The organism is Homoserinimonas sp. A447 (genome assembly GCF_054489325.1).
Genome location: NZ_JBTMWW010000001.1, coordinates 2,822,221 through 2,877,878 on the forward strand (window position 1 = coordinate 2,822,221; position 55,658 = coordinate 2,877,878).

The 55,658-nt window shown below is 66.1% G+C and carries 55 protein-coding genes (2 of these 55 only partly in view); 32 read left to right on the plus strand and 23 right to left on the minus strand.

Going from position 1 to position 55,658, the window contains the following annotated elements; translation table 11 throughout:
• Positions 1 to 829, minus strand: the 5' portion of a protein-coding gene (locus ACX3O0_RS13975; RefSeq protein ID WP_459108111.1) for a ketopantoate reductase family protein. The gene continues 197 nt to the left of window position 1, outside the view; only the first 829 of its 1,026 coding nucleotides appear in the window; it begins with the start codon at positions 827 to 829; its stop codon lies beyond the left edge, outside the window.
• Between the two features lie 133 nt (positions 830 to 962).
• Between ACX3O0_RS13975 and ACX3O0_RS13980 the strand changes: the two genes are divergently transcribed.
• Both ACX3O0_RS13980 and ACX3O0_RS13985 read left to right on the plus strand, forming a co-directional pair.
• Positions 963 to 1,271 carry a Dabb family protein gene (locus tag ACX3O0_RS13980; protein ID WP_459108112.1) on the plus strand — a complete coding sequence of 103 codons (309 nt, stop codon included), beginning with the start codon at positions 963 to 965 and terminating at the stop codon, positions 1,269 to 1,271.
• Complete coding sequence (locus ACX3O0_RS13985) at positions 1,268 to 2,329, plus strand: zinc-dependent alcohol dehydrogenase (protein ID WP_459108113.1); 1,062 nt, start codon at positions 1,268 to 1,270, stop codon at positions 2,327 to 2,329. The genes ACX3O0_RS13980 and ACX3O0_RS13985 overlap by 4 nt, the downstream gene beginning before the upstream one ends.
• A gap of 42 nt (positions 2,330 to 2,371) precedes the next feature.
• Here the strand turns inward: ACX3O0_RS13985 and ACX3O0_RS13990 are convergent, their stop codons facing one another.
• Complete coding sequence (locus tag ACX3O0_RS13990; RefSeq protein ID WP_459108114.1) at positions 2,372 to 3,064, minus strand: helix-turn-helix domain-containing protein; 693 nt, start codon at positions 3,062 to 3,064, stop codon at positions 2,372 to 2,374.
• Between the two features lie 166 nt (positions 3,065 to 3,230).
• Here ACX3O0_RS13990 and ACX3O0_RS13995 point away from each other — a divergent pair, with 166 nt between their 5' ends.
• Both ACX3O0_RS13995 and ACX3O0_RS14000 read left to right on the plus strand, forming a co-directional pair.
• A complete protein-coding gene (locus ACX3O0_RS13995) occupies positions 3,231 to 4,613 on the plus strand; it encodes a M24 family metallopeptidase (RefSeq protein WP_459108115.1) in 1,383 nt (460 codons plus the stop codon).
• Entirely contained in the window at positions 4,610 to 5,476 is an 867-nt protein-coding gene (locus tag ACX3O0_RS14000) for an NAD(P)-dependent oxidoreductase (RefSeq protein ID WP_459108116.1), read from the plus strand. Before ACX3O0_RS13995 ends, ACX3O0_RS14000 begins: the two co-directional genes overlap by 4 nt.
• Before the next feature lie 13 nt (positions 5,477 to 5,489).
• Here the strand turns inward: ACX3O0_RS14000 and ACX3O0_RS14005 are convergent, their stop codons facing one another.
• A complete protein-coding gene (locus tag ACX3O0_RS14005) occupies positions 5,490 to 6,635 on the minus strand; it encodes a MalY/PatB family protein (RefSeq protein ID WP_459108117.1) in 1,146 nt (381 codons plus the stop codon).
• A gap of 230 nt (positions 6,636 to 6,865) precedes the next feature.
• Here ACX3O0_RS14005 and ACX3O0_RS14010 point away from each other — a divergent pair, with 230 nt between their 5' ends.
• The 5 genes from ACX3O0_RS14010 to guaA are packed head-to-tail and all read left to right on the plus strand — an operon-like array spanning position 6,866 to position 12,540.
• A complete protein-coding gene (locus tag ACX3O0_RS14010) occupies positions 6,866 to 7,987 on the plus strand; it encodes a GuaB3 family IMP dehydrogenase-related protein (RefSeq protein ID WP_459092961.1) in 1,122 nt (373 codons plus the stop codon).
• Between the two features lie 13 nt (positions 7,988 to 8,000).
• Positions 8,001 to 9,737: a glycerol-3-phosphate dehydrogenase/oxidase gene (locus ACX3O0_RS14015; RefSeq protein ID WP_459108118.1), complete on the plus strand. Its 1,737-nt coding sequence runs from the start codon at positions 8,001 to 8,003 to the stop codon at positions 9,735 to 9,737.
• Between the two features lie 43 nt (positions 9,738 to 9,780).
• Positions 9,781 to 10,536, plus strand: a complete 756-nt coding sequence (locus tag ACX3O0_RS14020) for an SURF1 family cytochrome oxidase biogenesis protein (protein WP_459108119.1) — start codon at positions 9,781 to 9,783, stop codon at positions 10,534 to 10,536.
• 4 nt (positions 10,537 to 10,540) lie between these two features.
• A complete protein-coding gene (locus ACX3O0_RS14025) occupies positions 10,541 to 10,969 on the plus strand; it encodes a DUF3817 domain-containing protein (protein ID WP_459092967.1) in 429 nt (142 codons plus the stop codon).
• Positions 10,966 to 12,540, plus strand: coding sequence for a glutamine-hydrolyzing GMP synthase (guaA, locus tag ACX3O0_RS14030; RefSeq protein WP_459108120.1), 1,575 nt, complete (start codon positions 10,966 to 10,968; stop codon positions 12,538 to 12,540). Before ACX3O0_RS14025 ends, guaA begins: the two co-directional genes overlap by 4 nt.
• A 377-nt stretch (positions 12,541 to 12,917) precedes the next feature.
• Here the strand turns inward: guaA and ACX3O0_RS14035 are convergent, their stop codons facing one another.
• From ACX3O0_RS14035 to ACX3O0_RS14045, 3 genes are all read right to left on the minus strand, one after another.
• Positions 12,918 to 13,166 (minus strand): SCO4226 family nickel-binding protein, encoded by a 249-nt coding sequence (locus ACX3O0_RS14035; protein WP_459092971.1) that lies wholly within the window; start codon positions 13,164 to 13,166, stop codon positions 12,918 to 12,920.
• Between the two features lie 58 nt (positions 13,167 to 13,224).
• A complete protein-coding gene (locus ACX3O0_RS14040; RefSeq protein ID WP_459108121.1) occupies positions 13,225 to 13,659 on the minus strand; it encodes an arsenate reductase ArsC in 435 nt (144 codons plus the stop codon).
• A gap of 109 nt (positions 13,660 to 13,768) precedes the next feature.
• Positions 13,769 to 15,076 (minus strand): NAD(P)-binding domain-containing protein, encoded by a 1,308-nt coding sequence (locus ACX3O0_RS14045; protein WP_459108122.1) that lies wholly within the window; start codon positions 15,074 to 15,076, stop codon positions 13,769 to 13,771.
• Positions 15,077 to 15,176: 100 nt separating this feature from the next.
• Here ACX3O0_RS14045 and ACX3O0_RS14050 point away from each other — a divergent pair, with 100 nt between their 5' ends.
• Both ACX3O0_RS14050 and ACX3O0_RS14055 read left to right on the plus strand, forming a co-directional pair.
• Positions 15,177 to 15,527: a metalloregulator ArsR/SmtB family transcription factor gene (locus ACX3O0_RS14050; RefSeq protein ID WP_459092977.1), complete on the plus strand. Its 351-nt coding sequence runs from the start codon at positions 15,177 to 15,179 to the stop codon at positions 15,525 to 15,527.
• Complete coding sequence (locus ACX3O0_RS14055; RefSeq protein WP_459108123.1) at positions 15,524 to 16,243, plus strand: aquaporin; 720 nt, start codon at positions 15,524 to 15,526, stop codon at positions 16,241 to 16,243. The genes ACX3O0_RS14050 and ACX3O0_RS14055 overlap by 4 nt, the downstream gene beginning before the upstream one ends.
• A gap of 190 nt (positions 16,244 to 16,433) precedes the next feature.
• Here the strand turns inward: ACX3O0_RS14055 and ACX3O0_RS14060 are convergent, their stop codons facing one another.
• The 5 genes from ACX3O0_RS14060 to ACX3O0_RS14080 all read right to left on the minus strand — a co-directional run bounded on the left by ACX3O0_RS14060 (position 16,434) and on the right by ACX3O0_RS14080 (position 19,245).
• The gene (locus ACX3O0_RS14060) at positions 16,434 to 16,730 is read right to left on the minus strand and encodes a hypothetical protein (protein ID WP_459108124.1); all 297 of its coding nucleotides are present in this window, start codon (positions 16,728 to 16,730) and stop codon (positions 16,434 to 16,436) included.
• A 185-nt stretch (positions 16,731 to 16,915) separates the two neighbouring features.
• Positions 16,916 to 17,593, minus strand: coding sequence for a cation transporter (locus tag ACX3O0_RS14065; protein ID WP_459108125.1), 678 nt, complete (start codon positions 17,591 to 17,593; stop codon positions 16,916 to 16,918).
• A complete protein-coding gene (cmtR, locus tag ACX3O0_RS14070) occupies positions 17,581 to 17,925 on the minus strand; it encodes a Cd(II)/Pb(II)-sensing metalloregulatory transcriptional regulator CmtR (protein WP_459108126.1) in 345 nt (114 codons plus the stop codon). Before cmtR ends, ACX3O0_RS14065 begins: the two co-directional genes overlap by 13 nt.
• Before the next feature lie 128 nt (positions 17,926 to 18,053).
• Positions 18,054 to 18,887, minus strand: coding sequence for a Bax inhibitor-1/YccA family protein (locus ACX3O0_RS14075; protein WP_459092987.1), 834 nt, complete (start codon positions 18,885 to 18,887; stop codon positions 18,054 to 18,056).
• 88 nt (positions 18,888 to 18,975) lie between these two features.
• Positions 18,976 to 19,245, minus strand: a complete 270-nt coding sequence (locus ACX3O0_RS14080; RefSeq protein WP_459092989.1) for a hypothetical protein — start codon at positions 19,243 to 19,245, stop codon at positions 18,976 to 18,978.
• 45 nt (positions 19,246 to 19,290) lie between these two features.
• Here ACX3O0_RS14080 and ACX3O0_RS14085 point away from each other — a divergent pair, with 45 nt between their 5' ends.
• Entirely contained in the window at positions 19,291 to 20,280 is a 990-nt protein-coding gene (locus tag ACX3O0_RS14085) for a glycerophosphodiester phosphodiesterase family protein (protein ID WP_459108127.1), read from the plus strand.
• Here the strand turns inward: ACX3O0_RS14085 and ACX3O0_RS14090 are convergent.
• From ACX3O0_RS14090 to ACX3O0_RS14110, 5 genes are read right to left on the minus strand one after another with little or no spacing between them, the layout of a single operon-like run.
• Entirely contained in the window at positions 20,251 to 20,892 is a 642-nt protein-coding gene (locus ACX3O0_RS14090) for a hypothetical protein (RefSeq protein ID WP_459108128.1), read from the minus strand. The two genes, ACX3O0_RS14085 and ACX3O0_RS14090, sit on opposite strands and share 30 nt — an antisense overlap.
• Complete coding sequence (locus ACX3O0_RS14095; RefSeq protein WP_459092995.1) at positions 20,889 to 21,308, minus strand: hypothetical protein; 420 nt, start codon at positions 21,306 to 21,308, stop codon at positions 20,889 to 20,891. Before ACX3O0_RS14095 ends, ACX3O0_RS14090 begins: the two co-directional genes overlap by 4 nt.
• Positions 21,305 to 22,579: a hypothetical protein gene (locus ACX3O0_RS14100; protein ID WP_459108129.1), complete on the minus strand. Its 1,275-nt coding sequence runs from the start codon at positions 22,577 to 22,579 to the stop codon at positions 21,305 to 21,307. Before ACX3O0_RS14100 ends, ACX3O0_RS14095 begins: the two co-directional genes overlap by 4 nt.
• A 46-nt stretch (positions 22,580 to 22,625) precedes the next feature.
• On the minus strand, positions 22,626 to 22,925 hold the full coding sequence (locus ACX3O0_RS14105; RefSeq protein ID WP_459092999.1) for a hypothetical protein: 300 nt from the start codon (positions 22,923 to 22,925) through the stop codon (positions 22,626 to 22,628).
• Between the two features lie 42 nt (positions 22,926 to 22,967).
• Positions 22,968 to 23,567: a hypothetical protein gene (locus tag ACX3O0_RS14110; RefSeq protein ID WP_459093001.1), complete on the minus strand. Its 600-nt coding sequence runs from the start codon at positions 23,565 to 23,567 to the stop codon at positions 22,968 to 22,970.
• Between the two features lie 204 nt (positions 23,568 to 23,771).
• On the opposite strand from ACX3O0_RS14110, the gene ACX3O0_RS14115 reads away from it, so the two are divergent.
• From ACX3O0_RS14115 to ACX3O0_RS14125, 3 genes are read left to right on the plus strand one after another with little or no spacing between them, the layout of a single operon-like run.
• Positions 23,772 to 26,207: an ATP-dependent helicase gene (locus ACX3O0_RS14115; protein ID WP_459108130.1), complete on the plus strand. Its 2,436-nt coding sequence runs from the start codon at positions 23,772 to 23,774 to the stop codon at positions 26,205 to 26,207.
• Positions 26,204 to 27,643, plus strand: coding sequence for an RNB domain-containing ribonuclease (locus ACX3O0_RS14120; RefSeq protein WP_459093005.1), 1,440 nt, complete (start codon positions 26,204 to 26,206; stop codon positions 27,641 to 27,643). The genes ACX3O0_RS14115 and ACX3O0_RS14120 overlap by 4 nt, the downstream gene beginning before the upstream one ends.
• Positions 27,640 to 28,494 (plus strand): PaaX family transcriptional regulator, encoded by an 855-nt coding sequence (locus tag ACX3O0_RS14125; RefSeq protein ID WP_459108131.1) that lies wholly within the window; start codon positions 27,640 to 27,642, stop codon positions 28,492 to 28,494. Before ACX3O0_RS14120 ends, ACX3O0_RS14125 begins: the two co-directional genes overlap by 4 nt.
• Here the strand turns inward: ACX3O0_RS14125 and ACX3O0_RS14130 are convergent.
• Together ACX3O0_RS14130 and ACX3O0_RS14135 are read right to left on the minus strand one after the other, a co-directional pair.
• A complete protein-coding gene (locus tag ACX3O0_RS14130) occupies positions 28,484 to 28,879 on the minus strand; it encodes a RidA family protein (protein WP_459093007.1) in 396 nt (131 codons plus the stop codon). The genes ACX3O0_RS14125 and ACX3O0_RS14130 overlap by 11 nt on opposite strands.
• Positions 28,876 to 29,664, minus strand: coding sequence for an IclR family transcriptional regulator (locus tag ACX3O0_RS14135; RefSeq protein ID WP_459108132.1), 789 nt, complete (start codon positions 29,662 to 29,664; stop codon positions 28,876 to 28,878). The genes ACX3O0_RS14130 and ACX3O0_RS14135 overlap by 4 nt, the downstream gene beginning before the upstream one ends.
• Positions 29,665 to 29,772: 108 nt before the next feature.
• Here ACX3O0_RS14135 and ACX3O0_RS14140 point away from each other — a divergent pair, with 108 nt between their 5' ends.
• The 3 genes from ACX3O0_RS14140 to ACX3O0_RS14150 all read left to right on the plus strand — a co-directional run bounded on the left by ACX3O0_RS14140 (position 29,773) and on the right by ACX3O0_RS14150 (position 32,071).
• Entirely contained in the window at positions 29,773 to 30,210 is a 438-nt protein-coding gene (locus tag ACX3O0_RS14140) for a cupin domain-containing protein (protein WP_459093009.1), read from the plus strand.
• Positions 30,207 to 31,073, plus strand: coding sequence for an acyl-CoA thioesterase (locus ACX3O0_RS14145; RefSeq protein WP_459108133.1), 867 nt, complete (start codon positions 30,207 to 30,209; stop codon positions 31,071 to 31,073). Before ACX3O0_RS14140 ends, ACX3O0_RS14145 begins: the two co-directional genes overlap by 4 nt.
• 224 nt (positions 31,074 to 31,297) lie before the next feature.
• Positions 31,298 to 32,071 (plus strand): DUF4386 family protein, encoded by a 774-nt coding sequence (locus ACX3O0_RS14150; RefSeq protein WP_459108134.1) that lies wholly within the window; start codon positions 31,298 to 31,300, stop codon positions 32,069 to 32,071.
• Positions 32,072 to 32,736: 665 nt separating this feature from the next.
• Here ACX3O0_RS14150 and ACX3O0_RS14155 read toward each other — a convergent pair.
• Positions 32,737 to 33,117, minus strand: a complete 381-nt coding sequence (locus ACX3O0_RS14155; RefSeq protein WP_459108135.1) for a PIN domain-containing protein — start codon at positions 33,115 to 33,117, stop codon at positions 32,737 to 32,739.
• Positions 33,118 to 33,279: 162 nt separating this feature from the next.
• On the opposite strand from ACX3O0_RS14155, the gene ACX3O0_RS14160 reads away from it, so the two are divergent.
• From ACX3O0_RS14160 to ddaH, 8 genes are all read left to right on the plus strand, one after another.
• On the plus strand, positions 33,280 to 34,923 hold the full coding sequence (locus ACX3O0_RS14160; protein ID WP_459108136.1) for an AMP-binding protein: 1,644 nt from the start codon (positions 33,280 to 33,282) through the stop codon (positions 34,921 to 34,923).
• Positions 34,923 to 37,313: a bifunctional salicylyl-CoA 5-hydroxylase/oxidoreductase gene (locus ACX3O0_RS14165; protein ID WP_459108137.1), complete on the plus strand. Its 2,391-nt coding sequence runs from the start codon at positions 34,923 to 34,925 to the stop codon at positions 37,311 to 37,313. The genes ACX3O0_RS14160 and ACX3O0_RS14165 overlap by 1 nt, the downstream gene beginning before the upstream one ends.
• Before the next feature lie 267 nt (positions 37,314 to 37,580).
• Complete coding sequence (gene sucC / locus ACX3O0_RS14170) at positions 37,581 to 38,750, plus strand: ADP-forming succinate--CoA ligase subunit beta (RefSeq protein ID WP_459093013.1); 1,170 nt, start codon at positions 37,581 to 37,583, stop codon at positions 38,748 to 38,750.
• Between the two features lie 19 nt (positions 38,751 to 38,769).
• Complete coding sequence (sucD, locus tag ACX3O0_RS14175; protein ID WP_459108138.1) at positions 38,770 to 39,672, plus strand: succinate--CoA ligase subunit alpha; 903 nt, start codon at positions 38,770 to 38,772, stop codon at positions 39,670 to 39,672.
• 195 nt (positions 39,673 to 39,867) lie between these two features.
• On the plus strand, positions 39,868 to 41,103 hold the full coding sequence (locus ACX3O0_RS14180; protein ID WP_459108139.1) for a cell division protein PerM: 1,236 nt from the start codon (positions 39,868 to 39,870) through the stop codon (positions 41,101 to 41,103).
• 31 nt (positions 41,104 to 41,134) lie between these two features.
• Positions 41,135 to 41,725 carry a phosphoribosylglycinamide formyltransferase gene (gene purN / locus ACX3O0_RS14185; protein WP_459093016.1) on the plus strand — a complete coding sequence of 197 codons (591 nt, stop codon included), beginning with the start codon at positions 41,135 to 41,137 and terminating at the stop codon, positions 41,723 to 41,725.
• Positions 41,722 to 43,374, plus strand: a complete 1,653-nt coding sequence (purH, locus tag ACX3O0_RS14190; RefSeq protein WP_459108140.1) for a bifunctional phosphoribosylaminoimidazolecarboxamide formyltransferase/IMP cyclohydrolase — start codon at positions 41,722 to 41,724, stop codon at positions 43,372 to 43,374. The genes purN and purH overlap by 4 nt, the downstream gene beginning before the upstream one ends.
• A 51-nt stretch (positions 43,375 to 43,425) precedes the next feature.
• Entirely contained in the window at positions 43,426 to 44,652 is a 1,227-nt protein-coding gene (ddaH, locus tag ACX3O0_RS14195; protein ID WP_459108141.1) for a dimethylargininase, read from the plus strand.
• A 1-nt stretch (position 44,653) separates the two neighbouring features.
• Here ddaH and ACX3O0_RS14200 read toward each other — a convergent pair whose 3' ends face one another.
• A complete protein-coding gene (locus tag ACX3O0_RS14200) occupies positions 44,654 to 45,616 on the minus strand; it encodes an ABC transporter substrate-binding protein (protein WP_459093019.1) in 963 nt (320 codons plus the stop codon).
• Positions 45,617 to 45,874: 258 nt separating this feature from the next.
• Between ACX3O0_RS14200 and ACX3O0_RS14205 the strand changes: the two genes are divergently transcribed.
• Together ACX3O0_RS14205 and ACX3O0_RS14210 are read left to right on the plus strand one after the other, a co-directional pair.
• Positions 45,875 to 47,590, plus strand: coding sequence for an ABC transporter ATP-binding protein (locus tag ACX3O0_RS14205; RefSeq protein ID WP_459093020.1), 1,716 nt, complete (start codon positions 45,875 to 45,877; stop codon positions 47,588 to 47,590).
• Positions 47,587 to 49,392 carry an ABC transporter ATP-binding protein gene (locus ACX3O0_RS14210; RefSeq protein ID WP_459108142.1) on the plus strand — a complete coding sequence of 602 codons (1,806 nt, stop codon included), beginning with the start codon at positions 47,587 to 47,589 and terminating at the stop codon, positions 49,390 to 49,392. Before ACX3O0_RS14205 ends, ACX3O0_RS14210 begins: the two co-directional genes overlap by 4 nt.
• Positions 49,393 to 49,431: 39 nt before the next feature.
• Here the strand turns inward: ACX3O0_RS14210 and ACX3O0_RS14215 are convergent, their stop codons facing one another.
• Complete coding sequence (locus tag ACX3O0_RS14215) at positions 49,432 to 49,761, minus strand: MGMT family protein (RefSeq protein ID WP_459108143.1); 330 nt, start codon at positions 49,759 to 49,761, stop codon at positions 49,432 to 49,434.
• Complete coding sequence (locus ACX3O0_RS14220) at positions 49,758 to 50,213, minus strand: GNAT family N-acetyltransferase (protein ID WP_459093023.1); 456 nt, start codon at positions 50,211 to 50,213, stop codon at positions 49,758 to 49,760. Before ACX3O0_RS14220 ends, ACX3O0_RS14215 begins: the two co-directional genes overlap by 4 nt.
• A 186-nt stretch (positions 50,214 to 50,399) precedes the next feature.
• On the opposite strand from ACX3O0_RS14220, the gene ACX3O0_RS14225 reads away from it, so the two are divergent.
• A complete protein-coding gene (locus tag ACX3O0_RS14225; RefSeq protein ID WP_459093024.1) occupies positions 50,400 to 51,614 on the plus strand; it encodes an NADP-dependent isocitrate dehydrogenase in 1,215 nt (404 codons plus the stop codon).
• A gap of 73 nt (positions 51,615 to 51,687) precedes the next feature.
• Here ACX3O0_RS14225 and ACX3O0_RS14230 read toward each other — a convergent pair whose 3' ends face one another.
• On the minus strand, positions 51,688 to 52,116 hold the full coding sequence (locus ACX3O0_RS14230; RefSeq protein WP_459093025.1) for an Hsp20/alpha crystallin family protein: 429 nt from the start codon (positions 52,114 to 52,116) through the stop codon (positions 51,688 to 51,690).
• Between the two features lie 177 nt (positions 52,117 to 52,293).
• Between ACX3O0_RS14230 and ACX3O0_RS14235 the strand changes: the two genes are divergently transcribed.
• The 3 genes from ACX3O0_RS14235 to ACX3O0_RS14245 all read left to right on the plus strand — a co-directional run.
• Positions 52,294 to 53,469 (plus strand): ROK family protein, encoded by a 1,176-nt coding sequence (locus ACX3O0_RS14235; protein WP_459093026.1) that lies wholly within the window; start codon positions 52,294 to 52,296, stop codon positions 53,467 to 53,469.
• Between the two features lie 57 nt (positions 53,470 to 53,526).
• Positions 53,527 to 54,810 carry an extracellular solute-binding protein gene (locus ACX3O0_RS14240; protein WP_459093027.1) on the plus strand — a complete coding sequence of 428 codons (1,284 nt, stop codon included), beginning with the start codon at positions 53,527 to 53,529 and terminating at the stop codon, positions 54,808 to 54,810.
• A 101-nt stretch (positions 54,811 to 54,911) separates the two neighbouring features.
• Positions 54,912 to 55,658, plus strand: the 5' portion of a protein-coding gene (locus tag ACX3O0_RS14245; RefSeq protein ID WP_459108144.1) for a carbohydrate ABC transporter permease. 147 nt of this gene lie beyond the right edge of the window; 747 of the gene's 894 nt are visible here — the first part of the coding sequence; it begins with the start codon at positions 54,912 to 54,914; its stop codon lies off the right edge, out of view.

The following is a 55,658-nucleotide window of genomic DNA, read 5'->3' on the forward strand; positions in this document are numbered from 1 at the left end:
TGGTGGCACCCGGAACCACGAACCCGGCAAACAGCTTGTCGAGCATGATCTCAACGACCCGGTCGGTGTCGATGACCTCCTCTGGCGTGAGGCCGAAGATCGGCAGCACCGGATGCCCGCTGGCCAGGCCGACCGCGAGAGCCTCCTGCCCGGCCTGCAGCATGACCTCGCGCATACCGGGCGTGTGAAGCGCATCCAGCATGGGAAGGCCGAGGACGGCCGAGGGCACGAGCAGGGTGCAATTGCTCACCAGCTTCATCCACTTGGTCGCCTCGATGGTGTCGACCACTTCCACCGTGCCGGAATGGCGCAGCAAGGATGCGACCTCGTTCTCGCGTCCGCGGGGGCCGTTCTCCAGGGCGCCGACGGCGAACCACGACTTGGCGACCCCGGTGTGCCGGTGCACGAGTGCCGGCTCGCTCATGGTGGACGACACCTCGATGACGGTCCCCATGGTCCGATGGGCACCGACCACTTCGGCGATGATGCCGGTGGTCATTCCGTTCTGCACGCCCGCGATCAGACCGTCCTCAGCCAGGTGCGGCGCGATGAGCTGGGCCGCCCACCGCGAGTCGTAGGCCTTCATCAGCATGAGCACCACGTCGAACCGCTCGCGCAGGGTGGCCACCTCACAGAGGTGCATCGTGCGTGGGTTCACGGTCAGCGTTCCCTCGGGTGAGATGATGTGCAGGCCGTCTGCGCGCATCCGCTCGACGTGGGCGGGCCATTGCTCGATCAGCACGACATCGGCGCCCGCCGCGGTGAGGTCTGCGCCGATGGACGCGCCGTTGGCGCCGGCGCCGAGCACTGCGATCCGTGGGTCCACCATGGCGACTCCTTTGTGCGAGGCGAAGAGATTACAGCAGAGATGTACAAAAGCGGATGCTGTTCTGCTAATTTAGGCCATGGCGCCGATGTTTGTAAACCGACACTGAACGTCGTCGATTGGGAAGAAGACACTCATGATCCTCCACATCGCATCCTTCACCTGGAAGGACGACGTCACGGCCGACGACGTGACCGCCCTCACCGCAGCGCTGGTCGACATGGCCGCGAAGATCCCGGAGCTTCGCTCCTACGTGTGCGGTGAGAACCTCCGCCTGCGCCCGGGGGCCGACTACGCGGTCGCCGCGATCGTCGACGACGCCGACGCGCTCGCCGCCTATCTCGACTCTCCCGTCCACCGCGCGGTCTACGAGAGCCACCTCGGACGCATGATCGACGGACGCTCTGCCGCACAACTCCCACTCACGGGCGGCGTGCTCACATGACCTCCATGCAAGCAGCAGTGCTGCACGCGGTGAACGACCTGCGGGTGGAGGACAAGAACATTCCGGAACCCGGCCCTGGCGAGGTGCTGGTGCGCGTCGCCGTCTGCGGTGTCTGCGGGAGCGACGCAACCGAATACAGCCGGGGACCGGTGCTGAGCGTGATGCCGGTCACCCTCGGACATGAGTTCGCCGGCACCGTGGAAGCGGTCGGCCCAGGAGTCACCACCCCACCGGTCGGGGCGACCGTCGTCTGTGGAGCGGGGGTGTCGTGCGGCCAGTGCAAGCCGTGCCGGCAAGGACGAACGAACCTCTGCCGCAACTACACGACCCTGGGCCTCCAGCACGACGGCGGGTTGGCCGGCTTCGTGACGGCTCCTGTCGGCACCCTGCTCGACGTCAGCGACACCGGACTCTCGCTGGACACCCTCGGACTCAGCCAGCCGATGTCGATCGCCGTGCACGCCGTGCGGAGAAGCGGGCTGCAGCCGGATCAGGATGCCGTCATCGTCGGTGTCGGGGGTATCGGTGCCTTCATCACGTTCGCGGCGGCATCCGTTGGCGCTCGTCTGCTGGTGGTCGACCTGAATGATGAGCGACTGGAGCTGGCGTCGGCACTGGGCGCGTTCGCCACGCTGAAAGCGGGCACGGGCTCGCTCGTCGACCGGCTGGAAGAACTCGGCATGGAACCGGACGTGCTGTTCGAGGTGAGCGGGTCAGCTGCCGGCCTGGCATCGATCCTCGAGGCGGCGAAGCCAGGGGCAACGCTGGTGCCGGTGGGCATCCAGCGCGGTGAACCAGCGCTGCCGCTCGGCTCATGGACGCTGCGGGAATACACGATCATCGGAACGGTTGCCCACGTCATCAAGGACGACCTCCCTGAAGCCGTGCGGCTTCTCGGCACCCGCCCGGACTGGACGGACATCGCCTCCGAGGTGCTGCCGCTCGACCTCGTGCTCACCGAAGGCCTGCAACCGCTGATCGACGGAACGGCCAAGCAGATCAAGACCCTGATCGACCCCTGGATCGATCAGCCGCGACCCGCGTCGCACGCAGGCTGACGTTCAGCGGCGTGACGTTCAGCAGCGGGGGTCGCCTCAGCTCTACAGGCCTTCCATGGCACGCAGCACGTCGACAGCCGACGACAGCGGCGACCCGAGGGGGCGCGACGGGGCTCCAGGCGCCGAAGGCATGGTCTGGTTCTGCTGATGACGACCGACCACGAACCAGATGCCCCTGGCAGGAGTCTTGCCCTGGTTCGAGTAGAGGTGGGGCCGGACGGAGTCGAATTGCAGCGAGTCGCCTGGACCCAGTTCGTGCAGGTCGAACTCAAGCTGCAGCGTCAGGTGCCCCTCGAGGATGTAGGCGTACTCGATGCCGGAGTGGCGCATCAGCTTGCCCTCGATAGAGCTGCTCGCCCCCGGGTCGTATGTCACCAGCAGCGCTTCGGCCGGGCTGCCGAGCGGTGCGGCCAGGCGCTCCCAGCGAACCCCGTTCTCCATCTCGAGCACCGGGTTGTCGGACCCGCGCTGAACCGTCGGCAGGTTCGGCTCGGCCTGGCCGGTCGCCTGGCCGGAGCGATTGGCGGATGGCGTGACGTCGAGAAGCTCATCGAGGGAGAGGCCGAGATGGTTGGCCATCGCGAACAGGGTCGAGACCGATGGCTGGGTCTTGCCGGTCTCGACCTGGGAGATGAGACTCGCAGAAACGCCGAGGGCCTGGGCGACGCTGCGCAGGCTCAGCTTGTGGTTCGTCCTGGCTTCACGCAGACGGGCGCCGACACTGTCTGCGGGCATGTTCACTCCTGACGAACTGTGACCGCGCCTGAATTTCTGGGTTCAGGTGCGCGGAATCAACAAACGGCACGTTACTAAAGGTGAGAATACACTGTTTGAGCGTTAAGCTGGACTGTACGACATGCGCCGACACGTAACTCACGGCGGCCAGATGCAGGAGGACTCGATGAAGAGCACAGGGACGACAGGCACCAACGCCGTCGACTGGGAAGAACGCGTAGATTTCGAACGCTTGCGTAACGAGCGACTCGCCCGATTGAAGGCGGAACTCGACCGATCGGAACTGGGAGCCGTCCTCGCGTTCGACTTCAGCAACATCCGCTACATGACAGCGACGCACATCGGGACCTGGGCGATAGACAAGCTCATCAGGTTCAGCCTGCTCACCCGAAGCTCCGACCCGATCTCCTGGGACTTCGGTTCGGCGGCCAAACACCACAAGCTCTACAACCCCTGGCTGGACACGACGACGGCAGAGATGGATGCCGACCCGAATGCGCCGCACGAGGGGGCCAAGCGGCCGCGCCTGGAGAGCGGTGCCCGGGCCGGAATCTCAACGCTTCGCGGAGCATTCCCACCGGACGCCGGAATCGCGGAAGGCCTGGCCAGGAAGATCAAGCGCGAACTCGAGAAGTTCGGGGTTGCCGACCAGCCGCTCGGCGTCGACGTCATCGAACTGCCGGTCCTCTTCGCGCTGCAGCAGGAGGACATCACGGTGGTCGACGGCCAGCAGCTCTTCATGGAGGCCCGCCGGATCAAGACCGGCGACGAGATCCGCCTGCTCACCCAGGCCGCGTCGATGGTCGATGCCGCCTATGAGGAGCTGTACCGCTTCCTGCGCCCGGGCGTCCGCGAGAACGAGGCAGTCGGGCTGGTGGCCAAGACGCTCTACGACCTCGGCTCGGAGTACGTCGAAGGGGTCAACGCGATCTCGGGCGAGCGCTGCTCCCCGCACCCGCACGTCTTCTCCGACCGGCTCATCCGCCCCGGTGACCCGGCGTTCTTCGACATCCTGCACAGCTTCAACGGCTACCGCACCTGCTACTACCGCACCTTCGCGGTTGGGTCGGCGAGCTCCGCCCAGCGGGACGCCTACACGCGCGCCAGGGAGTACATGGACCGCGCGATCGCCCTGGTGAAGCCCGGTGCGACGACGGCCGACATCGTCGCGGTGTGGCCGAAGGCCGAGGAGTTCGGCTTCCCGGACGAGGAGGCCGCCTTCGCGCTCCAATACGGCCACGGCGTCGGGCTCTCCATCTGGGAGAAGCCGATCTTCTCCCGCCTGACCTCGTTCGACCATCCGGAAGAACTGCAGGAGGGTATGGTGTTCGCCCTCGAGACGTACTGGCCGTCGTCCGACGGCTGGGGCGCCGCGCGCATCGAGGAGGAAGTCGTCGTCACGGCCGACGGATGCGAAGTCATCACCAAGTTCCCCGCCGAGGAACTCATCGTGGCCGGGCGCCGCTACTACACGATCGACGGCCCCCTGAACCTCGAGCGCGACTCCCAGTCCCACAAGAACACGACGTGGGGTCGAGGCGAGGCATGACCGTCGGCTTCCTGGGGCTCGGCTCCATGGGGTCGGGGATGGCCCGCCGGCTCATCGACTCAGGCCACACCGTCGTGGTGTGGAACCGTTCGCCGGAGCCGGTTGCCGCCCTGGTGGAGGCCGGGGCCATCGCAGCCGCGACCCCGGAGGAGGCGCTCAGGGCCGAGGTGTCGTTCAGCATGCTGGCCAACGACGAGGCGGCGGAGGCGGTGCTGGGCGGCGACGCGGTCAGCGCGGCTGCCGGGAACATCCACGTCAACATGGCCTCGATCAGCCAGGCGGCCGCCGACCGCCTGGAGGCGCACTTCACCTCGGCCGGGGCGCGCTATGTTGCGGCCCCGGTTCTGGGTCGACCCACCGTCGCGGCCGAGGGCAAGCTGAACATCCTCGCCGCCGGTGACCCCGCCACCGTTGACGCGGCCCTGCCGTACCTGTCGGTGCTCGGCTCCAGGGTTTGGAACCTCGGCACCCGGCCCAGCATGGCGAACGGCGTGAAGATCGCGGTCAACTACAACATCATCCACGCGCTGCAGGCGATCGGCGAGACGGTGGCCATGGTCGAGCGGCAGGGGGTCGAACCCGAGCTGTTCATCGACCTGTTGACCAGCACCCTCTTCGGCGGAGTCGTCTACACCGGCTACGGCAACCAGATTGTGCGCCGTGACTACACACCGCCGGGCTTCCGGATGGCGCTGGGGCACAAGGACCTGAAGCTGGCCGAGGAAGTGGCGGATGCCGGTGGAGTCAGGTTGGCGAGCATGCCGGCGCTCACCGCGGTCTTCGAGCGAGCACTCGCGGACACCGAGCTGGCCGGTTACGACTGGGCGGCCATCGCGGAAGTCAGCCGGCGCGACCTGCTGTAGCTCAGCCTGCAGCTCAGCGGGCTGCGGCCAGCCTGGTGACCGCCTCGGTCAGCACCTCCGGCGAGCAGGCCAGGTTGAGGCGGGCGAAGCCGCGGCCGGCCGGCCCGAACGGCGGTCCGTTGCTGAGCGCCACCTTCGCGAGCTCCAGCGCGCGCACCGCCGGATCGTCGCCCCACCCGAGCCGGCTGAAGTCCAGCCAGGCGAGGAACGTCGCGTCGGGCATCCGGTAGCCGACCTCGGGGAGGTGTTCGGCCAGGAGTTCACCGAGCAGGCGTCGGTTCGAGTCGAGGGAGGCGATCACGCCGTCAAGCCACTCGACGCTGTCGCGGTAGGCGGCAATGCCGGCATGAATGCCGAGGATGCTCGTTCGCCAGTAGACCTCATCGGGCATGCCGGCAACGATCGGGGCCGCCCGCCCACCGGCCGTCACCATGAGCGCGCACTTGAGCCCGGCCAGGTTCCAGCCCTTGCTGGCCGCGGTGACGCATACGCCAACCTCGCGGGCATCATCCGACACCTTCAGGAACGGGGTGTAGTCGACGCCCGGGTAAACCAGCGGACCGTGAATCTCGTCGCTGACCACCGTCGCGCCGTACTTGCGGGCCAGCTCGGCAACAGACCGCAGCTGCTCGGCGGAGTGCACCAGGCCGACCGGGTTGTGCGGGTTGCAGAGCAGGTAGGCGGTGGCGCCTGACTGGAAGGCCCGCTCGATGCCGTCCAGGTCGAGGGACCAGCCATCCGCGAGGCCACCGGCCAGTGGGACGTCCACGACCTGTGTCCCCGCCTCGGAGAGCAGGTCGAAGAACGGGAAGTAGACGGGAGAGTTGACGATGACGCCATCACCCGGTTGTGTGACGCGGCGGAGGGTCTCGACGATGGCGACCCCGACATCCGTCGTGGTGAACACCTGGGCGGGGTCGACAGCCCAGCCCCAGCGCGACTCGGCGAACCCGGCGAACGCGGTCGGCAGGTCTGAGGTGGGCGGCGCGTACCCGGTGTCGGAGCGGCGGATGGCATCCACCAGCACGGATGCGATCGGCTCGGCGAGCGGGAAGTCCATCTCGGCGACCGGGAGGGGGAGTACATCCGTCGGGAACCCGGCCCACTTCATGCTGGTTCGGGTGCGGAGAGTCTCGAGGGAATCGGCGTTGACGATCATGCCGCCAGTCTGGCATCGCGGTGCGGCTGGCACTCCTACCACCGCGCCGTCAACAGGATGAATTCGGCGACACGCGGTTGGATGCGCGGACTCACGGGCGCGCCGCCGAATTGGACCTGCTGACGGATCGGATACACGGATGGGATAGACGGTCGCTGCCGTAACGGAGATGAGCAGCCAGCGGGCGGTGCTCGGGGCGAAGCCGGAGGGGCGAAGGTAGGCTTGTCTCCGTGAATGAAGAAGAGATCGGTCGCGCCAAGCGGGGTCGTCGCGTCTACGCGTTCGACGACATCGCCATCGTCCCGAACCGTCGCACCCGCGACCCGGAGGACGTGTCCGTCGCCTGGTCGATCGACGCCTTCCAATTCGAAACGCCGATCATCGCGGCGCCCATGGATTCGGTCGTCTCGCCGGCCACAGCCATCCGCATCGGCCAGCTCGGTGGCCTCGGCGTTCTCGACCTCGAGGGCGTCTGGACCCGCTACGAAGACCCGGAACCGCTCCTCGCTGAGATCCGCAGCCTCCCGGCAGAGGAGGCGATCCGCCGCATGCAGGCGATCTACTCCGAGCCCATCAAGCCCGAGTTGGTCACCCAGCGCCTCGCGGAGATCCGTGCCGGTGGGGTCACCGTTGCCGGGGCGTTGTCGCCGCACCGCACCCAGGAGCTCTACAAGACGGTGGTCGAGGCGGGCGTCGACCTGTTCGTCATCCGCGGCACGACGGTCAGCGCCGAGCACGTCTCCAAGACCAGCGAGCCGCTCAACCTGAAGAAGTTCATCTACGAGCTCGACGTTCCGGTGATCGTCGGCGGCGCGGCCGGCTACACCCCGGCGCTGCACCTGATGCGCACCGGTGCGGCCGGCGTGCTGGTCGGTTTCGGCGGAGGCGCGGCCTCCACCACTAGGGCGAGCCTGGGCATCCACGCGCCGATGGCGACAGCGGTGGCGGATGTCGCCGGCGCCCGCCGCGACTACATGGACGAGTCCGGCGGACGCTACGTGCACGTCATCGCCGACGGCGGTCTGGGCACCTCCGGCGACATCGTCAAGGCGATCGCGATGGGCGCGGATGCCGTCATGCTCGGCTCCACGCTGGCGCGGGCGACGGATGTTCCTGGCGGCGGCTACCACTGGGGTGCCGAGGCGCACCACCCCGAGCTGCCCCGGGGCAACCGGGTTGCCGTGGAGTCGGTTGCACCCCTCGAGCAGATCCTGTTCGGACCGTCGTCCAGCGCGGACGGCACCTCGAACCTGGTCGGTGCACTCCGCCGGTCCATGGCGACCACCGGCTACTCCGACCTGAAAGAGTTCCAGCGGGTCGATGTGGTTGTCGCCCCCTACGTGTCCAGGTGACGTCAGGCATCCGATGATAAAGCGCAAAACCGCCTCCCACTCTTCGAAGCTGGGAATGGAGGAGCGCGCTGAGGCGATCGAGGGCCTGAAGTCGAAAGAACTCGACATCCTGGTCATCGGCGGAGGCATTGTCGGAACCGGCTGTGCCCTCGACGCGGTCACTCGTGGCCTGAGCGTCGGCATGGTGGAGGCTCGGGACTGGGGTTCCGGCACGTCGAGCCGATCCTCGAAGCTGGTGCACGGTGGCATCCGCTACCTGGAACAGCTCGATTTTCGCCTGGTGCGTGAAGCGCTCATCGAACGCGGGCTGCTGCTGCAGCGTCTTGCGCCGCACCTGGTCAAGCCGGTGCGGTTCCTCTACCCGCTGAAGACGCGGGTGATCGAGCGGCTCTACATCGGCGCGGGGATGCTGCTTTACGACCTGTTCAGCTACAGCGGCGGGCGCCCTCCCGGTGTGCCGCACCACCGGCACCTGACCAAGCGGCAAGTGCAGCGGGCCATCCCGAGTCTGCGCGATGACGCCCTGATCGGCGGCATCACCTACTACGACGCGCAGGTCGATGACGCGCGCTACGTGTCCAGCCTGGCCAGGACCGCGTCCTTTTATGGTGCGCGTGTCGCGAGCCGGGTGCGGGTGGAGGGCTTCCTCAAGGTCGGGCAGCGGGTGGTCGGCGTGAAGGCACACGACCTGCTGACCGGAGAGAAATTCGAGATCAAGGCCCGCCAGGTGGTCAATGCGACCGGCGTGTGGACGGATGACACGCAGGCGATGGTGGGGGAGCGGGGCCAGTTCAAGGTGCGGGCCTCCAAGGGCATCCACCTGGTGGTGCCGCGCGACCGATTCCAGTCGAAGCTCGGGCTGCTGCTGCGCACCGAGAAGAGTGTGCTGTTCGTGATCCCGTGGGGTCGCCATTGGCTGATCGGCACGACCGACACCAAGTGGGACCTCGACAAGGCGCACCCGGCCGCGACCGCCGCCGACATCGACTACCTGCTGGAGAACGTGAACCAGGTGCTGAACGTTCCCCTCACCCGGGAAGACGTCGAGGGTGTTTACGCCGGGCTGCGTCCGCTGCTTGCCGGAGAGTCGGATGAGACGTCGAAACTGTCGCGCGAGCACGTGGTCGCGCACACCGTCCCCGGGCTGGTGGTGGTCGCCGGCGGCAAGTGGACGACCTACCGGGTGATGGCGAAGGATGCCATCGATGAGGCATCCGCCGCCCTCGACGGGAAGGTGCCGGTCTCCACGACCGAGAACATCTCACTGCTCGGTGCCGAGGGATATCAGGCGGCGTGGAACAAGCGGGCCAAGATCGCGCGGGCGTTCGGGGTGCACAAGTTCCGCATCGAGCACCTGCTGAACCGCTACGGGACGATGACGGATGAGCTGCTCGACATCATCCGCGCGAAGCCGTCGCTGAACAATCCGCTCCCCGGAGCCGACGACTACATCGAGGCGGAGGTGGTCTACGCGGCCTCGCACGAGGGCGCGCTGCACCTGGAGGACGTGCTCGCACGCCGCACTCGCATCTCTATCGAGGCGTGGGACCGCGGGGTCTCCGCTGCACCCGTCGCCGCCCGGTTGATGGCGGATGTTCTCGGCTGGGACGACGAGCGCGTCACCAGTGAGGTCAACCACTACCTGCGCCGGGTAGCGGCCGAGCGGGCCAGCCAGGAGCAGTCGGACGACGAATCCGCCGACCGGGCCCGGCTCGAGGCGCCGGACACCGCGGCACTGCCCCACTCGTAGACCCGCGGTCGGGAGCCCAACTGCGCGAAGTTAGGCTGGAGCGGTGAGCCTGTGGAGAGTCGCCGTGCGCCCGCGCTGGATTGCGGCGCTGGTTCTCGCGCTCGCCGTGGCCGGAGCGTTCGCCGCGCTCGGCCAGTGGCAACTCGAGCGCAGCATCGCCAATAGTGAGGCCGTCGACCGCACCAGCGAGACGACCGTGCCGCTCGAGTCCGTCGCGGAGCCCCAGCAGCCGGTGACCGAAGCCTCCACCGGGCAACTCGTCACGGTCGAGGGCGATTTCGTGCCGGGCGACTTCATGGTGCTCGAGAAGCGCCTCAACGACGGCGACGAAGGCTATTGGGTCATCGGGCATCTCGCTACCGACGGCGAAGCCGGGCTGGCGGTCGCGCTCGGCTGGGCTGAGTCAGAGCAGCGGGCGGCGGATGCGCTGGCCCTGCTTGACGAGGACGCCCCGCTCCGGGCATCCGTCACCGGCCGTTACCTGCCCAGTGAGGCGCCGCAACAAGGCGACTTCGAGAGCGGGGAGTTCAGCGCGATGTCCACCGCGGCGCTGGTCAACCTCTGGGGCACCGTCGACGAGAACGGGGTTTTCGGAGGTTACGTCGTCGCGCACGAGCCCGCTGACGGCCTCGAGGCGATCTTCTCCCCGGCACCGTCCACCGACGTGGAGGTCAACTGGCTGAACATCTTCTACGCGGCCGAATGGGTGATCTTCGCCGGCTTCGCGGTGTTCCTCTGGTACCGCCTGGTGAAGGACGCCTGGGAGCGGGAAGAACACCAGAGAGCGCAAGTAAACTGAGGGCATGCCCCTCGGTCCCCAGCTCTCTGACGTTCCACGCATCCGCAAGGCACTTGCCGTCTACAAGGTGTCCTCGGTTCTCACCGGAACCTTCCTGCTCCTGCTCTGCATGATGATGGTCTTCCGGTACGGCTTCAGCGTCGACATCGAGCTTGGCGGTACGTCCGGCTTCCTCGGCCTTACGCCCAAGGAAGACATCACCGGCATCAACTTCTCCACCATCCTGCTCATGGTGCACGGCTGGTTCTACGTGCTCTATGTCGCGGTCGACTTCGTGTTGTGGCGCCTGATGCGCTGGTCATTCGGACGCTTCCTGTTCGTGGCGCTCGGAGGCATCATCCCGCTGCTCTCCTACTTCTTCGAGCGCACCGTCCCGCGATCGGTCGAGGCCGAGTTGGCGAAGCTCGAACAGCCGGTCGAGGTCAGCGCATGAGCGAGACCGAGCAGCGCCCGGTACTCGTCGTCGACTTCGGCGCCCAATATGCCCAGCTGATCGCGCGCCGCGTGCGCGAGGCGAGCGTCTATTCCGAGATCGTTCCGCACACCATCACGGCGGATGAGGTCGCCGCCATGAACCCGGTGGGGATCGTCCTCAGCGGCGGGCCATCGAGCGTGTACGAGCCCGGGTCCCCGTCGCTGGACACGGGCATCCTGAAGCTCGGTGTTCCGGTTCTCGGTATCTGCTACGGATTCCAGGTGATGGCCAAGCAACTCGGCGGCGAGGTTTCCCAGACCGGCCAGCGGGAGTACGGTTCGACGCCGGTCGCCCTCACCGGTGACGGGGGAACACTGCTCGCCGGGTCGAACCCGCAGCAGACCACCTGGATGAGCCACGGCGACTCCGTGTCGAAGGCGCCAGACGGATTCGACGTGCTCGCTTCCAGCGCCTCCACCCCGGTCGCCGCGTTCGCCAGTGACGAGCGCAGGCTCTACGGCGTGCAGTGGCACCCCGAGGTCAAGCACTCCGAGTTCGGACAACGCGTGCTGGAGAACTTCCTGCACCGGGCCGCCGGCATCCCGGCCGACTGGAACCCGGGCAGTGTCATCGCCGAGCAGGTCGCCCGCATCCGCGCCCAGATCGGAACCGGCCGGGTCATCTGCGGGCTCTCCGGCGGAGTCGACTCCGCCGTCGCCGCCGCGCTCGTGCACGAGGCCGTCGGCGACCAGCTCACCTGCGTGTTCGTCGACCACGGCCTGCTCCGCCAGGATGAGCGCCGCCAGGTGGAGGAAGACTACGTCTCCGCCACCGGCATCCGCCTGATCACCATCGACGCCGAGAAGCAGTTCCTCGACGCCCTCGAAGGGGTCAGCGACCCGGAAACCAAGCGCAAGATCATCGGCCGCGAGTTCATCCGCACCTTCGAGGCGGCGCAGGTCGACCTGGTCAAGGAGTTCGAGCACGAAGGCGACCCGGTGCGCTTCCTGGTGCAGGGCACGCTGTACCCGGATGTCGTCGAGTCCGGTGGCGGAACCGGCACCGCCAACATCAAGAGCCACCACAACGTCGGCGGGCTGCCGGAAGACCTGCAGTTCGAGCTGGTCGAGCCGCTGCGCGCCCTGTTCAAGGACGAAGTGCGTGCCATCGGCCGCGAGCTCGGTCTGCCCGAGGTCATCGTCGGGCGCCAGCCGTTCCCCGGACCCGGCCTCGGCATCCGCATCGTCGGTTCCGTTAATAAGGAGCGCCTAGACCTGCTGCGCCAGGCGGATGCGATCGCCCGCGCCGAGCTGACCCTCGCCGGCCTGGACAACGAGATCTGGCAGTGCCCGGTCGTGCTGCTGGCGGATGTTCGCTCCGTCGGTGTGCAGGGGGACGGGCGCACCTACGGGCACCCGATCGTGCTGCGGCCGGTCTCGTCTGAGGACGCCATGACCGCCGACTGGACCCGCCTGCCCTACGACGTGCTTGCGCGCATCTCCAACCGCATCACCAACGAAGTCGCCGGGGTCAACCGGGTCGTGCTCGACGTCACGTCGAAACCGCCGGGGACGATCGAGTGGGAGTGACTGGGTCAGGGAGCGAATACTTCGCTCCTCAACTCAAACATTGAGCCCTGTGGACGGCCGAAAAGCGTGGCCATCCACAGAACTCAAAACTCGCACCCCGCGAAGCATCCGCACTCTGCCCGCGGGGACGGGATAAGGCTGGTAGAGCTCGTCGATCGGCACCCCTCCGCCCCAGCCGTGGTCGGGTCAAGAGGTTAAGCGGTTGAGCTTGTCGAAACCTGCCGAGCTTGCCGAGGCCCCCGCGCGCGATGAAGCTGTGGGTTGAGTAGCGCGCGACGCAGGAGCACGCGTATCGAGACGAGCGTCGAGACTTTGAGATCCGTAGAATGGCTGTTCCGAGCATCCGGAACCCCCATTTTCCGGATCTCAAGCCGGCGTTAGACGGCCAGCGGTACCGCGTGGACCTCGTCAGCGGGGTGGCCGGTGCGCTCGTGAATGCGCCGGATCGCCTCGGCGGACGGGGACTCGGACAGGCAGTAGACGACGCCGTCCTCCGGGTTGGCCCAGGCCTGCTTGAAGACCACACCCTCCTCGCCCTGAATGGCGAGGTCGGCTTCGTGCGCGGCCTTCAACTCGTCCGCGGTTATCCCGACCATGTTGTGGTGAACGTCCATGAACTCTGGCATGGTGCTACCTCATCCCTTGTGAGACTGATTTGTTGCGCAGGTTACGCCCCGACGGGAATCACGTCAATGAGTCGTTTGGTGCCTGGGCCTTCGCCGGGAGGAGCTCGCTCAAGAGCCCCTCGATGCGCCGCTTGATGTCGTCGCGGATGGGTCGCACCGCATTGATGCCCTGACCGGCCGGGTCGTCGAGCTCCCAGTCCTCGTACCGCTTGCCGGGGAAGATCGGGCAGGCGTCGCCGCAGCCCATGGTGATGACGACGTCCGACTCTTTGACGGCATCCGTGGTCAGGATCTTCGGGGTGTTGTTCGCGATGTCGATGCCCTCCTCGGCCATCGCCTGGATCGCGACCGGGTTGATCTCGTCCTTCGGCTCGGATCCGGCGGAGAGCACGTTCACCCGGTCGCCGGCGAGCGCCGCCAGGTAGCCCGCGGCCATCTGCGAGCGGCCCGCGTTGTGCACGCAGACGAAGAGGACGGTCGGTTTCTCTGACATGGCTCTACTTTCTTTCCGACTGGAGCATCGACACGCATCGATGTAATCAGTATCCGGTCGCGCGACCGGGCAGGCAACCTGGCCCGTGTGCGTTCACCGAATGTTCACTTCAGCAGCATCCACCCGGGTCGCCAGTTGAGCAGACGCCGGTGGACGGAAGCGTGAGCTGCACCGCGCGAGCCGACGCCACGTCTCCGGCCAGCCAGGCGGCGATCGAGCGCACCTGCTCGTAGCCGGTGGCCAGCAGGAAGGTGGGTGCCCGGCCATAGCTCTTCATTCCGGCGATGAAGAAGTTCGGCTCCGGTTGCTGCAACTCGGCGAAACCGTGGGGTTCGACTGTGCCGCAGCTGTGCACGTTGGGGTCGATCAGGGGCGCGAGGGCGCGCGGTGCCTGGACGATCTCGTCGAGGTCCAGCCGGACCTCCCGGAGCAGGTCGAGGTTCGGCCGGAACCCGGTGGCGTTGACAATCAGGTCGGTGTCGAAGTGCTCGGTGTCGCCGCCGCGGTTGCCGATGACCCGGATGCGGCCATCCGCTTGCCGCAGTTCGGTGATCTCGAACCGGTCGATGACGGTAATGTCGCCGGACTCGACCAGCTGTTGCACTCGGGCGCCCAGCGACGCCCGAGCCTGCAGTTCGTCGTCGGCTGAGCCGAGCACGCGAACGGCAGAGCGGTTGCGGATGGCCCAGGTGACACTGGTGCCGGCTTCCTGACGGGCAAGCTCGGCCAGATTCAGGAGGGTGTTGCCGGCCGAGTGCCCTGCGCCCACCACGGTGGTGTGCTTGCCCGCGAAACGTGCGCGCTCAGATCCGAGAACGTCGGGGAGCGCGTGGCTGACCCGGTCGGCCACCTCGGGAAGTCCGAGCGGGTCGAGCCCGCTGGAGCCGAGGCTGTTCGGCGTGGCGTAGGTTCCGGATGCGTCGATGACGGCGCGCGCGAGGATCTCGACCCGAGCGCCGCCGCTGTGCACCATCCGCAGCACGAACGGGGTGGTCTCCCGGCCGTTCGAGCGGGTGCGGTCCATGCCTTGCCGGCTGACCGCCTCGACTGTCGTCCCGGTGACGATGTGGGATGCGAGGGCGTCGGATGCGGCAAGGGGCAGCAGATACTGCTCGACCAGCTCCGCGCCGGAAGGCAGGCGTGCGGCATCCGGCTCCTGCCAGGCGGTGGGTGCCAGGATGCGCCGGGCGGCCGGATCGACGAGGAGCTCCCACGGGGAGAACAGCTTGATGTGGCCCCACGACGCCATACTGCTTGCCACGGTGCCGCCGGCCTCGTAGATGACGAAGTCGATGCCGCGCTCGTGAAGCTGCGCTGCGGCGGCCAGGCCGATGGGACCCGCGCCGATGATGGCGACGGGCAGGCCGTCGAGTCGGGAGTCGCGCAGTGTCGGCATGGCCAGGTCGGCGAGTGTCATGGGTGGGGCCCTTCGAGTCTGGATGCATCGATGATGATCGATATAGAAGGATTATGCAGCCATTCATCGATGGTTGTCAATATAGCGCTACGATGTTGCCATGACCACCCTCACCCTCACGCCCGTCATGGAAGCAGCAGCGTGCTGTGCGCCGCTGACCCGCGAGACACTCACCGCGGACCAGGCCGACGACCTCGCTCGCTCGCTGAAGGCCCTCGCCGACCCCGCGCGTCTGCGGCTGATCTCGATCGTGGCGGCATCCGAAGGTCAGGAAGCCTGCGTCTGCGACCTGATTGAGCCGGTGGGGCTCGGGCAGTCCACGGTCTCGCACCACCTCAAGATCCTGATGGATGCGGGATTCCTCACCCGGTCCAAGCGCGGAACGTGGGCCTACTACCGGCTGGTGCCGGGAGCGCTTGACTCGATCTCCCGCCTGCTCGTCACCGCGTGAGACTGCTGAACTCCGCGGTCCTTCGCCGGGTCGTGGCCGAGTTCCTCGGCAGTGCCCTCCTGGCCGCCGTCGTGGTCGGGTCCGGGATTGCTGCGGAGCGTCTCTCACCGAGCGATGTCGGCCTTCAGCTTCTGGAGAATGCCCTTGCGACAGCTCTCGCGCTGCCGGTGCTCATCCTCCTCTTCATCCACATCAGTGGCGCCCATTTCAACCCGGTGGTGTCGCTCGTTGACTCGGCGATCGGCCTGCGATCGTGGCGCGACACCGCCGTATACATCCCGACCCAGATCGTCGGCTGCATCGGTGGGGCTGTTCTCGCCAACCTGATGTTCGGCGCCTCAGCCGTCTCCTGGAGCACCAAGGAACGCCTGACCGGCGGCACCTTCCTCGCCGAGATCGTGGCGACGGCCGGTCTGGTGCTGGTGATCTTCGCCCTGGCCCGCACCGGCCGGGCATCCGCCATTCCGGCAGCGGTCGGCGCCTACATCGGCGCTGCCTACTTCTTCACCAGTTCGACCAGTTTCGCCAACCCTGCCATCACGGTGGGGCGGATGTTCAGCGACAGCTTCGCAGGCATCGCCCCGAGTTCGTCGCTCGGCTTCATTACCGCCGAACTGATCGGCGGGGCGGCCGGCCTGCTGCTGGTGCGCTACTTCTACCCCGTGTCACGCGCCGCTGGTGTGGCCTCGCCCGATCCCGCATCCACGACCAAGTGAACTGCGCTGCCTAATCGAGACAGCGCAGTTTCGTCACTCTATGCCGTGGGCCATTCGTCAGCGCCATCCTTGCGCCATCGCAGTGCCACGTACCAACCACATCGACGACAGATGAAGCCTTCGCCCAATGCGTGCAACTTACGTCGCTTGAGGGTACGACCACAGCAGGTGCACTGAAACAGGCTTTCCGTCACAGCGCCGCAGCCAGGGAGTCAAGGATTTGCACCTGAGTGGGGGCTCCGGCCAGGCCCTGTGGAGTGAAATAGATCCGGCATGCAAGATCGCTCGTGCGACCATCGGAAGGAAAGAGGTCAGCTCCGTTGACCATGATCGTCGGTGAACCCGCGAACCCAGTTCGGTCCGCAGCATCCGAGTCGTCAATACGTTGATAGCTCACTTCAACGTCGTCGCGCCCGAGTGACTTGAGAGCCGCAGTCAAGCGCGCCCCGGTCTCCTGCCAATTGGGGCAATCGTCGATGTGGAGCACTTGGATGTCCATAAGCACCATTGTGCCTCGATGGTACTGCCGCTCGAATCACTGGGGCTAACGAGGGGCTGAAGGCGAAGCCTCACTCGCCTTGACAGGGTGGAATGAGGGCTTCGGCGTCAGGTCAGCAGCAGGTGCAGCTCGGGTCGCATCCATCGGGGGTGCAGACCGCAGGGTCACAACATTCAGGCATTGGTGTTCACCTCCCCATCGTCGTTGTCGGAGAGGAGTTCTAAGGGAGACTCGATGTCGCCCTTCCACGCTTCGAGTCCTTCACGCACGGCAAGGGCCGCAATGACTAACGCGGCGACCGAATCTGCCCAATCCCAGCCGAACAGGGAGTTGGCCACAAGTCCAACGAGCACCGAGCCGGACAAATAGGTGCAGAGCAGAAGCTGCCTGGAGTCGGCAATCACGCTGGCGGAGCCGAGTTCATCGCCGGTGCGCCGCTCGAACCAGGCAAGGGCCGGCATGACAACGAGGCTCAGTGCCGCAATGGCGATGCCGAGAGGGCTGTGCTCGACAGCCTGAACGCCGGTAAGCGACAGCACCGCGTCGAGGGTCACGTAGGCCGCGAGTGCGAAGAAGGCGATCGCGATCGCTCGCACGGTCACCTTCTCCCAGCGCTCGGGATCTTCCCGGGTGAACTGCCAGGCGACGGCGACGGCAGACAGCACCTCGATGACGGAGTCCAGGCCGAACCCGATCAGAGCGGCGGATGAGGCTACGGCGCCCGCACTGATGGCCACGACCGCCTCCACCACGTTGTATGTGATGGTGAAGCCGACGATCCAGCGCACCCGGCGATGGAGCACCTCGCGGCGCTCAGGCGGGACGGTTCGCACCGTGGTCATTCGCAGCATCCGGGGACGGTGCATGACGAGTCGAGGCATGGCGCGTTCTCGTCCACACGGAGGGTGACATCGACCAAGGCAGTGAGCGCCCTCGTCAGGTGCGGATCGGCGATCTCATAGCGAGTCTGCCGGCCTTCGGGTTCAGCAACGACGATGCCGCAGTCACGCAAGCAGGTGAGGTGGTTTGAGACATTGGAGCGCGTGAGGCCGAGCTCTCGCGACAGCACTGCAGGGTAGCTCGGACCGTCGAGGAGTGACATGAGTAGTCGGGAGCGGGACGGATCGGCCATGGCGCGACCAAGACGATTCATCACATCCATGCGTGTAGCAATGGTCAGCATGCACTGACTATACAGCATGCACTGAACTAACAAGAAGCGGTCCGCCGAAGAGGTGTCGCCGCGGTAGAAAGCAACTCGCCGCCCCAGAAACTTCTGGAGCGGCGAGTCAATTTCCAGCGCGGGGAGGGCTACTCGCGGAGGATTGCGAGGAGGCGGAGGATCTCCAGGTACAGCCAGACGACCGTCACCATGATGCCGAAGGCACCCTGCCAGCCGTAGACGCGGGGAGCGCCGGCCTCGACGCCGGCCTTGATGGACTCGAAGTCCATCACCAGCGAGTAGGCCGCGAGCAGCACCACGAGGACGCCGAGAATGGCTCCGAGCGGTACGCCGGGGATCGGCTCCCATTCACGTGCACCGAACATGCCGTCGGTCGCGCCGAACGCCATCAGTCCGAAGTTGACCAGCGAGAACGCGGCGTACCCGACCATCGCGACCAGGAAGATCCTGGTCATCTTGGGGGTGGCGCGCACCTTGCCGCTCAGGAAGAGCGCCAGTGTGACGCCGACAACACCCAGCGTGCCGAAGACGGCCTGAGTGACGATGCCCTCCCACATGTCGCTGAAGAACATCGAGATACCACCGATGAACAGCCCCTGCGCGGCGGCATAAGCGAGGATCAGCCCCCGCGACGGCTTCTTCTTGAAGATGTTGACGAGTGCAAGAACGAAACCGGCGATAGCACCGGGAATCATCAGCAGCGGAACGAACCAACCGACGACGGCGGTTGCGAGCAGCACTGCGAACGCGATGACCGTCTTGACGATGGTGTCTTCGTAGGTCATCCGGTCGGTCTCGACTGGCGTCGCCGACGGGCGGCTGTACATTTCATCGAGCTCGGATGCGCTGGCTGTGGTCGGGCTGTTGTACAACTTGTTCAGCTCCGAGCCGCTCAGCTGGCTCTGGCGGGCGGTCTTGATCGCGCCGGCGTAGGAGGCCGAATTGAATGCGGGGTTGGCCATGAGTGGTCTTCTCCTTCGATGCCCAAACGTGTTTCAGGTATCAACCACAATCGTATAGAAGATGTTCCCCGGAAAACTGCGAGTTCGGCTACTTCGGACCGAACAGCAGGATCGCCATGTAGACGATCAGCACGGTGCCGGCAAGACCCAGCACGATGCCGATCAGCAGCGGCACGTCGAGCTTCGTTTTGGGCGGCGCGGTCAGGCTCTCCGGCCGGATCGCCGGCGGAATCGTCAAACCGTACTCGTCGCGCCCTCCGCGCCGTCGTGGCGAGACCGTCGCCGCGACCGCACCGCAATAGATGCAGTACTTCCACTCCGGGGCGAGGTTCGCGCCGCAGCTCAGGCAGGTGGGCATGGTGGCAGATTACCAACGAACCTGCCGGGCGCGTAGCGTTGTCGCGTGACATCCGCCCGCATTACTCGCCCCCTGGTCATTGCCCACCGAGGTGCGAGCGGCTATCGACCGGAGCACACGCGGTCGGCCTACGAGCTGGCGATCGCGATGGGAGCGGATGCCGTCGAACCCGACATCGTGCCCACCAAAGACGGCGTGCTGGTGCTGCGCCATGAGAACGAGATCTCCGGGACGACGGATGTCGCCTCCCGTGCTGAATTCGCGGACCGCAAGACGACGAAGACGATCGACGGCAAGAGACTCACCGGCTGGTTCACCGAGGACTTCACCTGGCACGAGCTCGCGCAGCTGCGCTCGCGCGAACGGCTGCCGAAGATCCGCGTGTCGAACACCACCTTCGACGGCTTGGACGGGATCATGCGCCTGCGCGACCTGTTCGCGCTGCTCGCTGACGGCCCGGTCGGCATGGTGGCCGAGTTCAAGCACGCCACATACTTCGAGTCGATCGGCCTTCCCCTGGATGAGTTGTTCGCGGCCGAGGCGCGCGAGGCCGAATGGCTGGACAACGGGCGCCTCACCCTGGAAGCGTTCGAGGAGAGCGTGCTGCACAAGTTGCGCGCCAGGGGAGTGGTCGGTGATCTCGTCTACCTGCTTGAGGCATCCGGTTCCCCAGCCGACCTGGTCGGGCAGCACGCGCGCACCTACGAATCGCAGCTGACGGATGCCGGACTCGCCGAACTCGCGGAGCGGGTCGACGGCATCAGCATCGACAAGCGGCTGCTGCTGCACTCCGACAAGGGGAACACCGTCGGCATTACGACGATCGTCGACCGCGCGCATGCCGCGGGGCTCAGTGTCTTCTGCTGGACGCTGCGCGCCGAGAACCACTTTCTCGGCAAGAACCTGCGGCGCGGCGACGGGCCGGGCGCCCTCGGGGACTGGCTGGGGGAGTACCAGCTGATCATGGCATCCGGCATTGACGGTGTCTTCGCCGACCACCCCGACCTAGCGGTCGAGGCGCGCGCCCGCCTCTAGGTCGAGCGGGTCGGCCGCCACCCAGCGGAACGTCGCCATGATCGCGTCGAGCAGGTCGAGGAAGACGTCGACGGCTTCCGGGGGAAATGTGACCTCGCCCAGTGTTGTCGATGCCGTGCCGGTCATCAGTATTCGCGGGTTGGCGTCGTCGCCGACGCTGACGAAATAGTCGAGGCGTCGAAGTCGAAGCTCTTGTTCACCGCTGCCTGTGTGCTCCTCCGTCTCGAACCGTGTTGCCCACCCGGAACCCACCTCGAGAGAGTCTGACGGATGCCCGGACCACCGTTGCGGGTACTCTCCCCGCCCCAACGGTTCCGCTGCCTTCTCCGGAATCGTCGCGATGGAGATGCTCAGCGGAAGGATCGCCTCATGGCGGGTCGCGATGGGGACAAAGAGCTGCACGATGCTCTGTCTGGCCGCGGCAGCCAGCGCCTCCGCCACCCAACTGCGCATGGTCGTGCTGACCAGTTCCCGTGCCTGGTCGTCGAGGCCGGCCGCCCCCGCCTTATCGAGTGCACCGTCCACCCGCGCCAGGTTCGCCTCGAGGCCGTCCCTCACGGTGAGCCGCACCCAACCTTCGGGCAGCAGTAGGCGGTAGCCGACCGTCGTCACTCGACCGTCTCCTTCGACGTGCGGCGTGCCCGTACGGCAACGATCACCCAGGTGAGAACCCCGGCGGCGATGAACCCCGGCAGGGCAACAGGCGTGACGTCGTGAGGCCAGGTCGGCGAGAGCGGGTGCGCGGCGTCCGTTCGGAACGCGATCAGCGCGCCGACCAGGCACATCATCGTGATCGCCGTGCCGAAGAGCCTGAATCGGCCGTTGGTTCCCCACCAGACCAGCACATTGTGCCCGAGCAGGAATACGGCCCAGGCCACGAAATACCAGGGTTGCGGGGTGAGAGGCGGATGCGCGAAGAATGGCACCACGCATCCGCCAAGTACAAGCACCCAGCCGGTGATCAACACGGTGAGAATCGTCGCAGAGGTCGCGCGGCTCACCCGCAGCCCCGGACCATCGAGGTTCATCGGGCGGCCACCGGTGGAATGCCACCATAGGAGACGGTGCCGTCCTGGTATTCGTAGGTGAAACTGAACGGCTGCTGTACGCCCCCAGGGCCGAGCGGGGGCGGGGTCGCGCTGGCGTCGAACTCGCGCGCCTGGCCGAGCGGTGTCGTGCCGTCAGCGGCGGTGGCGGGGATGTTTCCTGCCGTAAAGCTCTCGACCGGGATGCCCGCGACGGTCGGTTCCGGAATTGCGTTGCCCACGCCGGCGAGCACCAACCCGGTCTTGAGGTCGATGTTGTTGGCCAGGAACGCCTGCTGGGCGGCGTCCATGGCGTCGTCGGTTGCGGAGCTGATCGGGCGTCGCGATGTCGTCGCCAGGTCTCCGGCCAGCGTCGCGCCAACCCTGCCCCCTCCGGCAGCGCCGGCTTTCTCGAACGATCGGAAGATCGATTTGGACGCCAGCTTTCCGAACGGGATCAGCCCGAGTGCCTCTATTCCAACGGATGCCCAGCTCGTCTGCCCACCAGCGGCGGCGATCCCCTTCAGCACAACGTTGAGAGCGGTGATCGCCGTGCCGATCGTGCCGATGACGCTGACGATCCCCAGCAGGAGCACGGCGGCTGCCCCGCCAGTCCCGATGATGAGCACCACAACGAGAGCGATCGCTGCGATGACGATCAAGGTGAGGGCAATCCAGCCCATCACCTCGGTGAATCCGGCGCCCCAGTCGTCCCACCAGGTGTCTGTCAAGCCGTCACCGGCCTGGGAGTCGTCGATCATCGCGATCGCCTGTTGAGCGGCCGTCTCTCGTCGACTGATAGCGGCGTCCAGGAACGTTGAGGCGCTGGTGACCTGAGTCTCGGCGTCCCAATAGGCCACCTGGTAGTTCTGGGCGGCGGCCTCATGAACGGATTGTGCTCCGGGATCAGTGGCGGAGTATGCCAGTCCCTGATGCCGGGTCCACGCGCGGTGGGCAGCATCCCGGTCGGCCACTGCGTCATCGACGGCAGACTGGGCAGCCCGCGCCTCGGTCTGCGCCGCCTCCAGTTCTGCGGCGAAATAGTAGAGCGCGTCCGACACTCCCCAGTAGCGGGGCTGGGCCAGCGCAATGCTCTCGGCGAGCCCTGCCGCCTTCTCGTCGAAGGCTTCCGCTGCCTGCGATGTCTGCGAGTGCATCTCACGCACCGCAGTCAGCTGGCTGACAGCGGTATGGATCGCTTCGGCCACGCCCTGATACTCGGCAGCTCTCATCCGAATGTCTGACGGTATGCCGGGAACGGAAGGGTGGCTCATCGGCTGTCTCCTGGCGTCTGGTGCATACGGGGTAACGAGAGAGTCACTATCGTTCCTCCCCGAGGCTTTGAGCCTGAGCCCGAATGTCTTCCTCGGCAGTCTCAAATGTGTCGGCAATCTTTTCGGCATCTGCGAGGAGAATCTCGATCGACTCGGCGTACTCCACGCGTTTTGAGTCCCAGTTCGAGGCGAAGTCCGTGATCTTCTCACCAAGCTTCGCGTGCTCGACGACCGCGGCGGTGGCGGCGCTGTTGTTCTCGGCGGTCGTGAACTCGTCCCGGATCGTGCGGAGGGCCGCGGCAGCGTCCCGAAAGACGGTGGTATCGATCTTCAGTTCGTCGGCCATGTCGCTCCTCGTATCGCTTCAGGGTTGGGCAGCGCTGCAGGGCTACGGGTTGTGGATGCGGAAGCTGCGGGCCAGTTCGTCGAGGTCGGGCTCGAACTCATCGAGGCGCGCGAGATCGTGGTGTTCTGCATAGACATGCGCGAAGACGTTGTTGTATTCCCACACGTAGTTGATCACTCGCAAGGGGGAATTTCGACCATTGTTCTTGTGTTGGTGCGTGCTCACCAGCTTGATTCCCTCCCCGATCGATGGGGAGAGGAACGGGGTGGTCTGAGGGGCGGCGAGCGGCGCTGGCAGCTCTTTCAGTGCATGCTCTTCCCGACTGCCCGCGGACTCCTCGATGTCGGACCGCGAGAACGACAGCGTCGCGACGATAATCCTGCCGCGTTTGCCCGGCACGTGGAGGAAATCGATGTCCAGGCCGTCGTCGTTCCGGTCGCGCACAGCCGTGCTGACGATTGAGCGCCATTGCTTGCGGCCGATGGGATTCCACCAGCTGGTGTGCGCTGTGCAGATTCTGGATGCGTACTCGATCCAGTCCTGCTTCGTGCCGAAGGTGGCGTCGGGCCAACGCGTCGGAAGCGGAATCCAGACGTCTGAATCGACCTCGTACGAGAACTCGACTCGTTGCAGTTCGCTCATTTCCGGTCTTCCTCTCCAAGATCGCGAGTGCCCGCAGTTGTGAGGCGTCCGGTGGGTCAATAGCCCGAGCCCGGATGAGTCCGGCTCGTGACCGCCGCTCACAGCATAGTCAGTCCGACTTCGCAGGCTCAGTCGGCGCTGGGGTCGCGTGGTCGCTGGCGCGACCACTCTGAGCTCCACCGCGCAGCCTAGAATTGGGAGGACATGACGTTCATCCTTGACCCCGCCGCCGCCAGCGAATCGAACCCCCTCTTCGACGGGCTCAACCCGCAGCAGCTCGAGGCCGTGAAGTACCGCGGCCAGTCGCTGCTCATCGTCGCGGGCGCCGGCTCGGGAAAGACGAGCGTGCTCACCCGTCGTGTCGCCGGTCTGCTGCAGAGCCGGGAGGCATGGCCGAGCCAGATTCTCGCCATCACCTTCACCAACAAGGCGGCCTCCGAGATGCGGGAGCGGGTCGAGGCGATCGTCGGGGAAGCGGCACGTGGCATGTGGATCTCGACCTTCCACTCCGCCTGCGTGCGCATCCTCCGCCGCGAGGCCGAGCACTTCGGCTTCACCAGGAACTTCACCATCTACGACTCCGCAGACTCGCGTGCCCTGATCAAGCGGATCATCAAGGAACTGGATGCCGATGCGTACGGGTTCACCGTCTCATCCGTGACGGCCAAGATCTCCAAGCTGAAGAACGAGCTGCAGGATGTCGAGACGTACGCACGCAACGCGAACTTCAACGACCCGGCCGAGCGTGTGTTCGCCGAGATCTTCCGCACCTACACTCGCGATCTTGCCCGCGCGAACGCCTTCGACTTCGACGACCTGATCGGGCAGACCGTCTACCTGTTCCGTGCCTTCCCGCAGGTGGCGTCGATCTACCAGCGCCGGTTCCGGCACATCCTGGTCGACGAGTACCAGGACACCAACCACGCGCAGTACTCGCTCATCCGCGAGCTGACCCGCCCGCCGGCACCCGGCGTGCTCGGACCCGGCGACACCAACGTTCTCATCCACGACGACCGTGGCGACCACGGCGCCATCGAGGGCGCTTCGTTGACCGTGGTCGGCGACTCCGACCAGTCGATCTACGCGTTCCGCGGCGCCGACATCCGCAACATCGTCGAGTTCGAACGCGACTTCCCCAACTCGAAAGTCATCCTGCTCGAGCAGAACTACCGCTCAACCCAGAACATCCTCAGCGCTGCGAACTCGGTCATCGCCAACAACTTCGACCGCAAGGACAAGAAGTTGTTCACCACGATCGGTGACGGCGAGAAGATCGTCGGCTTCACCGGGTACAGCCAGCACGATGAGGCCCAGTTCATAGCGGATGAGATCAGCACCCTCCACGAGGCCGGCCTCGACTACAAAGACATCGCCGTCTTCTACCGCACCAACGCCCAGACGCGTGCGCTGGAGGAGATCTTCATCCGCTCCGCCATCCCCTACCGGGTGCTGGGCGGCACCAAGTTCTACGAGCGCGCCGAGATCAAGGACGTGATGGCGTACCTGACTGCTGTCGCCAACCCGGCAGACCCGATGGCGCTGCGCCGCATCATGAACGTGCCCAAGCGCGGTATCGGCCCGGCCACGGAGGCCGCCCTGCAGAACCACGCAGACCACCGCGAGCAGACACTTCGTGACTCGTTGAGGCAGGCGGATGAACTGGGGCTCGGCCCGAAGGTGACCAAGGCGATCCTCGACCTGGCCGAGATCCTGGATGATGTCGGCAAATCCGTTGAGACGGCGAAGGTTGCAGACATCCTGATCGCCATCCTGAAGCGCACCAAGTACGTGGAGGCGCTGCGGGCCAGCCGCGACCCGCAGGATGAGGCCCGCGCCGAGAACGTCGAGGAACTGGTCGCGCAGACCAAGGAGTTCAACACCCGCAGCCCTGAGGGCACGCTGCTCGACTTCCTCACCGAGGTCACGCTGGTCGCGGCGGCGGATGAACTGGACGACTCGAGCGGAACCGTCTCGTTGATGACTCTCCACACCGCGAAGGGGCTGGAGTACGAGGCCGTCTTCCTCACCGGAATAGAGGAGGGGCTCCTTCCGCACCAGATGTCAGCGGGCGAGCCGGGCGGTCCGGCCGAGGAACGGCGGCTGTTCTACGTCGGCATCACCCGCGCTCGCCGGAGGCTGTATCTCTCACTCGCAATGACCCGCGCACAGTTCGGTGACGTCAACGTGGCCATGCCCAGCCGGTACCTGCAGGAGATCCCGCCGGAGCTGATCGACTGGCGGCAGTCTCCCGGCATGGCGAACAGCCGCGGCGGCACACAGCCCCGGGCGCTCAACGCCAGACGCGACTTGGGTACCGGCGGCGGATCGCGGCCGAGCTTTTCCAGCGGGGGCTCCGGCTACGGGTTCAGCGACCGCGGTCCGAGCGCGACCGCCCTGGCGCGAGCGGCGAGGAACGCCGACAAACCGAAGACGGAGTGGGCGAACAAGGTCACGGCGACCGTGCGCGACAACGGCGACCTGAAGCTGGCGGTCGGCGATCGCATCCGTCACGTCGACTTCGGTGACGGCCGGGTCAGCGCGGTGACCGACAACGGCCCCAAGTCGGTCGCCGAGGTGCAATTCGAGACGGCCGGACGCAAACGGCTCCTGGTGAAGATTTCTCCTATCGAGAAGCTATGACCCGCCCGCCGGTTCAGCTGCGCACCACGGTCGCGGGCGAGCTGGCCGACGCATTCGCGGCGTTGCGAGAGGAGCTTGGGCTCGTCGAGGAGTTCCCGGAACTGGCCGAGGCCGAGGCCCAACTCGCGGTGGCGGATGCCGGGCTTCCCGCCGCAGACCTCACCGCCATCCCGTTCATCACCATCGATCCGGAGGGTGCAACCGACCTGGACCAGGCCATGCACCTGCAGCGCCTCTACAACCCAGACGACAGCGCGGGCTATCTGGTGCGATACGCGATTGCCGATCTTCCCGCCTACGTGCGAGCCGACGGGGCGATCGACGCGGAGTCCCGTCGACGCGGTCAGACCATGTACGCACCCGACAGGCGCGTGCCGCTGCACCCGCGCGTGATCAGCGAGGGCGCCGCCTCCCTGCTGCCAGGCGGTTTGCGTGGCGCCTACGTCTGGGAGTTCCGGCTGGACGTCGATGCCCGGGTCGTGTCGGTCAGTCTGACGCGAGCCCGAGTCCGCAGTGTGCGCCAGGCGACCTACGAAGAGGTTCAGGCCGAGATCGAGGCGGGGACGGCATCCGAGCTGCTGATGCTGCTCAAGGAGTTCGGCCTGAAGCGCATCGAGCTGGAGCGTGAGCGCGGCGGTGCCAGCCTCAACCGGCCAAGCCAGGAGGTCAGGCAGCGCGACGGCCACTATCTCCTGGAACGCCGAAGCGGCCTGCCGGTAGAGGACTGGAACGCCCAGCTGTCCCTGATGACCGGCATGGCGGCAGCCCAGCTCATGGTTGGTGGGGGCCTCGGCATCCTCCGCACCATGCCGGCCCCGGACGCCGAAACCATCGCCGCCTATCGGCGGCAGACTGAGGCCCTCGGGTGTCCGTGGCCAGAGTCGATGCAGTACGGGGAGTACCTGAAAACCCTCGACCCGAAGGAGCCGAACCAGTTGTCGGCGATCTACGCCGCATCCAAACTGTTCCGCGGGGCGGGGTACACGGTCGTCGCCGACGATGCCGCCGAGGTGCCAATCCAGTCGGCACTCGGTGCTCCATACACGCACGTCACTGCGCCGCTCCGCAGGCTGGTCGACCGCTTCGCGCTGGTCGTGTGCGAAGCGCTCGCGAACAACGCCCCTGTGCCTGACTGGGTCACGGATGCGCTGCCCACCCTGCCGGCGATCATGGCAGCGTCCGGGTCGGTCGCGTCGCGACTCGAGAACGGTTCGGTCGCCGCGGTGGAGGCGGCCGTGCTGAGCCAGCACGTCGGCCGGGAGTTCGACGCCACCGTGATCTCCGCCGGGGAGGATGGCGGGGTCATCCAGTTGGAGAACCCAGCCGTTTCAGCACGCTGCACCGGCCGATTCCAGCCGGGTGAGCGCATCCGCGCCCAGCTGGTCGAGGCGGATATCCCCAGCGGCACCGTGAGCTTTGCCAGAGTGGCCCCATGACGGAAACTTCGAACGGGCCACGCAGCCAGCAGTTGCTGCTCACCATCTTCGGCCTGTACGCGCGCGAGGCCGGCGACGCCCTGCCGGTGGCCGCCATTGTGCGGATGCTCGGGGAGCTCGGCATCGACCAGACCGGGGTGCGTTCGTCGGTGTCCAGGCTGAAGAGTCGCGGCGTGCTGGAGAGCCGGCAGCAGGACGGCGTTGCCCGCTATGCGATTTCGGCGCAGAGCCTGCAGATCTTCGCGGACGGCGACGCCCGCATCTACCACCCGACGCGAGCCCGACTGGACGACCCGTGGCTGCTCGCCATCTTCTCCGTGCCGGAGTCCGAGCGGGCCAGGCGGCACATCCTGCGCACCGAGTTGGTGCGTCTCGGCTTCGGCTCCGTTACCTCGGGTGTGTGGATCGCTCCCGGCAGGGTGCGCGAGCAGGCCGAGCACAGCCTTCACCGCCTGGGGCTCCGCGGCTACGTGACCTTCTTCAGCTCGACCTATACCGAGCCCGGCGAGCTTCGCCAGAAGGTGGCCGAATGGTGGGACCTCGACTCGCTGGGGAAGCTTTACGCCGACTTCATCGCGCAGCACGACGACATGCTGTCCGAGTGGTCGCGAGACCTGGAGGCCATGACTGTGGTGACGGATGACCGCCGGCGGGAGGCGTTCGCGCAGTACATCCCGATGTTCACCCGCTGGCGGCACTTCCCGTTCCTCGATCCGGGCATCCCGCTCGAATTGCTGCCCGACTGCTGGAATGGCCAGGTCGCGGAGCAGTTGTTCGCCCGGTTGCACGCACTGATCGGCCCGCTGGCGCACGACCACGCCACTGCGCTCGTCAACAGCGTCAGTCGCTGATCTCCGCGATCGCGGAGATCTCGATCAGGGCCTCCTTCTGCCAGAGCCGGGTCACGCCGACGCCGGTCATTGCCGGGTACTCCGTGCCTGCCATTTCTCGCCAGAGCCGGCCGATCTCCCGCCCGTTCTTCTGGTAGTCGTCGACATCGGTCAGGTAGATAGTCACCGACACCAGGTCCGACGGCTTGCCGCCGGCCTCAGTGAGGGTGTCGAGCACGTTCTGGAACGAGCGCTTGAACTGTTCGACGACACCGCCGGGGACGATCTTCCCCTCGGCGTCCATGGCGGTCTGCCCGCCCAGGTGCACGGTGCGGGCGACCTTGACTCCGTGCGCGAATCCGATCGGTACAGCCAAGTGCGGTGGGTTGACGATCTGGCGGGTCATCTTTCTCCTTCAGTTGGGGCAGGAATGTGGTTCTGGATGCGGTGCACGGCGTCGCGCAGCAAGGCAAGCAGGTGTTCTTCCCTGGTTGACAGGCCGTGCGTGCGCTCGGGGTTGAAGCGGAAGTCCGGGCCACTGAGGGTCAGGGCGAGCGTTAGCTGGCGGTCGGGGTCGGTCAAGGGGACGGCCAGCGCCGCTACCCCGAGTTCGGATTCGGCGAGGTTGTGGCCGTAGCCGCGCTCGCGCACGATGCGCAACTCCTCACGCAGTGCATCCAGGCTGGTGATGCTCTCCGGTGTCTCCTGGGTGAGGGTTCCCGGCGGGTAGAGGCTGGTGAGCTGGTCATCGGGGAGGTGCGCGAGCAGCACTTTGCCCGCCGCCGTGGTGTGCGCCGGCAGTACCGTGCCGACCCGGCTGGTGACCCGCATGATGTTCGGCGACTCGTAGGCCGCGAGGAATCTCGTGTCGGTTCCAGCGAGCGCAGCGAGGTGCACCGTCTCACCGGTGGCGTCCCTCAGGGCGATCATGTGGGGTGTGCTCGACTCGATCACGCGGTCGACGACGGATGCGTGCCGCGTTGCCTCCATGCGTGGCCCCAGCTCATACCGGCGGCCGCGCACGCTCTGCCGGGCGAACCCGGCCTCCTGCAGGGTGGCCAGGATGCGATGCGTTGTGGACGACCCGATGCCCAGTCTGGTGGCGATCTCGGAGACGCCGAGTTGGTCGTGCCGCTGGAGCAGCTCGAGGATCCGGAGCGCCTGGCTCACGGACTTCAGCGTCTGCGTCACATCCGCCCCTCCGATAGTTCCCGCATGGCGGGATGATGAGCCAATGATTCCAGATAGCGGGAGAAAGTGGTAACTTGCGAGCATAGTCACCGAGGGAAGGACACTGCCATGAGCGATGCCGCGGCAACCAGAGTTGTGCCGGTCGTGACCAAGGCCGGCCAGGAATACGAGGACACCGGGCAGTCCGGCGGTGCCCACCGTGTCTCCGGCGTGAGCATCCAGCACACGCCGGCCACCCGCATCTGGTTCGGCAAAGTCAGCAACGAGCCGGGCTTCCGTTCGCTACCGCACCACCACGGCGAGGCCGAGACCGGCGGTTACGTGCTCACTGGCACGGCCCGCATCTACTTCGGGGAGAACTACTCAGAATGGCTGGACATGACAGAGGGTGACTGGGTGTTCGTCCCGCCGTTCATGCCGCACGTCGAGGCGAACATGAGCACGACGGAGGAGCTCGTCTGGCTGACCACCCGCACCCCTGAGAACATCGTGGTCAACCTGCCCGAAGTCGACGATGCGACCCTCGAGGGGTACCGGCGGGCATGACTGCGACCTCGCAGACCTTCCTTGCCGCGGTTGAACTCACGCCGGCGACTCCCGAGCACTTCGATGAGGCCTACACGGCGGTCACCCAATACGTCCCGTGGCCGAAAGCGTACGGCGGAGACCTGGTGGCCCAGGCGACGGCTGCCGCCATCCGTTCGGTCGCAGACGGCAAGACGATGAACTCGATGCACAGCTATTTCATGCGGCCCGCGAACATCGGCGAGCCCGTGCGCTACGAGGTGGAGCGGCTTCGGGATGGCCGGGGTTATTCGACCCGGCAGGTGAGGGGCTACCAGGATGGCAAGGTCATCTTCGTCACCTTGGCCTCGTTCCACGCTGAGGAGGCTGGCGAACAATACGCCATTCCGGCGCCGGATGGTCTGCCGCAACCCGACAGCCTTCCTTCCTCGGCGCAGGTGCTGGCAGGCGTTGACGGGGCAGCGGCGGAGTACTGGTCGTCCGGCCGCAGCTTCGACATGCGGCACGTTCCCGGCCCGCTGTACTTCGAGGTCGACGGCGAGTCCGTGCCCCACCAGGTCGTCTGGGTGAAGGCGTTCGACAAGCTTCCGGATGACCCCGGTCTCCACCAGATCGCCCTCGCCTACGTCTGCGACTACACCATCCTGGAACCGCTGCTGCGGGTGCAGTCGGTGGCGTGGGCGGATGCCGGACTCGTTACGGCGAGCCTCGACCACTCGATCTGGTTCCATCGCGACGGGCGGATGGACGAGTGGGTGCTGTATGCCCAGGAGGCGGTGTCAGCCCAGCGCAGTCGGGGGCTGGCGACGGGCAGGTTCTATGCGCAGGATGGCACGCTGCTGGCGACGGTCGCTCAGGAGGGCATGATCCGCACCGGGGCCTGAGTTCGGTGCGACTCGCCGGTTCGAGTGTCCTGCAGGTGCGGCGATGATGCGCTGGCCGATGGCCGCGGCGGGCTCCAAGACTTGCCAGTCATATGGTCAAGGCACTGGGAGGAGCCTGGTGAATCCATTCCGCGCGGCCGCCCTTGCGCGTAGCATTCAATGCATCGCGAAACCGTGACCGGCTCGCTATCTGTGCCCGCGCGGAGCAACCATAGGAGTGCACCATGCGTGCAACCAGCGAGCGCAACAGCAGTCCCGCGTCGGAGACGACGGCGGCCGGGAATACCAATCGGGCAGCATTGCGTGCAGGTGGGATAGCGGTTATCGTCGCCGGGCTCGCAGGCATCGCGATGTTTGCACTTGAGCTAATGGGGCCCGTTCTCGGTTTCGATGACACCGACAACCCCGCAGTGAGCCTCGATTATCTGCGCCAGTATCCGCAGTTTTACGCTTTGGCTGCGGTCGCAGAATTCATCATGGCACTCGCTTACATCGTGGCGAGTTTCGCTATCTCAGATGTGCTTGCGCCACGCACAAGCAGTATCACTCGCCGAAGCTTGAGCGCGCTCGGACTTTTTGCGGCTGCGTTCTTGTTCATGCACGGAGTCTTGCGCGAGTCGGTGGGGCCGTTGCTCCACATCGACGGGATGAACAGCGGATGGGGCGAGTCCGCCTACCTCACCATTCAGATGGTGGGAACCCATGGTTTCCTCGGTGCGGGCCTCATTGCGCTCGGTGTCTGGTCCGTGGGTATCTGTGTGGCCGGGGCTCACTCCCGCTCCCTTCCGATCTGGTTATGTGTCCTGGGATTAGTCGCCGGCCTCCGTCTCGTGATGCTCATGGCTGGGCCATTAATGACGGCAGCAGCGATCGACCTGCCCGGGTTTATCTGGCTTGCCTCCATGGCACTGATCCCGCTGGGAATGCTGTGGTGGCTTGCACTCGGCGTCGTGCTGCTGGTCAAATCCCGTCCCGGCCGCGAGCGGAGACCTGTCTAGGACCAGGCCAGGGACAGCCCGTTTGGGTGCCGTGCCGGTCGATGCGGGTTCCTTGGGTTCTTGCTCCTATCGCGGACGGAGAGCTTGTCCGTGATGCTCAGACCGTCAGCTGTATCGCCGCAAGTCGATTCCCACCACACTGCTCGGTCCCGTCGATGCGCTCCCAGTTGGCCGCTGTGACTCCCTCTGCAACCACGACCCCGTCTCCGTCAGCGAGCCGGTAGCCAAGCACAGGTTGACCGTCCAGCAAGGTGGCAGACCAACCGATTGCGCTGTCGCCCGTCAGTCCGAAGACGCCGGTGGGTGCGGGCGTTTCGGTCGAACCTATCTCGGTCGGCGACTCCACCGGGCCGGGCGTGCAATCTTGACCGTCGCACAACTCGAGGTGGAGGCCTGGGCGGGGTTCGGAGAGTTCGATTCGTGCCACGCTGCTGTAGCCGATCGCCGTGCACGCGAGGAACGGCGGAGCGCACCCGGTGAGTAATACGAGCGATACCGCCGTGAGTGGCACTACTTTCAATACCCGCATTTACTGAGGCTACGAGTCATCGAGTCCGGAGCTTGACGATTGTTGTAGTTCCGAAACACTCCAGATGGCCAGAGATCCACCCACAACCTCGGTCCCCATCTCGTGTGGGAGTAGCCTTCCCGCCGAGGGATCCTGGTCAGTTCTGTTGCCAGGGATCGATGATCTCGACTCCAGTGCCTGCAAAGTCTTTGACATTGCGCGTGGCCAGCACCGCCTCGTGGGTGCGGCAGATGGCAGCAATCTGGGCGTCGAATCCATCGATCGGCGAGCCAGCACGGTCACGTGCGCTGACGACAGCGGCGTATTGAACCGCCGCGGTCCGATCGAAGGGGAGGCCGTACTCGTCAAATGCGGCGAAGATCTCATCTGCCGTGGACGCGAGCAACTCTTTGCGGCGACCCGCGTTCAGCCTGTCGATGCCGTAGCGAATTTCGGCCAGTGTGACGGAGGTCGTGTGCAACTCACGCTGGCTGTGCGTGCGCACCCAGTTCACGACGGTCGCATCCCTTTGTGACACGACAAGTGGAACCCCGATGCCGCCTTGTGGGGAAAGTAGCGCTGAAAGATTGCCAAAGTGGGCATTCTCAATACACTTGTCTCTGTGTAGCTTTCGTTACGGCCGTCACATTTCGACAATGACGTCGATGGGGCCGCACTGACAAATCCGCAGGGAGCAGCAATGAAGCTCAGCCCATCCGCGCACGTCGACACCTTCACCCGGGACAACCTGCCCCCGGCCGACCAGTGGCCGACGCTCGAGTTCACCATCCCGGACGTGCAGTACCCCGACCGGCTGAACGCCGCCACCGCGCTGATCGACGACCAGGTGGCGCAGCGCGGAAGCGACGCTCCCTGCCTGCGGACGCCGGCCGGTGAACTCTGGACTTACGGTGAGCTGCTGAAGCGGGCCAACCAGGTTGCGCAGGTGCTGGTGGAAGACCTGGGAATGGTTCCCGGAAACCGGGTGCTGCTGCGAGGTCCCAACAATCCGTGGATCGCGGCCTGCTGGCTGGGGGTGCTGAAGGCCGGCGGTGTGGTTCTCACCACCATGCACGCCCTTCGCGCCAGGGAGATCGCCCCACTGATCGAAGAGCTGAGCCCCGTCGTCGGGCTCGCCGACCATCGTTTTCTCGCCGACCTCGACGAGGCATCCGCCGGTCGTATGACCGTGCTCTCCTACGGCGGTGACGGAGCGGGTGACCTGATCGCCCGCTGCGCGTCGAAGTCCGGGGTCTTCACCAACGTCGAGACGGCGGCGGATGACGTCGCCCTGCTCGGGCCGACCTCGGGCACCACCGGCATGCCGAAGATCACCATGCACGTCCACCGCGACATCCTGGCCATCGCCGACACCTTCTCCAGGCACGTGCTTCAGCCCCGGCCGGACGACCTGTTCGCCGGAACACCGCCACTGGCGTTCACGTTCGGACTCGGCGGGCTGCTGGTGTTCCCGCTGCGCGCCGGAGCATCCACCCTGCTGATCGAGAAAGCGACCCCCGATGAGCTGGCCCGGCTTTGTGCCGGCCACCACGTCACCATGCTGTTCACTGCTCCGACCGCCTACCGGGCGATCCTGAAGAACGGGCATGCCGAACTGCTGAAGAGCCTGCGGGTCGGGGTGTCGGCCGGTGAGAACCTGCCGGCGGCGGTGTGGGAGGAGGTGCATGAGAAGACCGGGCTGAAGCTGGTCGACGGTATCGGTTCGACCGAGATGCTGCACGTGTTCATCTCGTCGCACGGCGACGCCATCCGCCCCGGGTCTACGGGCGTGGCCGTTCCCGGTTACCGCGCGGCCATCCTCGACGACGACGGCAACGAGGTCGGACCGGATGTTCTCGGTCGCCTGGCGGTTATCGGGCCGACCGGATGCCGCTACTTCCGTGGCATCCGCCAGGACAACTATGTTGCGCACGGCTGGAACCTGACCGGCGACACCTTCCACCGCGATGCCGACGGCTACTTCTGGTATGAGGCGCGGTCGGACAGCATGATCGTCACCTCCGGCTACAACGTGGGCGCGCCGAGCGTGGAGGGCGCCATCGACCTGCACGACGACGTCGTCGAGAGCGCGGTCGTCGGCAAGCCGGACAAGGAACGCGGCAACATCATTGCCGCGTATGTAGTGCTGAAGGAGGGCGTCGTCGGCGACGACGCGAAGCGCAAGGAACTGCAGGACTTCGTGAAGCAGACCATCGCGCCGTACAAGTACCCGCGGGAGGTCACCTTCGTCGACTCGCTGCCGCGCAACCCGAGCGGCAAGCTGCAGCGGTTCCGCCTGCTCGAACAGCCCAGCGGCCAGTCCGCAGCTGTGAGCGGCTCCTGATGCGCATCGCCGTCGTCGGTGGCGGCCCGGGCGGCCTGTACTTCGCTGCGCTGATGAAGCAACTGCACTCCGGCCACGAGGTGACCGTCTGGGAGCGCAACGCTGCCGACGACACCTTCGGGTTCGGCGTGGTGTTCAGCGACGAGACGCTGGGCGGCATCGAGAACGCGGACACCGTGATCGCCTCCCGGATGGCGTCGCAATTCGCCCGATGGAACGACATCGACGTGCACTACGGCGGTGAGGTGCTCACGGTCGGCGGGCAAGGGTTCGCCGCGATGAGCCGCAAAGAGTTGCTGCGCCTGCTGCAGCGGCGCTGCATCGACCTCGGCGTCGACGTGCGCTTCTCGACGATGGCGCCGGAGGTCGATGAGCTCAGCCGCGACTACGACCTGGTGCTGGCGGCAGACGGGGTGAACTCCGCCATTCGCAACCGGTACGCCGACAGCTTCGGCCCGCACCTCGAGCAGCGGGCCTCCAAGTTCATGTGGCTCGGCACCGACCGGGTGTTCGAGGCGTTCACGTTCGTGATCAAGGACACCCCGCACGGCGTGATGCAGATCCACGGGTACCCGTACTCCGACCAGGGCAGCACCTTCATCGTCGAGATGCATCCGGATGTCTGGGCGCGTGCAGGCTTCGACCAGACAGCAGACATGACGTTCCCGCCCGGCGCCAGCGACGAGTCGGCGATCGCCAGGATCAAGGAGATCTTCCAGGACGAGCTCGGCGGTTACCAGGTGCTGGCGAACAACTCGAAGTGGCTGAACTTCACCACCGTGAAGAACGGCTCCTGGCGTCACGACAACGTCGTGCTGCTCGGCGACGCCGCCCACACCGCCCACTTCTCGATCGGCTCCGGAACCAAGCTGGCCATGGAGGATGCCCTCGCGCTCGCGGCCTGCCTGCACGAACATCCGTCGCTGGATGAAGCCGTCGAAGCCTACGAAACCGAGCGCCGCCCCGTCGTCGCCTCAACCCAGCGCGCCGCGCAGGCGAGCCTGGAATGGTTCGAGAACCTCGGGCAGTACACGCACCAGCACCCGATCCAGTTCACCTTCAACCTGCTCACCCGCAGCCGGCGCATCACCTACGACAACCTGAAACTGCGCGACCCGGACTTCACCGAACACCTGGACGCCTTCTTCGCCGAGCAGCAGGGGAGTGCGGATGTCGTGCCCGCCATGTTCCAGCCGTACAACCTGGGCGGGCTGCAGCTGAAGAACCGGGTCGTGGTCTCCTCGATGGACATGTATTCGGCGACCGATGGGATGCCGAACGACTTTCACCTGGTGCACCTGGGGTCGAAGGCGCTGGGCGGCGCCGGCCTGGTGATGACCGAGATGGTGTGCACTTCGCCCGAGGCCAGGATCACCCTGGGCTGCACCGGCCTGTACACCCATGCGCAGGCGGAGAAGTGGCGTCAGGTCGTCGACTTCGTGCACGAGCGGTCGACGGCGAAGATCGGCGTGCAGCTCGGGCACTCCGGTCGCAAGGGGTCGACCAAGCTGATGTGGGAGGGCCTCGACGTGCCGCTGCCGGCCGGCGGCTGGGAGGCGGTCGGGCCATCCGCGATCCCCTACGGACCGGACAACCAGGTGCCGCGCGAGCTCACCATGCGCGAGCTCGACCAGATTCGCGATGACTTCGTAAGTGCGGCCGTCCGGGCATCCGACGCCGGCTTCGACCTGCTCGAACTCCACGCCGCCCACGGCTACCTGCTGTCGTCGTTCCTGTCGCCGGTGTCGAACCGGCGAACGGATGCCTACGGCGGGTCTCTCGAGAACCGGCTCCGCTTCCCGCTCGAAGTGTTCGACGCCGTGCGCGAGGTGTGGCCGGCCGACAAGCCGATGTCGGTGCGTATCTCCGCCACCGACTGGGTCGACGGCGGGCTGACCGACGATGACGCCTGCGCGATCGCCGAGGCATTTATCCTGCACGGCGCCGCGGCGGTGGACGTCTCCACCGGGCAGGTCACCAAGGAAGAGAAGCCGGCGTTCGGGCGCAGCTACCAGACGCCGTACGCCGACCGCATCCGCAACGAGGTGGCGGTGAGGCACGGCGCGGCGGTCATCGCGGTGGGGGCGATCTCCTCGTACGACGACATGAACGCCATCCTGCTCGCCGGTCGGGCCGACCTCTGCGCGCTCGGCCGCTCGCACCTCTACGACCCGCAGTGGACGCTGCACGCCGCAGCCGAGCAAGACTATGTTGGCCCGGCGGCCGACTGGCCGGTGCAGTTCCAGCCCGGTCGCCGCAAGCCACCGACGTCACGCACCGAGGCCGTGCGGCCGCGCCTCGAGCTGGTGCGGCACGAAGCGGAGGACGGCGTGCAGCACCTGCGCTGGAAGCCCGCCGCCGCGCTCGCGCCGTCCGCTGGGAGCCGCTGACAGCATCCGCTGAACCGTCAGTTGCGGACCCGCCCGCATGCGGTGCGTGTACGAGCCTGTCCGCAACTGACGGGTGAGGTTCGGACCGCCGTCAGGGCAAGAACCGTAGATCTTTCGCGGGCCCCGAGCCGCTCACGGGGGGAAGCCCCGGAAGTGAGCGGGTAGAGTTTAACGTTGGCAGGCGCCTTTTAACGGTCGATTCACATCGGCACCAGTGCCGGTCGCCCTCTCTCACACACCCATTACGCGCGGATTGGAATGAGCAGCGTGGATCTATTTGAGTACCAGGCCAGGGACCTTTTTGAGTCCTACGGAGTGCCAGTACTTGCCGGCCTGATTGCCGACACCCCAGAAGAAGCCAAGGCTGCCGCCGAGAAAATCGGTGGCACCGTTGTCGTTAAGGCCCAGGTCAAGACCGGTGGTCGCGGCAAGGCCGGCGGCGTCAAGGTCGTGCACAATGCCGACGACGCCTACACCGCAGCCGAGCAGATCCTCGGCCTCGACATCAAGGGTCATGTCGTCAAACGCGTCATGATCGCCCAGGGCGCACGCATCGACAAGGAGTTCTACTTCTCGGTGCTCCTCGACCGCGCCAACCGCTCCTACCTGTCGCTGTGCAGCGTCGAGGGCGGCATGGAGATCGAAGAACTCGCGGTGGAGCGCCCAGAGGCCCTCGCCAAGATCGAGGTCAACCCCCGCCACGGACTCGACCTGGCCAAGGCAGAGGAGATCGCCCGCGCCGGCGGCTTCCCCGAAGAGCTGGTCTCCAAGGTGGCCCCCGTCTTCGTGAAGTTGTACGAGGTCTACAAGGGTGAGGACGCGACGCTCGTCGAGGTCAACCCACTCGTGCTGACCGAAGACGGCGAGATCATCGCCCTCGACGGCAAGGTCTCGCTCGACGAGAACGCCAGCTTCCGCCACCCGAAGCACGCCAAGTTCGAGGATGCGTCCGCCGCCGACCCGCTCGAGGCGAAGGCCAAGGAGAACGACCTCAACTACGTCAAGCTCGACGGTGAAGTCGGTGTCATCGGAAACGGTGCCGGCCTGGTCATGTCGACCCTGGACGTCGTCGCCTACGCCGGCGAGGACTTCGGCGGCGTGAAGCCGGCCAACTTCCTCGACATCGGTGGCGGAGCATCCGCCGAGATCATGGCAGCGGGCCTCGACGTCATCCTCAACGACCCGCAGGTCAAGAGCGTCTTCGTCAACGTCTTCGGTGGCATCACCGCGTGTGACGCCGTCGCCAAGGGCATCGTCGGCGCGCTGGCCGAACTGGGCAGCGCGGCGAACAAGCCGCTCGTCGTGCGCCTGGACGGCAACAAGGTCGAAGAGGGCCGCCGCATCCTCGCCGAGGCGAACCACCCGCTGGTCACCCTGGCAGCCACCATGGACGAGGGCGCCGCCAAGGCCGCCGAGCTCGCCAACGCCGCTCGCTAGAACGAATAGGGAACAATAAATGTCAATCTTCCTCAACAAGGACTCCAAGGTCATCGTTCAGGGCATCACCGGCGGCGAGGGCACCAAGCACACCGCGCTGATGCTGGCGGCCGGCACCCAGGTGGTCGGCGGGGTCAACGCCCGCAAGGCCGGAACCACCGTGCTGCACCGCGACAAGGATGGCGCCGATGTCGAGCTGCCCGTGTACGGAACCGTCGCCGAGGCCATGGAGAAGACGGGGGCGGATGTTTCGATCGCCTTCGTCCCGCCGGCTTTCACCAAGGACGCGGTCGTCGAGGCGATCGACGCCGAGATCCCGCTGCTGGTCATCATCACCGAGGGCGTCCCGGTCGGGGACTCCGCCGAGTTCTGGGCCTACGCCCAGGAGAAGGGCAACAAGACCCGCATCATCGGCCCGAACTGCCCCGGCATCATCACCCCAGGTGAGGCTCTCGTCGGAATCACCCCGGCGAACATCACCGGCAAGGGACCGATCGGCCTCGTGTCGAAGTCGGGCACCCTGACCTACCAGATGATGTACGAACTGCGTGACCTCGGCTTCTCGACCGCGATCGGCATCGGCGGCGACCCGATCATCGGCACCACCCACATCGACGCGCTGGCCGCGTTCGAGGCGGACCCCGAGACCAAGGCGATCGTCATGATCGGTGAGATCGGCGGCGACGCCGAAGAGCGCGCGGCCGACTTCATCAAGGCCAACGTGACCAAGCCGGTCGTCGGCTACGTCGCAGGCTTCACCGCTCCGGAGGGCAAGACCATGGGTCACGCCGGCGCCATCGTGTCCGGCTCGGCCGGCACCGCGCAGGCGAAGAAGGAGGCCCTCGAGGCCGCCGGAGTCAAGGTCGGCAAGACGCCGTCCGAGGCTGCCACCCTGATGCGCGAGATTCTCGCCTCCCTGTAAGCACCTCGTCTGGCGGCCCGACCCTTCGCGGGGTCGGGCCGTTCGTGGTTAACCTCTTCCCTCCGCGCAAATGAGAGAGCTTTTCGGACTTCGACGCGGAATGAGGGAAGTATTTCTCTCTGGAGGCGACAACCTCCTCCTTTTGCGGGAAGGCGAACGGGGGTTGGGCATCGTCGCCGGTAGGGTCGAACCGGTATGAACCGTCCCCTCACCGTCGTCTTCGCCGCGCTCGAAGCCCTGCTCGTTGCCGGCATCGGCATCGGCATCGCGCTCGTGCCGCTCAGCGTGATGTGGGCCTTCCAGTACGGCTTGCAAATCGACTGGATCGTGTTCTGGCGTGCCGCTGCCGACACCTGGATGCTCGGCCACGGTGTCGATATCGCCTTGACTCTCGACCCGCTGACGGCGACCAGCATCGGATTCCCCGACGCCTCCACCCCGTTCGTGCTCACCATCGCACCCCTCGGTTTCGCGCTCCTCACCCTGCTGCTCGCATACCGCGCTGGGCGCCGCATCGCCGAAACGCCGCATTTCATCCTCGGATTGGCGGTCGCCCTCGCTTCCTTCGGGGCGCTGTCGCTGACCGTCGTGCTGACTGCGCTCCACGAGTTCGCGCGGCCGTCCATCTGGCAGGGGGCGCTGCTTCCCACGCTGGTCTTCGCGCTCGGGCTGGCGCTGGGCGGCGGCATCGCCATCCGCCGCCTGACCGCGCTTCAGCGCGCGGGAACGATGAGAACGGATGCCACGGTCGGCGCCATCGCGACGCGCATCGCCGATATCCCGGGCGAGACGGCGGCGCTCATCCGGGCATCCGTAACCGGGGGAGTCGCGGCGGTTGCCGCCATTGTCGCTGCCGCGTCAGTCGCCGTCGCTCTGCTGCTGCTGGTCAACTATGCCGAGGTCATCGCCCTGTATGAGAGCGGGCACGTCGGGGTGCTGGGCGGCGTCGCACTGACCATCGCCCAATTGGCGTTCCTGCCGAACCTGGTCGTTTGGGCGGTTTCCTGGTTTGTCGGGCCCGGCTTCGCGATAGGCGCCGGCTCATCGATCGGCCCGCTCGGCACCAGCCTGGGACCCGTGCCGGCCGTCCCCTTCCTGGGCGCATTGCCCACCGGCGACCTGGCCTGGGGGTTCCTCGGGCTGTTGGTTCCGGTGCTCGCCGGCTTCTTCGCCGGGTTGCTGGTCCGCAGCACGCTGGTGCGGAGCATCCGCATGCCGGTCTCGGTCGGGCGGATGCTTCTGGCGGGGCTGTGCATCGGCGTGGTGGCCGGCATGATCCTCGGGCTGCTCGCCTGGTTCTCGGCTGGGGCGGCCGGGCCGGGACGATTGGTCGAGGTGGGTCCGTCTCCGTGGCTGGTGGCGTTGTTCGCCACGCTCGAGGTGGGTGGGGCGGCTGCGCTCGGGCTGCTCAGCGTGCGCAACCGCGACTGAGGAACCCGCCGTCCGGCGATAAGCTTGACCGGTGCTGAAACTGGTGGTCCTGATCTCTGGCGCCGGGTCGAACCTCCGGTCTCTGCTTGAAGCCGCCGAAGACGCGGAGTTCCCGGCCAGGGTCGTCGCGATCGGTGCCGACCGTGACGCTGACGGCCTCGCGCACGCCGAGGATTTCGGCATCCCGACCTTCACGGTCGCCTACTCCAGCTACCCCGACCGCGAGTCGTGGGGCGCCGCACTGCTTGAGCAGATCCAGCAATGGGAGCCCGACCTGGTCGTGCTGAGCGGCCTGATGCGCCTGCTGCCGCCGTCCGTGGTGGCGGCGCTCGAACCCAACCTGATCAACACGCATCCGGCCTACCTGCCCGAGTTCCCGGGCGCGCACGGCGTGAGGGATGCGATCGCCGCCGGCGTCACCGAAACCGGCGCCAGCGTCATCGCCGTCGACAACGGTGTCGACAGCGGGCCGGTCATCGCCCAGGAGCGGGTGGCCATCCACCCGAACGACACCGAGTCCACCCTGCACGACCGCATCAAGATCGTCGAGCGCCGGCTGCTGGTGCAGGCCGTGCTCGACATCGCCAATGGAAGAATCGACCTCAAGGAGTTGACCGCATGAGCGGCGCGGCACACGACGAAACCGAAATGCTCGAGCGCGGAGTCATCCCGATCCGCCGGGCGCTGATCTCGGTGAGCGACAAGACGGGCCTCCTCGAGCTGGCCGCAGCACTGGCGGGCGCCGGCGTCGAGCTGGTTTCGACCGGGTCGACGGCGAAGGCGATAGCGGATGCCGGACATCCGGTCACCGAGGTTGCCAGCGTGACCGGATTCCCCGAGTCCCTGGACGGTCGCGTGAAGACGCTGCACCCGGCGATCCACGCCGGCATCCTGGCGGACCTGCGGCGCGAGTCGCACCGGGTTCAACTCGAGAATCTCGGCATCGCCCCGTTCGAGCTGATTGTCGTGAACCTGTACCCGTTCGTGCAGACGGTCGCCTCCGGTGCCCCCGCGGCCGATGTGATCGAGAACATCGACATCGGTGGTCCGGCAATGGTGCGGTCGGCGGCAAAGAACCACGCCAATGTCGCGATCGTCGTCTCGCCGGACAGCTACCAACAGGTCATCAAGGCGGCAACGCTCGGTGGCACCACACTTGCCCAGCGCCAGCGGCTGGCCGGTGAGGCGTTCGCGCACACCGCCGCCTATGACTCCGCCGTCGCGGAGTGGTTCGCCGGCAACGTCGGCTTGCGCGCAGAGCACGACGCTCGCGTGGTGTCCCCGGACGAACTGGTCGCGCAGGAAAGCGGGTCGAGCGAGACGGCCGACACGTTCAGCCTCACTGCCAACCTGAAGCAGGCCCTGCGCTATGGCGAGAACTCGCACCAGTCGGCCGCCCTGTACGTCGAGCAGAACGGGCGCGGCATCGCCCAGGCCACCCAACTCCACGGCAAGGACATGTCGTACAACAACTTCGTCGACGCGGATGCCGCCCTGCGGGCCGCGTACGACTTCGATGAGCCGGCGGTGGCGATCATCAAGCACGCGAACCCGTGCGGCATCGCCGTCGGGCATGGGCCGGGCGACTCGATCGCATCCGCCCACGCGCGGGCCCACGCTTGTGACCCGGTTTCGGCGTTCGGAGGGGTGATCGCGGCCAACCGGCCGATCACGCTGGCGGCGGCCGAGTCGATCAAGGACGTGTTCACCGAGGTCATCGTCGCGCCCGACTTCGAGCCGGATGCGCTCCGCCTGCTGACCGCGAAGAAGAACCTCCGCCTGCTGAAACTTCCGGAGGGCTTTGCGCGCGGGGCAACCGAGGTCAGGCAGATCTCCGGGGGGCTCCTCGTGCAGTCGGTCGACAGTTACGCCGGGTTCAGTTCGGCCGGCTGGACCCTCGCCGCCGGCTCACCGGCGGATGCAGACACCATGGAGGACCTCGAGTTCGCCTGGCGGGCGGTGCGCGCCGTGAAGTCGAACGCGATCCTGCTCGCCCATGACGGGGCATCCGTCGGCGTCGGAATGGGTCAGGTCAATCGGGTCGACTCCTGCCACCTTGCGGTGACGCGGGCAGGGGAGCGGGCCGCCGGCAGTGTTGCGGCATCGGACGCGTTCTTCCCATTCGCCGATGGTCTCCAGGTGCTGCTCGATGCCGGCGTTCGCGCCGTCGTGCAGCCCGGTGGTTCGGTGCGCGACGAGGAGGTCATCGCCGCCGCGAAGCAGGCCGGGGTCACCATGTACTTCACCGATGAGCGCCACTTCTTCCACTGACCCACAGGAGCAGTGGTCGGGCATCCGTCTGACGGCTAATAGGCTCTTTGCATGACCCAGAACCCGCCCCTGACCATGCTGCGCCGTATTGCCGCCTCCCTCGCATCCGCTCTCGCGGCGGTCGTCGTCGCGCATCTGGTGACAGTGCTCGTCTTCTTCATTGTCGGCGGCTCAGACCCGGCGATCTTCCAAGGCGTCAGCGACGTCTTCCTGCCGAGCAGCCTGCTCGCGTTCATCCTGCTGGCCGTGGCGGCCTCGCTTGAGGCCTACCGTTTCTGGTACACCTCGATCGCGGTCGGACTCATCGCCGCGGTCGTCGCGGCGATTGCCGGCTATGCGCTCGTGGTGGTCGGCAGCGGTTCGGCGCTCGACGCCGAGGCCTGGACCTTCCTGCTCCAGAGCGTCACCGGCCCGCACCTCGTCTACATCATCGCCACCACCATCATCACGGCCACCCTCGGCAGGAGAGTCTGGAACCTGCTGACCGCCCGCGGCGCCCGCACCGGCAACGCATCGGAACGCCGTATCGCCCTGGTGCGCTTGCCGGCCAGCAACCTTGCCGAAGGCCAGGTCACCCACATTGAGCGCACTACGGTCGACACCGAGCTGGCCGACCAGCAGTGGGAGAACTACGTACAGGCTCTGGATGCTGCCGGCTGGGAGACCGTGGAGGTCGCCGCTGCAGACACCCACGCCGACTCCGTCTTCGTCGAGGACACCATCGTCATGTTCGGGTCGACCGCGGTAGTCGGGAGTCCGGGCTCCGAGTCGCGCATCGGTGAGACCGAGGCCGTTGAGGCGGAGGCACGCCGGCTCGGCCAGCGCATCGAGCGGATCCAGACCCCCGGAACACTGGACGGCGGCGACGTGCTGAAGGTTGGACGCACCGTCTACGTCGGCCGCGGCGGACGCACCAACGCCGAGGGCATCCGCCAACTGCGGGCGATCGTCGGCCCGCTCGGGTACTCGGTGGTCGCCGTGCCGATGACGAAGGCATTGCACCTGAAGACCGCGGCGACGGCGTTGCCCGACGGAACGGTCATCGGCTTGCCGTCGCTGCTCGAGGACACCAGCATCTTCGAACGGTTCCTCGCCGTACCGGAGGCTGAAGGCACCGCGGTGGTCGTGCTCGACCACGACAGCGTGCTGATGTCATCCGCCGCCCCGAAGACCGCGGCGATGATCGAGGACCTCGGCTACAACGTCACCACGGTCGACATCAGTGAGTTCGAGAAGCTCGAGGGCTGCGTGACCTGCCTGTCGGTGCGAGTTCGGTAGCTTACGGCAGCAGGGAGTCCAGGTCGGGTTCGGCGAAGATGATGCCGTGCTGCATCGCCGTGGCCCCGAGCTTCTCCAGGGCAGGACGCTCGATCGTCTGGGTGAAGCGCGGCATGATCAGGGTGGTCCTGGTGGCCTCCGCTGTCGTCGTGTAGGTGGCGAAGATGTCACGCGCGGCCTGCGGGTTGTTCTGGGCGAATGTCAGCGACTTCTTGACCGCCGCGTTGAAGCGCTCGGCCAGCTCGGGATCCTTCTCCATCGTTTCGGTGGAGGTGAAGAACGCCGCCACATTGAGGTAGTTCACGTACTCGACGTACGGGTAGCTCAGCACCCGGTGCCCGGCCTCGACGGCCCAGCTGAGGTACGGCTCGACCAGGAAGGCGACATCGGTCTCGCCGCTTTCCAGCGCGCCGATGGCTGCGCCCGGAAGCACCTTGACGAAGTGGACTCCGGCAGGGTTCCCGCCGTCATCGGAGATCATGCCCTGGACAACGGTCTCATCCAGGCTGCGGGGGGCGGCCGTTGAAACGTTCTTGCCCTGGATGTCGGTCATCGTCGTGATCGGCGAATCCTGCGTCACCACGAGGGCAGCAAAATCGGAATTGGGGTCGCTGGTCGATGAGTAGGCTCCGCTGAGCACCTTGATCGGGGTGCCCTCCCCGTGCTCGACCAGGAGCGTGAGGGTGTCGCTGAGGCCGAAGTGGGCGTTCCCGGCGGCAACCATCTCGACCACGGCTTTGCTGTCGGGCGGCAACGAGTTGATCGTGAGGGCGATGCCCTCGTCGGCGAAGAAGCCCTCCTGCACGCCGAGATAGACCGCTGCCGAGCCGATCAGGGGCTCCACGGCGATGGTCACATCGTCGAGGCCGCTGGTGCCGGGATCGGTGAAAAGGCCGGCGCATCCGCTCAACCCGAGTGACACGACCGCGACAGTAGCAATGCCCGTCAGCACGCGTTGTCTCATAGTTCTCCCCCTGGACCCATCGACGTTGATTCACTTTCGCAGACTGTCGGGCACATGTTAAGCACCATTACGAGGGGTTAACGCCGCGTAGCGCCGGTGTGTCAGTTGTCGTCCGGGCTTACGACACCTAGGCTGGAAGGCTGCCGAAACGACAACAGGACTCCCTTGCCACACGCATCATCCCCAGAACAGCGCGCCCCAAAAAGGGGCGACACCTTCCGGTCGATCCGCCGTATCTATCCGTACGCTCGACCGGCGATGCCGCGCATCTACCTGGGCATGCTCGCCGCGCTCATCGCCGGGGTGGTGGCACTCCTCATCCCGCAGGTGCTGCGGGTGATCATCGACGGGCCGCTGAAGGATGGCGATAGCAGCGAACTGCTCGGCCCCGTGCTCCTGGTCCTCGGGCTCGGCATTCTCGAAGCCGTGATGATCTGGTTCCGGCGGTGGCTGGTGCTCGAGCCGGGCACCCACATCGAGGCTGATATGCGGAACAGCTTCTACCGCCAGTTGCAGAACCTGCCGGTGAACTTCCACGACCGCTGGCCGAGCGGGCAGTTGCTGTCGCGGGCGGTGAGCGACCTGAACCTGATCCGCCGCTGGATCTCGTTCGGCCTGGTGCTGCTGATCGTCAACACCATCACCATCGCGATCGGGTTCGCCTTCCTGGTCGGCATCAACTGGATGCTCGGGGTGCTGTTCCTGGTGTGCTCCATACCCTTGTGGATCTATGGCTACGTGTTCGAGAGCAAGTATTCGACGGTGGCGCGCCGCAGCCAGGACCAGACCGGTGACCTGGCGACGTCCGTCGAGGAGGCGGTGCATGGCATCCGCGTCCTGAAAGCGTTCGGGCGAGGCAAGGACGCGCTCAGGAACTTCGGAAACCAGGCCGAAGGTCTGCGTACCACCGAGATCGAGAAAGCGAAGGCGGTGGCCGGCATCTGGTTGTGGCTGCTGCTGGTTCCCGACGTCACTTTTGCACTCGGGCTGCTGGGCGGGGTCTGGCTGGCGGCATCCGGTGAGCTCAGCGTCGGCGAATTGGTGGCGTTCTTCGCCACCGCCACCGTGCTGCGGTTCCCGGTCGAGTCGATCGGCTTCCTGCTGTCGATGACCTTCGACACCCGCACCGCGGTCGACCGTTACTTCGAGGTAATGGACTCCGTCAACACGATCACCGACTCCGACCAGCCCCAGACGATCGGCGAACCGGTCGGCAGGCTGGTGTTCGATGACCTCCATTTCCGGTACCAGGATGCGCCGGATGCCGCGCGGGACCTTCTCGACGGCGTCGACCTCGAGCTGCTCCCGGGCGAGACGATGGCGCTGGTCGGGCTGACCGGCTCAGGCAAGTCCACGCTGACCGCGCTCACCACCAGGCTCTACGACGCGACCGGCGGCACCATCCGCCTGGACGGTGTGGACATCCGCGACCTCACCCTGTCCGAACTTCGCGGGCACATCGCGATGGCGTTCGAAGACGCCATCCTGTTCTCCGCCACCGTGCGGGACAACGTGCTGCTGGGCGCTCCGGATGGCTCCGACGAAGAACTCGAGGAAGCGCTCGCGATCGCGCAGGCCGAGTTCGTCTACGACCTGCCGAAGGGCCTCGACACCATGATCGGCGAGGAAGGGATGAGCCTGTCCGGAGGGCAGCGGCAGCGACTCGCCCTCGCCCGGGCGGTGGCGGCGAAGCCGTCGGTGCTGGTGCTCGATGACCCGCTTTCGGCGCTCGACGTGGACACCGAGGCGCTCGTCGAGGCGGCACTTCGCGAAGTCCTCGCCTCGACGACGGCCCTGATCGTCGCGCACCGTCCGTCGACGGTCATGCTCGCCGACCGCGTCGCCCTGCTGCAACGCGGCCGGGTCACGGCCGTGGGCACCCACTCGGAGTTGCTCGCGACCAGCGAGCACTACCGGTTCGTCATCTCGAGCCTGGAAGACGAACTCAAGCGCGACCGGGAGGCGAAGCGATGAGCGTGTTCGGCGTCGAGGGGGAGGAGCGCGACGACTTCACCCGGATCGAGAGCCGCGCCATCCGCGACCGCTCGGTGCGCCTGCTGGGTGTGCTGGTTCGACCGCTCTGGGGACGCATCATCCTGACCATGGTCGTCGTCGTGGTCAGCACCGTCGCCCAGGTTGCCGGCCCGGCGCTCATCGCGCTGGGCATCGACCGCGGGCTCCCCTCCCTGGTGGACGGCGACTGGGCCCCGCTCCTCTTCATCGTCGCCGTGTACCTGACGGCCGCGATCGTCGGCGCTGTGCTGATCTCCTGGTACACCGTGCTGGTGGCCAGGGTCAGCCAGGCCGTACTCATCGACCTGCGCAAGCGGGTCTTCCGGCACACCCAGAAGCTGAGCCTCGAATTCCACGAGAACTACACCTCCGGGCGGATCATCGCACGCCAGACCAGCGACCTGGACTCCATCAGGGAGCTGCTCGACTCCGGCATCAACCAGCTGGTGCAGGGCAGCCTCTACATGGTGTTCATCGCCGGGGCCATGTTCTGGGTGGACTGGGTGAGCGGAGTCGTGCTGTTCGGCTTCCTCATCCCGCTCGGATTCCTGTTCCGCTGGTTCCAGGTTCGCTCGCAGGCCGGATTCCGTCGCACGCGCGTCGCATCCGCCAAGGTCATCGTCCACTTCGTCGAGACGATGACCGGTATCCGCGCGGTGAAGGCGTTCCGTAAGGAGAAGCGGAACGAGGCCGTGTTCGGCGACCACGTCGAGGAGTACCGCCAGGCCAACAGCAACGTCATCATGCTGTTCGGCATCTTCTACCCTGGGCTGGTGCTGATCGGCAACCTCGCCCTGGGGGCGGTGCTCCTGGTCGGGGGGCTGCGGGTGGCAGACGGCCAGCTCGCGATCGGTGCGCTGCTCGCCGTGCTGCTGTACACCCGGCAGTTCTTCGGCCCGGCCGAAGAGATGGCGATGTTCTACAACTCCTACCAATCGGCGGCCGCCGCCCTGGAGAAGATCTCCGGCGTGCTCGAGGAGGAACCGAGTGTTCCCGACCCGACGACGCCGATCGACCTGTGGCAGGCGAAGGGCACGGTCAGTTTCGAGGAGGCCGAATTCGCCTACACGGCCGACCGCGTCGTGCTGCCGGAATTCGACCTCACCCTGCCGGCCGGTCAGACCGTTGCACTGGTTGGTTCGACGGGCGCTGGCAAGTCGACGCTCGCCAAGCTGATCTCGCGTTTCTACGACCCGACCAGCGGCCGGGTCACCCTCGACGGCGTCGACCTGAAACGCCTGCACCCGAAGGACCTGCGCCGCGCCATCGTCATGGTCACGCAGGAGGCCTACCTCTTCTCCGGCACGGTCGCCGACAACATCGCGCTCGGAAAACCGGATGCGACGCGCGAGGAAATCATGCAAGCCGCCCAGGCGGTCGGCGCCCACGAATTCATCGAGGGCCTGCCGAACGGCTACGACACGGACGTCAACAAGCGCGGGGGCCGAGTCAGTGCCGGCCAGCGGCAGCTGGTCTCCTTCGCCCGGGCATTCCTCGCGAACCCGGTCGTGCTGATCCTCGATGAGGCGACAGCGTCGCTCGACATTCCGAGCGAGCGTCTCGTGCAGAACGGGCTGCAAACGCTGCTCGCCGACCGAACCGCGATCATCATCGCCCATCGCCTGTCCACCGTCGCGATCGCCGACCGGGTGCTGGTGATGGAGCACGGACGCATCATCGAAGACGGTTCCCCGAACGAGCTGATCAGCGGCACCGGCAAGTTCTCCGAGATGCACGCCGCCTGGCGCGACTCGCTGGTGTAGTTCGGGGGTCGCGTTCGGCACTACGCAGCTCGCTGCGGGCTAAGGCTCGTACCGAGCGGCCCGCAGGTTGATGCGGTAGCTTCCGGATGCTCCCCACACCAGCGGGGTTCCCTCCGCCCGGTAGAACTCGAGCGCCTGACCTTCATGGCATTGGGGTGGATGCCCGCTGGCCCTGATCACGCGCCACCACGGCACGTCGCTGCCCCCGTAAGCCATGACCTTGCCCACCGCCCGCGGCGCCCGCGACCCGATGGCAGCGGCAATGTCGCCGTAGGTCATGACCTGCCCGGGCGGGATCGACTCGACGACACCGAGCACCCGCTCGAAAAAGTCGTCAGCGGGAGCGGACGGTCCGGACGCGGTGGTCACAACTCGATGGCGCCGACCTTTTCGCCGTACTGGGTCTCATCCACCACAACGAAGCCGACTCGCTTGAAGAACTCTTCCGGGCTGTCCTCGCCCGGCTCCCAGATCACGGTGAGCCGCGAGAACCCGCGCTTGCGCGCCTCGTCCGCTGTCTCCTTGACCACGAACTTGCCGACGCCCTTGCCCTGGGCCTCGGCGGAAACGTTCATCCGCCAAATGCAGCTCCGGAACTCCTCTTCGTGAGCGTCGGCGTCGAAATTGGCCATGATGAATGCGAGCACCTCGCCTTCGCCGTCAACGACGACACGCGACCAGCTGGTGCTCGGGTCGAGGAATGGCCCGGCCATGGCGTACGACACAGGAGCGATGTACTGCTCCTGCCCGGGCTTCATGGTGAGGCTGTTCGCCGCAACAACGTTTTTGGCAGACAGCTCTTCCAGTCTCAACTCATCCATGGTTTCAGGCTATCGTCCAAGACCGGTTCCGGGTAGGGCCCGGATGCGTCGTGTGCAGAACTATCTTGATGTCGAGATACTTGTTGGAACAGGTAAGCTGTCCTGAGCGAATTAAAACGCAGACTTCGCGGCACGTTTCGCGGCCGCCCATCCCTAACAAGGCCCCCCACGAACTGAGGAGTACCGGTGTCGAAAATCAAGGTTGAAGGAACAGTCGTCGAGCTCGACGGCGATGAGATGACCCGCATCATCTGGCAGAAGATCAAGGACACTCTCATCCACCCGTACCTCGACATCAACCTCGAGTATTACGACCTCGGCATCGAGAAGCGTGACGAGACGGATGACCAGATCACCATCGACGCGGCCCACGCCATCCAGAAGCACGGCGTCGGCGTCAAGTGCGCAACCATCACGCCGGATGAGGCGCGGGTCGAGGAGTTCGGCCTGAAGAAGATGTGGAAGTCGCCGAACGGCACCATCCGCAACATCCTCGGCGGCGTGATCTTCCGCGAGCCGATCATCATCTCGAACATTCCGCGACTGGTCCCCGGCTGGAACAAGCCGATCATCATCGGCCGCCACGCCTTCGGCGACCAGTACCGTGCCACGGACTTCCGGTTCGCCGGCGAGGGCACGCTCAAGGTCAGCTTCACCCCGAAAGACGGCTCGGCCGCGCAGGAGTTCGAAGTGTTCCAGTCGCCGGGCGACGGCATCGCCCAGGTGCAGTACAACCTGGATGCGTCGATTCGCGACTTCGCCCGTGCTTCCCTCAACTACGGGCTCAGCCGCAACTACCCGGTGTACCTGTCGACGAAGAACACTATCCTCAAGGCCTACGACGGTCGCTTCAAGGACATCTTCGAGGAGATCTACCAGTCCGAGTTCAAGCAGCAATTCGAAGCTGCCGGACTCACCTACGAGCACCGCTTGATCGACGACATGGTGGCATCCGCCATGAAATGGGAGGGCGGCTACGTCTGGGCCTGCAAGAACTATGACGGCGACGTGCAGTCCGACACCGTTGCGCAGGGCTTCGGTTCGCTCGGGCTGATGACCTCCGTTCTGGCGACGCCGGACGGCAAGGTGGTCGAGGCCGAGGCCGCCCACGGAACCGTGACCAGGCACTACCGCCAGCACCAGGCCGGCAAGCCGACGTCGACCAACCCGATCGCGTCCATCTACGCGTGGACCCGGGGCCTCGCGCACCGCGGCAAGCTGGACGGCAACCAGGCGCTGATCGACTTCAGCCTCGCACTCGAGGATGTCGTCATCAAGACGGTCGAGGCCGGCCACATGACCAAGGACCTCGCGCTCCTCGTCGGGCCGGATCAGGCGTACCAGACCACCGAGGAGTTCCTCGCGACGCTGGACGCCAACCTCCAGGCGCGTATGGCGTAAGCCGCTGCACGAACTACGAAGGCCTCCACCCATTTGGGCGGAGGCCTTCGTCATTCCGGTGAGGGGCGTGGAGTTACGCGGTGACTTCGGACTGCGGTTCCTTCGCGGCCGACATGATTTCGACCTTGCGGGGCTTCGCCTTCTCGCTCACCGGGATCATGACGCTGAGCACACCGTTGTCGTAGTGCGCGCTGATGTTCTCGGTGTCGATGCCGTCGCCGAGGTTGAGCTGGCGGAGGAACGATCCGCTCGGGCGCTCGTGTGCCAGCCACTTCACACCCTCGTCACTACGCGCAGTGCGCTCAGCGCGGATGGTCAGCAACTGTCCATCCACATCGACGTCGACCGAGCCGGGGTCGATGCCCGGGAGATCGGCGTTCAGGATGTAGTGATCGCCCTGACGGTGCAGGTCGATTGGCATGAAACGAGGTCCCTGCTGCGAGTCGAGCAGGTTCGCCGCGAGGCGATCCAGTTCACGGAATGGGTCGAAGTACATGGCCATTTCAGTCAACTCCTTCACATCGGGCCCCGGAGGGGCGGTGCAATTTGAGGTTTACAAGAGTTGAGTCAAGTCGACTCAACTACAGAAAAATGTTAGCACTCTCATCGGGAGAGCGCCAAGAATATTCGGTCCGGAAATCTCTTGCAATTAATTAGTTCGTAAGGTTTACTAACAAACATGACCGCAACGAGGCGTGGCACGATTCCGGCGACAGGCCGGGCCGGGGGATACTCCCCCGGACGCGTGCTGCGCCCGAGCGCCAAGATCCTTCCCGAGCATGCCCGCGGGCACAACCGGTCCCTCGTCCTGCAGACGTTGTACCGGTCTGGCGAGCAGAGCCGGGCCGACATAGCGCGGGGCACCGGGCTCACCCGGGTCACCATCTCCGACCTGGTCGCCGAACTCATGGGCGAAGGCCTGGTCATTGAAACCGGGCAGAGTGCGAACATCCGCCCAGGCAAACCGTCAACGTTGCTGGCGATGAACCTCTCGGCTTACCAGATCATCGGAATCGACCTCAGCGACTACGCGCTGTTCCGCGGTGCCGTGCTCGACCTCGGTGGCAACATCCTCAGTCGGGCCGACATCCCACTCGCGGGAAGCACCGGTGCGGATGCCACGGCCAAGGTTGTCACGCTCGTCGAGACCCTGATCGGCCAGGCCACCGGGCGCATCCTCGGGGTTGGCGTCGGCTCGCCCGGCGTCGTCGACCGCGACGGTGTCGTGCTCCGGGCGCCCAACCTCGGCTGGAACGACGAACGGCTTCAGTCCACGCTGAACGACAGGTTCTCCCTCCCGGTGCTCGTCGCCAACGACGCGAACGCCGCCGTACTGGCCGAGCACAGCTTCGGCGGAGCAGACCAGGACCTGATGCTGATCAAGGTTGGTCACGGCGTCGGAAGCGCGCTGCTGCTCGGCGGGTCCCTCCTCTACGGGAGCCGCTTCGCTGCAGGCGAGATCGGCCACGTCGTGGTCGGCACCGGCGACGGAACACCCTGTGTGTGCGGAAAGAGCGGATGCCTGGAAACCTGGCTGGCCGCCCCGCGACTCGACGCCCAGCTGGATGGGGCGGACGCATCCGCTCGCCACCACATTCTTCGGGAGGCCGGCCTGCACCTGGGGCTCGCACTGGCACCCGTGGTCGGAGCGCTCAACCTGGCAGAAGTCGTGCTGAGCGGACCGGCCGAACTGCTTGATGGGGCGCTCACCACTGCCACCATCGAGACACTCCGCAACCGAACGATGGCAGAGTTCCACGGCGATCTCGCGGTACGGATGACGACGCTCGGGGAGGACATAGTCATGCGCGGCGCTGCCGTGATGGTGCTCTCCGGGCAGCTCGGGGTCTCCTGACCCACCACTGGTGCGGCCATCCGGTCGTACACCCGGCACCAAGAGAAGGACAACACAATGAATAAGAAGCTCGGCACGGTTGCCATAGCAACCGCCGCCGCTCTCATCCTTGTCGGATGCTCCACCACTGAACCGGCAGCTGAAGGCGGAACTGACATCACGATGTGGCTGATGGGCGGTGACACCCCGGATGAGCTGCGCGACTACCTTAAGACAGAGTACGCAGACGCAACCGGGGGCACCCTCACTATCGAGGAGCAGGCGTGGGGCGATGCGTTGGCAAAGCTGACCACCTCGCTGCCTGATTCAGAGAATACCCCCGACGTCGTCGAGATCGGGAACACCTGGTCGCCCACCTTCACCGGTGTCGGCGCGTTCTCCGACCTCAGCGACATCTACGAGGAACTCGGCGGCGACAAGCTGCTGCCGTCGTTCGTCGAGGTCGGCGAGGTCGACGGAGCCAAGATGGCGCTGCCGTACTACTTCGGCTCGCGCTACGTCTTCTACCGGAAGGACATCTGGGAGGCTGCCGGCAAGGACGTCCCGGCCACGCTCGAGGAGTTCAACCAGACCGCGGCAGAGCTGAGGACGGATGGCCAGTCCGGCTTCTACCTCGGCGGCCAGGACTGGCGCAACGGCGTCTCGTGGATCTTCGCGAACGACGGTGAACTCGCGGTGAAGGACGGCGACAAGTGGGTGTCATCGCTCTCCGACCCGAACACGATCAAGGGACTCGAGCAGCTTCAGGAGCTCTACACGAGCGCCTCGAACGCCCCGGTGACCGAGGCGGACAGCACGCCATGGGTGAACATCAACAACAACGACGCGACGGGTGCTCCTGAGGCGGCAACCATCATCGCTCCCGGATGGGCCCACTGGTCGATCGGTGACCTGGCCCCGGACCCCGCGGATGACACCAAGACGATCGCCACCTGGAACGACGACGTCTTCGGCGTCTTCCCGCTCCCGGGTGCCGATGGGGGTGCTGCTCCGGTCTTCGCCGGCGGCTCCAACATCGCGATCTCAGCGGCAAGCGAGAACCAGGAAGCGTCGAAAGACCTGCTGAGGATCATCTTCTCGGAGGAGTACCAGACGCTGCTCGGCCAGAACGGCCTCGGCCCGGCCAATCTGGACTACGCATCCGCTCTCGGTGACGACATCTTCGCGCAGGCCCTGGTCGACTCCGCAGCCAACTCGAAGCTGACCCCGGCCGCACCCGGCTGGGCCTCGGTCGAGGGCTCCGGCCTGCTGGAGGAGTTCTTCGGCAAGGTGGCCGCCGGTGGCGACATCGAGGCACTCGCCGAAGAGTACGACGCCAAGATCAGCGAACTGCTCAACTGAGTTCGCCCCACCCCTGTGGGTTGAGTAGGTCGCTGAGCGACCTACTCAACCCACAAAATTTGATCAACCCACGAGACAACACCTGAAGGAGGTGACCGCCGATGAACCGCACGCACGCCCGAACCGCACGCTGGCTGATCTTCCCGGCGGTCGCCATCCTCATGATCGGCATGGGCTACCCGCTCGCCTGGCAGCTGGTCACCTCCCTGCAGGAGTTCGGCCTCGCCCAGCAGTTCGGCCAGCCGGCCGAGTTCGTCGGCTTCGACAACTATGCACGTCTCGCGACCGATCCCGGCCTGTGGGGCGTCGTCATCCGCTCGATCGTCTTCTGCATCGTGACCGCCGTGATCACGCTGGTGATCGGGATGCTGTTCGCCCTGCTGATGAGCGCCATCGGCAAAGTGACCAGGCTGATCCTCCAGATCGCGATGCTGCTGGCCTGGGCCATGCCCGTCGTCGCGGCGATGACCGTCTGGATCTGGCTGTTCGACCGCCGCCGCGGGGTCGTCAACTACCTGCTCGACGCACTTCCCGGCGTGGAGATGAACCGCTTCAACTGGCTGGAATCGCCCACCACGTTCTTCATCGTTGCCAGCATCATCGTGATCTGGATGTCCGTCCCGTTCGTGGCCTTCTCGGCCTACGCCGGCCTCACGCAAGTGTCCGACGAGATCATGGAGGCCGCCCAACTCGACGGGGCGAGCCCCTGGCAACGGGTGCGCGACATCATCCTGCCGATGATCAAGCCGATCATCCTGATCGTCTTCCTGCTGCAGCTGATCTGGGACCTGAGGGTCTTCACCCAGATCACGATGCTGCAGGATGCCGGCTCCAAAGCGGGCGACTTC

Bases quoted from the DNA above. Each gene is read 5' to 3' on its own strand.
- ACX3O0_RS14235 (WP_459093026.1), top strand. From the start codon at position 52,294: ATGACCGCAACGAGGCGTGGCACGATTCCGGCGACAGGCCGGGCCGGG.
- ACX3O0_RS14000 (WP_459108116.1), top strand. From the start codon at position 4,610: ATGACCGTCGGCTTCCTGGGGCTCGGCTCCATGGGGTCGGGGATGGCC.
- ACX3O0_RS14220 (WP_459093023.1), bottom strand. From the start codon at position 50,213: ATGGATGAGTTGAGACTGGAAGAGCTGTCTGCCAAAAACGTTGTTGCG.
- ACX3O0_RS14160 (WP_459108136.1), top strand. From the start codon at position 33,280: ATGAAGCTCAGCCCATCCGCGCACGTCGACACCTTCACCCGGGACAAC.
- purH (WP_459108140.1), top strand. From the start codon at position 41,722: ATGAGCGGCGCGGCACACGACGAAACCGAAATGCTCGAGCGCGGAGTC.
- ACX3O0_RS14210 (WP_459108142.1), top strand. From the start codon at position 47,587: ATGAGCGTGTTCGGCGTCGAGGGGGAGGAGCGCGACGACTTCACCCGG.
- ACX3O0_RS14230 (WP_459093025.1), bottom strand. From the start codon at position 52,116: ATGGCCATGTACTTCGACCCATTCCGTGAACTGGATCGCCTCGCGGCG.
- ACX3O0_RS13980 (WP_459108112.1), top strand. From the start codon at position 963: ATGATCCTCCACATCGCATCCTTCACCTGGAAGGACGACGTCACGGCC.
- ACX3O0_RS14095 (WP_459092995.1), bottom strand. From the start codon at position 21,308: ATGAACCTCGATGGTCCGGGGCTGCGGGTGAGCCGCGCGACCTCTGCG.
- ACX3O0_RS14120 (WP_459093005.1), top strand. From the start codon at position 26,204: ATGACCCGCCCGCCGGTTCAGCTGCGCACCACGGTCGCGGGCGAGCTG.
- ACX3O0_RS14200 (WP_459093019.1), bottom strand. From the start codon at position 45,616: ATGAGACAACGCGTGCTGACGGGCATTGCTACTGTCGCGGTCGTGTCA.
- guaA (WP_459108120.1), top strand. From the start codon at position 10,966: ATGAGCGAGACCGAGCAGCGCCCGGTACTCGTCGTCGACTTCGGCGCC.
- ACX3O0_RS14045 (WP_459108122.1), bottom strand. From the start codon at position 15,076: ATGACACTCGCCGACCTGGCCATGCCGACACTGCGCGACTCCCGACTC.
- ACX3O0_RS14140 (WP_459093009.1), top strand. From the start codon at position 29,773: ATGAGCGATGCCGCGGCAACCAGAGTTGTGCCGGTCGTGACCAAGGCC.
- ACX3O0_RS14080 (WP_459092989.1), bottom strand. From the start codon at position 19,245: ATGCCCACCTGCCTGAGCTGCGGCGCGAACCTCGCCCCGGAGTGGAAG.
- sucD (WP_459108138.1), top strand. From the start codon at position 38,770: ATGTCAATCTTCCTCAACAAGGACTCCAAGGTCATCGTTCAGGGCATC.
- ACX3O0_RS14035 (WP_459092971.1), bottom strand. From the start codon at position 13,166: ATGCCAGAGTTCATGGACGTTCACCACAACATGGTCGGGATAACCGCG.
- ACX3O0_RS14040 (WP_459108121.1), bottom strand. From the start codon at position 13,659: ATGTCAGAGAAACCGACCGTCCTCTTCGTCTGCGTGCACAACGCGGGC.
- ACX3O0_RS14065 (WP_459108125.1), bottom strand. From the start codon at position 17,593: ATGCTGCGAATGACCACGGTGCGAACCGTCCCGCCTGAGCGCCGCGAG.
- ACX3O0_RS14145 (WP_459108133.1), top strand. From the start codon at position 30,207: ATGACTGCGACCTCGCAGACCTTCCTTGCCGCGGTTGAACTCACGCCG.
- ACX3O0_RS14025 (WP_459092967.1), top strand. From the start codon at position 10,541: ATGCCCCTCGGTCCCCAGCTCTCTGACGTTCCACGCATCCGCAAGGCA.
- ACX3O0_RS14015 (WP_459108118.1), top strand. From the start codon at position 8,001: ATGATAAAGCGCAAAACCGCCTCCCACTCTTCGAAGCTGGGAATGGAG.
- ACX3O0_RS14110 (WP_459093001.1), bottom strand. From the start codon at position 23,567: ATGAGCGAACTGCAACGAGTCGAGTTCTCGTACGAGGTCGATTCAGAC.
- ACX3O0_RS13995 (WP_459108115.1), top strand. From the start codon at position 3,231: ATGAAGAGCACAGGGACGACAGGCACCAACGCCGTCGACTGGGAAGAA.
- ACX3O0_RS13990 (WP_459108114.1), bottom strand. From the start codon at position 3,064: ATGCCCGCAGACAGTGTCGGCGCCCGTCTGCGTGAAGCCAGGACGAAC.
- ACX3O0_RS14130 (WP_459093007.1), bottom strand. From the start codon at position 28,879: ATGACCCGCCAGATCGTCAACCCACCGCACTTGGCTGTACCGATCGGA.
- ACX3O0_RS14205 (WP_459093020.1), top strand. From the start codon at position 45,875: ATGCCGCGCATCTACCTGGGCATGCTCGCCGCGCTCATCGCCGGGGTG.
- ACX3O0_RS13985 (WP_459108113.1), top strand. From the start codon at position 1,268: ATGACCTCCATGCAAGCAGCAGTGCTGCACGCGGTGAACGACCTGCGG.
- ACX3O0_RS14050 (WP_459092977.1), top strand. From the start codon at position 15,177: ATGACCACCCTCACCCTCACGCCCGTCATGGAAGCAGCAGCGTGCTGT.
- ACX3O0_RS14165 (WP_459108137.1), top strand. From the start codon at position 34,923: ATGCGCATCGCCGTCGTCGGTGGCGGCCCGGGCGGCCTGTACTTCGCT.
- ACX3O0_RS14115 (WP_459108130.1), top strand. From the start codon at position 23,772: ATGACGTTCATCCTTGACCCCGCCGCCGCCAGCGAATCGAACCCCCTC.
- ACX3O0_RS14100 (WP_459108129.1), bottom strand. From the start codon at position 22,579: ATGAGCCACCCTTCCGTTCCCGGCATACCGTCAGACATTCGGATGAGA.
- ACX3O0_RS14075 (WP_459092987.1), bottom strand. From the start codon at position 18,887: ATGGCCAACCCCGCATTCAATTCGGCCTCCTACGCCGGCGCGATCAAG.
- cmtR (WP_459108126.1), bottom strand. From the start codon at position 17,925: ATGCTGACCATTGCTACACGCATGGATGTGATGAATCGTCTTGGTCGC.
- ACX3O0_RS14125 (WP_459108131.1), top strand. From the start codon at position 27,640: ATGACGGAAACTTCGAACGGGCCACGCAGCCAGCAGTTGCTGCTCACC.
- ACX3O0_RS14150 (WP_459108134.1), top strand. From the start codon at position 31,298: ATGCGTGCAACCAGCGAGCGCAACAGCAGTCCCGCGTCGGAGACGACG.
- ACX3O0_RS14240 (WP_459093027.1), top strand. From the start codon at position 53,527: ATGAATAAGAAGCTCGGCACGGTTGCCATAGCAACCGCCGCCGCTCTC.
- ACX3O0_RS14105 (WP_459092999.1), bottom strand. From the start codon at position 22,925: ATGGCCGACGAACTGAAGATCGATACCACCGTCTTTCGGGACGCTGCC.
- ACX3O0_RS14180 (WP_459108139.1), top strand. From the start codon at position 39,868: ATGAACCGTCCCCTCACCGTCGTCTTCGCCGCGCTCGAAGCCCTGCTC.
- ACX3O0_RS14005 (WP_459108117.1), bottom strand. From the start codon at position 6,635: ATGATCGTCAACGCCGATTCCCTCGAGACTCTCCGCACCCGAACCAGC.
- ddaH (WP_459108141.1), top strand. From the start codon at position 43,426: ATGACCCAGAACCCGCCCCTGACCATGCTGCGCCGTATTGCCGCCTCC.